Genomic DNA, 57,671 nt, shown 5'->3' on the forward strand with positions numbered 1-57,671 from the left:
ACTACTAACCTTCACTTTGTGAAGGAAGTAGTTCTTTATAATATCTGACGTGGCGTTTGAGTGGGTGGTATTTGCTGAGGTCAGGAAATTCAAAGTTATCTAAGAATGTCATACCAATTTTTTCCATTACCTTTCTAGAGGGTAAATTGGTTTCTGAAGTGAAACTATATAATTCAGTAATTCCTTTTTCCGTCGCATAATCCATTACAGCTTCAGCGCCTTCTGTGGCAATACCATTCCCCCAAACTTCAGGAATAAGTCTCCAACCAATCTCATATAATGGTAGCTCTTTAAAAGGATATTTACTCTCTTTAGGAAGATAATTCACTCCAATGAATCCTATCCATTCACCTGTTTCTTTTAACTCAACAGCAAAAAGTCCAATTCCCTTTTCTTTTATAATCTCATCCATTTTCCTCATATCTAATTCAGAACGACGATAACTTAATAAACTTGGAAAGTATCTTCTCACTTGACGGTTCGCGTTCATTTGTTGAAAAGGTAATAAATCTTTTTCTTCCCAATCACGTAACTTTAAACGTTCAGTTTCAATGTAAGTTCCCATGTTAAACACTCCATTTTACCGAAAAAACTTACTATATCCTTATTTTAATACAAAATTAACGCGTTATGAAGCTGTCCCCACTTTCATATCGCGCTAATTGAATAATATTAATATTAGTGATTTATGCCTTTGAGATATAACTAATTAATTCCACGTGAACTGGAATTTCTTTTAATCGGTCACGTTGTTCTTTAGGTGCAGTAAACGTTGCATCGATAAAATCATTTTGATGATTTAAACGATAAGTAGCAACGAATGTGTCAGTATCCGATTCAAAGTTTGGTAGGTGCGCAATGACACGTTTAATTTCACTAGTTGAATCGACGATTGTACGTCCTGTAATGTTTTCTAATTCTCTCCCTAATTCAGGTAGTGTAAGATTTTTACCTTCTAAAATATTAAAATCTTGTTCATGCATCGTTAATCTCTCCTCTTAAAGATGTATAAAATCAGTCATCTTTTGAAATTTTGAATCCAAAACTATGTTAAATGTTTAATTTGATTATTCATTAGAGTAATTTATCAATTATAATACCCGCTTCAATGCACCATCAAACGTTGATTAAATGGCAAGTTATGAGTTAGACGTGCTCTTTGAATCTTTGTTTTTATTTGTTGACGCTTTGTCCTGTGTTTTTTTATCAGCATTTTGATTCTGTTCACTGGACTGTTTAGCGTCCTTAGATGATGCTTTAGATTGATCTGACTTCGATGTTTCTGTTGATTGTTTTGAATCGTTAGAAGATGCCTCGTCTGAACCATTTTCCTTACTAGAATTTGATTTGCTCTCTTTAGATGATTTTTTTGAAGTATCTTCAGCAGGCAGTTCATCAATATCTTTTTGAAGACGATCTTGCTTATCTTTGAGTTTATCTTTTTGAGTTTGTAAGTCTTTCTTTTGTTTCTTTAAATCTTTATTCTCTTTCTCTAATTGATTAATGCTTTTTTCTAAAGAAGCTTTTTCGTTACTTTTACCGCATGCTGTTAACATTAAAGTTGAGGCTAAGAGTAAAGTTAACCATTTTTTCATGATAGACTCCTTTGTATGTACTTATAAATACAATTTATTTTAACATGATTTTTTAATTTATTCATTTTTTCCCTTTAAATTTTTAGTCATTTTCAAATGCGTTGTATGATACCCTAAATGATTATTCAGTTGTATCATGGAATGATTATCAATATTCACTGTACTTTCAATCATTGTCGCACCTATAGAAGTTGCCCATTCCTCAATCGTGTTTTTAAGATGTGTGGCTTTGCCCTGTTTTCTATATTCGGGTTTAACATATAATATCTCAATTTGAACAACGCTCATTTGGGGTTCATAGTGTGCCCATATAAACCCCTCGAGAGTAGTATTTTGTTCACTGACAAAAATCGCGTCTTGGGAATATTTTAGACGGGCTTTAAGCATTTCATATCTTAGAGAGATAGACGTTGTGGTAACTTGATAATTGGATTCATTTTCAGAAATTAAATATTCATGTATTTTCGCAATTTCGTTCAACCATATTTCATCTTCTATGGTAATGACTTTCATCTTAAAAACACCTCAATCGTTAATGATATGATGAATACATTTATGATATTATTAGTCATAATAACATGTAAAACGTAGATGAGTTATCAATATATGATGTCTAACTCGTTTTATTTTCAGACAATAAAGGAGCACTTCAATTATCATGAAATCAACAGCACAATTAACAAAGGAGAATAATGTTAAATCTTTACGACTTAACAATACCGATCGTGAGATATTTGAAAACTACATGACGTATATTCGTGCCGATTTAAGCGTCAATCCTCATGACTCTGAGCTGATGTTAAATCGCATATTAAAGCATTTAATTCGTGCTGAAGATAAGGGAATGCTTGCGATGGAGTTCTTCGATCATGATCCTAAGGCACATGCTAAAAAAGAACTTAAGTCGCTACCTAACGAAACGATTAGGAATATTTTCAAATATATATACCATAATTTCATTTTCTTAATTGGGATATTTTGCTTTTTAAAGGGATTTATCGGCTTTTTTATTGGTGGCGATAGTAATTATTTATATCTCTATACTTTCCCAATTACTGTTATTGTAGGATTGTTTATTATTTTCCTTTTCATATGGATGAGCTTTCGAACCGTGCAATTGCAATGTTTCAGTAATTCGTATTGGGTATGGTGGCTCACTTATGGCGTGATTGCACTACTTTTAGTCGCGCTATTTTATGTGTTTTTTATTCCACAATCATTTTTAGCTTTTGGACCATACATTAACGTTAGTAATTGGACTTTTATAATTATTGCTATTGTAATTACGCCAATTGCCTTCTATATTAACCATCATTTCTATAATAAAGACGCAAATACACGCGTATAAAAAAGACTTACTTTTGGTATGATCACCTCAATTGAGGCTACCGAAAGTAAGTCTTTTCATGATTAGAAAACGATGATTTAATTAAATAAAAACACATCGATAAAGAACCATATCACCATAATTACCATGATGATAGCTTGAGCAACAGTACTCGCTAAAAAAAGCAACAACTGAACCTAAACTTACCTTTAAAGCGTTCTTTACATCAAAGCCATTCAATAGCTCGACGACAAATACTGCTACTAATGGCACTAAAATAATACCGAAAGGCGGAAATACAAAGCACCCTACTATGACGCCTGCAAGTGCAGTATACTCACCTAACTTGCTCCCACCAAATCGAGCCACGAAATATTTATTCATCATGAAATCCGCAATAAGAATAAACACTGTAAAGATAATCATTGCTACGTAGAACACCCACGATAAATGACCATCATTAAAACCAAATTGATAAATTAAAAATCCTATCCACATCACAAGGATGGAAGGAATGATGGGTTTGACTAATCCTACAAATGCTAAAATAAACATAAGGATAATAAGTATCCATAAAATGACAGACATAATGATCTACTCCATATTTTCTTCAGTTATTTTTTGATCTTTCGTAAAGAATATCAGTACCATTCCTACAAAAATTGAGCCAGCTGAAACAAAGAATACATTTTCCAAACCAACCCAATGACTCATGGCACCACCCAATAAATTACCACATAATTGACCTATGACCATAGCATTTGCAAATAATGTTGAGGCATAACCTGGGAAATCAGGTAATATATCTTGAAAGTAACTGATTCCTAGTCCAAGCAATATAGCCAAGAAAATTGCTAAACACACTTGTCCGGCTAACATCATATAGAAGTTTTTAAACACACCAATGCTAAAATAGAATGCACCACCAAAGATTGAACCAATAATCAATAATGTACGTGTTGGAAGTTTAGCAGAAAGTATACCTAGTACCACCATAAAAGGAACTTCTAAACCGGCACATAAACTTGCTAAATAACCGACATAGCCTTCCTTTTCCTTTAAGTAATCTGTAACAAATAATGGCATGTTCATCGTATACATCCATTGACCAATATGTAATAGAATAAATGCTATAAATGGAACCAATAACGTCTTATCTTTGAACATGTTTGGTGCAGCCTTTTCAACATGTTGTTGAGAGGAGATTTGTTGTTCAGCTGGTAAATTCTGATAGAAAAAGATTTGTAAAATGAGCGTAAATAATATAATGGCAATTGTACCACCAAATAACCCTGAATATCCCTTCAATTCAATTAATTGCGCACCAATAAAGGGACCAAATAAAAAGCCAAGTGAAAACATGGAACGTAAAACGGTGTTCGCAAACTTCGCGCGGTCTCGTGAACTGGAAATATTAATTGATTCTCTTGCTGAGGCATATAGTTGTGGCATAGCGGGAGCAAATAAACCTTGAAAAATTGCATATAAGACAATAAATAACCATATTTGATGTACGTAAAAATAAATTGAAAAGCTAACTGCGCCCATGAATAAAGCAGATATAATGAGTATCTTTCGATTGACGTTATGTGTATCTGAAAATCTTGCAATGATTGAATTAACTGTAAATTGACTTATCGCTGCAAGGGCGAGTAATAATCCATACTGAGTTGTTGTCATTCCTAAATCTTTTGTTGCGAATAAGACGAGGTAAGGTACAGTCACTGCTATACCCATGCCAAGTAATAACATATTCACAACAAATAACTTATAGTTCTTAATTTGCAACAGTGCTGTAAACATCTTTCCAACCTCTATTCTTCTATATAAAATATACTTTCTGTAGTATATTAGAAAACTGCTTAAAAAACTAACGAATAAAGTTCAACATTAAATTCACGAAGGAATCAACTTGTGGAAGTTGTAACATACTTCCATCATAACTCATGTATGTTGAACGTATGAGTGGTTCATCTTCAATACTTACCTTTTCAAATTCAAACATATTCTTATCAATATTCTTCATCATAATTTCAGGAAGAACTGTCACACCAACACCACTTAATAACATTTCTTTACATGTGGCAACTTGGTCTACTGTGATGGTTGCATGATAATCCTGTCCTAAATTATCGTTATACCATTGTTTAATTTGATTGATGTATATTGGATCTGCTTGGAATTCTATAAATGGTAATTTTGTAACATCCTCACGACGGTCTTTCGGATAGATAAAGTAATGTTCATCATTAAATAAATGCGTGTTAGATAAGTTCATCACTTTATTTCCTCGCGTGATCATCACATGATAATCGCGGTGATTGGCTTTGATTTGCTCAGTAGAACCGACTTGAACTTGTATCTCAACGTTTGGAAATTGTGTATTATATAAGCTCAATACTTCAGGTAGTAACGTTTGACCTATTAATGATGAACAACCAATTGAAATGGTGCCATTCACTTCTCCAATATGTGCCTGCATTTTATCGAAAAACAAGCGTTCACGTTTTAACATGTCTCGTGCATGATCAATAATCATAGCTCCTTCGGTTGTTGTGATAAGTTGTTTCTTTGTACGTATAAATATTTCAACTCCGAATGAACTTTCAATAGCTTTTAAACGTTGTGTTACAGCGGGTTGAGAAATATATAATATCTCAGCAGCTTTCCGTAACGTCTTTGTTTCATCTAATGTGATGAGTAAACGATAATCATCAATTTTCATAGCGTCCCCCTAAATATTTCTGTCCTTAAATCTTGCTATGATATTTTAGATTTCAGTTGATAAACTTTCTAAAATATTGTCCTTTTTATATTTTAATTTGTCTTACGTCGGTGCTGTCTATGTTTATTTCTCGGTTTGAAAGGACGTTTCTGTTTGTTCTTTTGAGCCTTATGATTAATCTTATGATAACAACGCATAACCTTTTCTTGCACATCTGAAAAGTTTTCTTCAATTTCAATCATTAATTGATGCGCAATAATATACGCCTCATGATATTGTTTCTTAGAAATTTGTTTATTCTGTAACGCAAACATCAAATCATCTTCATCTACAAGTTCATATTCACCTGAAGGTAGTACAAGGACATCTAGACATAAATCTAATGTGCGTGCATTTCCTTTTTGAGTAATATTCTTTATATTAATATCAAAATAATATTCTAGCGGATGACCTTTATCATCAAACATGACAGTGATGCTGTATCGCTTTTTTTCTGGTAGTATCTGCAACCATTTATAATTGTCATCTGCGACTATTATATTTTGTCCAACTACCGTCACCTCTAAAGGCTCACGAACCTTTTTCATCGTGACCAAGCCGATAATACCTTTAAATCTATTATTATTAACTTTAACCTCTGTATACTCTCTCTCTATCAGGCGACGCCAGTGACGTTTATCTATATATTTTACTTTCACAGTCACCAACTCCTTGTTTTTATTATATTAAACTGGTTAGTTAATGTCATCTTATGTTTTAGATTGATGACTTTTACATTTAAATTCTCAAAAGTATATTAACTCTATTTTACTATAGATTGATGCAATTTACTTAAAATCGACAAAAATACTATGCTTTAATCATACAAAAAATGGCAAACAACAGAGGACACTAACAACTACTATTTTATTTACTAATGTAGTACGAGATCCCACTAAAAGACATATAAAAAAGCACGTCCAAAATAAATGGACATGCCTTCTAATTATGCTTTATAGCATACTTGTTTATTATATTTTCCAAATTTGGATACTGCTCAAGCAGTTGATTTCGTTCAAATCATTCAAAGTGCTCAAACTCAAATGCAGGTTGGCACATACAACCGACTAAGCTATAGCCTTCATTATCATCTAACGAAGAAGCGAAAATCGTACCCTTAGGAACACAATACTGCAGTACATCACCGTCAGAAATATTGCCTCCCAAGCGAGCTGTACGATAGACCCCATCTGGCATAATCATATGAATAGTTAATGTCTTGCCAGCATGATGATACCAAACTTCATCGGCATCAATTCTGTGAAAATGTAAGATCTCCTCATGCGTTAATAGAAAATATATACTACTATATGGCGCTCTATTTACATCACTATCTCGAAGTGTTTCTCTGTAATATCCACCTTCAGGATGGGCTATCAGTTCAAGTTGTTGAATCCACTCTTGTGCTGTTTGCATTATTTTAAATCTACATTGTGAAATACATTTTGAACATCTTCTAAATCTTCAAGTGCATCCACTAACTTTTCAAATGTAGCTTGGTCTTCTGCAGATAACTCAATATCTGTTTGTGGTAACATCTCAAATTCTGCAACTTTGAATTCTTCAATTCCTGATTCACGTAATGCATCTTGAACTTGCGCAAATTGATCAGGTTCTGCATAGATAATTGTAAGACCATCTTCGTCTATAACATCTCTCACATCAACATCTTGTTCCATTAATGTTTCTAGAATTTCATCGGCAGATTTACCTTCAACACCAAAAGTAGCTGTATGGTCAAACATGTAAGCGACTGAACCAGACACGCCCATATTACCGCCATTTTTACCAAAGGCAGCACGAACGTCAGAAGCTGTGCGGTTAACGTTGTTAGTTAAAGCATCAACGATTAACATTGAGCCACTTGGACCAAAACCTTCATATCTTAAATGGTCATAGTTTTCTTCTCCAGCACCTTTCGCTTTATCGATTGCTCTATCGATAATATGGTTGGGTACTGAATATGTTTTAGCACGTTCTAATACTAAACGTAATGCTTGGTTAGATTCTGGATTGGGTTCACCAGATTTTGCTGCTACATATATTTCTTTGCCGAATTTGGCATAAATTCTACTTGTATTTTTATCTTTTTGGGCTTTTTTCTCTTTAATGTTGTTCCATTTACGTCCCATAATGTCATCTCACTTTCGTACTCTATGCTCTTCATTATATATTTTGGAGGAATTTTTGTAAAATCACATAATTCAATGTAAACCATTGCCATATCAATATTTTAAACGTCAAACATCCCCCATTCACTATGACGTTTCAACTATCTATACAAAAAAGCTGTCATCAAAGTGAACACCTTTGACGACAGCCTATCATCGAGAACTAGACTTATATTATAAATATATTTTAAATGTCGATGAAACCTATTGCTAAGCATCGACACCTTTAACTTAAATGTCTAAGAATTTCTCAACATCATTAAATAAAGCATTAAATTTCTTTAAGTTATCCTCATTCATATATAGAAAAATTTTCCGTTCATCTCTAGTTGATCTCACTTTGCTTAATCTTTCTTTATCTATCAATCTACGAATTGAAACCAATAATTTTGTTCTACTCAATTCTAATTCATTTATTGCTGTTTTTAAAAATGCCTGCATGAGCACTTGTTCTTCTAAACAATATTTTCTAGCTAAATCTAATACAGCAAGATCATTTAATGTCAACTTATATTCTTTATCTATATATTCAGATAATGCTTTATATCGTTTGTAAAAATCTAGTAGCTTTTCTAGTTTCTGTTCATTCAAGACGTTGCACCTCCAAATATAAGTAGACAATGTATAGTAACATTATCCTAAATATATGAGTCATTGTCTTTGGCATTTGTTTTTAATCATTTGTCAAAATTACCAATAAATTTAAATTGAATTGCGTCACGCCTTTTTTAATCTGTTATCTTTTTTATAAATCTTTATGAGATAAACAGCGTTATATTTTAAATTCACTTTTAAAGACTTATCCTTAAAATCATGCTCAAAAATCTCAACATACGGTTTAAAATTATCTTCAACTTTAATTAGAAACTTAGTAGACCAGTCGTATTTGCTTCGCAATTCTTGAGAAATAATGTGATTGATATTACCACTTTCATTATCAATTTTAGCCATTACACAAATGTATTCATCTGCTAATTGTGGATCCTCAAAACTAATATCAACTTCTATATCATTGAAATTGTCTCCTTTTGATTCACTTTCAATCACGCGCCAATCAAATAGATAAAGCAAATATCTGTCTTCATTCTCTACAATATTATAGAAACGTTTTTCACACTTATTTTGATTAATCATCCAACTTAAATCATTAAATATAAGTCCTAATGTTGTTTTAAAGCCATTTTCATCAAATAAATGAACTGCGTTAAATAGATTGGGGTGAGAAAATAAGTTTAATCCATAACCAGAAAAGCTTTCTTTCAATTTAGCAACAGATTGATATAAAAGTGGAGCACTATTACTTAAATCAATTTCTTCATTATTTAATAATTGGTGGTTCACTAAATTTAGAAAAATAAGATTCTCTTTGTCAAAATCAAACTGTTCTAAATTAACATTCAAGTGTTGCAATTGGAGTATATTCTTTAGGAACAGACCCCCGTTGCTTCCCATCAAATAAGGAGAAGTTAACTGCGCATTATCTATATAAAGATAATCAAACTTTAATCTCTTAATTTGAGATTCTAATGCTTTAAATTGAGTAGGATCATCAACCATACAACTGATATCTAATCCTACTTTGTATTTCAACGGCATGTTTTGCATTTTTAAGATATCTCTATAAATATCGCGAATTTCTTTTTCTTTTAAATTAAAAATGAATTGAACTTCATAATCTTTATCTATCACAGAGGATTTGTCACTGAATTGATTTAGCCCCCACATGAAACTCTCTTTTAGTTCATTGACACGTTCAATTTCTTCAATATGAAATGCGACATGTAATTCATTCTCGATAATGGTCTGACTGATATAATTTTTTTCGTTTTCTGTTAAATCATTGCTATATTCGTATAAATGAGGCATAAAGTAAAAGATAATATTAGAATCTTTGAAGTCAATTCTTTTATATAAACCCTCTAAGAAGAGAACTTTGATTTCCTCGACAGTATTAATTTGAATCACTGAATAAAAAGTTGATGCCTCTGTATGAGGGGAGGCATCAATTTTAATTTTATCGTAAGCATCAGAAACGTTATTAGGTGTGACAGAACGAATAAGTTTTCTTAGCGGCGCTTTACGATGATCAGGTATTGAATCATCAGAACAGCCATTGTATTTATCATATTTCTTCATCGTTCGATATTCGTTAGGTGTAACACTTAAATAATTTTTAAACTGTTTTGAATAGGTTGAAGCATTACTAAAACCTAATTTGTCGCTGATTTGACTAATCGTTTTATCTGTAGTCAATAACATCTCTATCGATTTACTAATTTTTAAAGTATCAACATATTTTTTGAAACCCATCCCCATTAATATATGAAATTGAGAGGATAAATTAGACTTGGATACATATAATTGATTTGATATATCTTTTAAAGTCAATCTTTCACTCATATGGTTATATATATAATCTAATTCTTCTTTTAAGTCTCCATAAAATGCATATATGTATTGATCTTCGGCTATTTTTTTATCGATACTTGCCTCTTTCGCAAGTGTTTCAACAATTTTATTAATAAGTTCATGCTCTTTATCAGTATTATCATCAAGAAAATTTAATGCGAGTTCAGCCATTAGATATTTAACTTCATTCGTAGATTTAATTAGTTCAGCAGTATAATGATAATCAAAGAAATTGTATCCTAACTCTGTAAACCAATCGCTAGAAATATATATTTCTAGTGTTGTACCATTACTATTAATACCAAATACATCCATATTATTAACGATATATAATTCGTTAGTTAAGGTTCTATGTTTTCTAAATTGTTGAAGGTGCATGCTTCCCTCTATTGGCCAAAATAAAAGAATCCCATCTTGGCAACGAGTTGTCGAATACTCGCTTTTAGAAAGTATATGCAAACAGGAATTTGTCATTACTTTACCTCTTTTCCTATTTAAATAGCCTAATATAAAAATGATTTAAATGTCACTCATATTTAACAAGCGCCAATCTAACACAATACGAATGATATATCAAAAATGAAATTATATATATAATCAATTGTTTTTTATGTGTCTATTCCATCTAATTATATAGTATATAAAAAGATGGGGCGTTAAAATTCCTTTAAATAAACAATGATCAAGTCAATTATATAACTTCATTTCTTCTCATTAGGAACCAATACACCCACATCTTGAATATCACATATTATAGATTTAATAATTTAATTTTTAAAGCGATTAGCTAATCTTAGTATATCTTTTATTATATTTAATAAATTGATAAAAAGATTGAATCCCATTTCTCTTGGTGAAAACTGACCTCTTTTCATTCTATTAAAATCATAAAGCGTATAAAGTAAAAACAACAATAAACTTACGATTGTTATAACTGTATGAAATAGCGAATTATGAATAAATAAGCCTATTAAACTTGCAATAATTAACGCGATTAATGTTACAAATAAATATTTGCCAATACTTGAAGCATCATTAATTAAGAAATACCCAACAATTCCAAATGCTACAAAAGCGCCGATTGCGAGTAGTATATTTTTATAAAATACTTCTGCTCCTAAATTTTGCAAATAAGAAGTGAACATAGCATATGACAATAAACCAACAATGATTGCGTATATATGTGAAATGACTATCCCGTACTTACGTGCTCGTTTAATAAATAAAGTGGCTAGTAAAATAACAAATAATGCTATAGATAATGGTCTTCGCCAAGACAAAGGTAAATATTGGCCAAAGTAACAACCAATCCCAAATATAATCCAATAATACATAAAGAATAACCAAACTTTGCCATAAGCGTGAGACTTATGCTTATCTTTAGTATAACTTTGAGCATTACCTCTACTGTGTGTCGATTGCGACATCAAGAAAACTCCTTTTTCTATCATTAAAATAACCGATTACTAAAAGTTTACAACAATATGTAAGATTTCAAAAGTGTTTGATTTAATAATGTCTAAATATATTGAAGTTTTCGAAAATTTGTTATTAATAATTATTACATTATTACAATTTCGAAAATTTTAATTTCGCTTAATTAAATCAAACCTCCTACAAACCCTGTAAAATCAACTATCACACATCAAAGACTTAAAGTATACAAAATGTTAACAATATTACAAGATAATAACAAAGCACACAGACGCTATTATTTTTGTTAGTATTGGGTACGTAATAAGAAAGTATAGTAAAAAGTAATTAAAGAGTTCGATTCATGAAAAAGACTTTTAGGGACAATAGGTCTACATATTAAACTCAATTAAAAATTTTAATTACATTTAAGGAGGAGTCACTTTGAAAAAGTTAGCCTTTGCAGTAACAGCCGCTTCAGGTGCAGCCGCAGTACTTTCACACCATGATGCTGAAGCTTCGACACAACATAAAGTTCAGTCAGGAGAATCATTATGGAGCATTGCTCAAAAATACAATACTTCAGTAGATAGTATTAAACAAAATAATAATCTAGATAGCAACATGGTGTTCCCTGGACAAGTCATTAATGTAGGTGGAAGTGCTTCACAAAGCTCAAATTCAAACACTTCTTCAAACTCTGGTTCAGTTTCTACACACAATGTGAAATCTGGAGAATCATTAAACATCATTGCAAATAAATATGGTGTATCAGTAAATGCTTTAATGAAAGCTAATAATTTAAATGGTTATTTAATTACACCTGGACAAACTTTAAAAATTCCTAGTGGTGGTTCAGGTTCTGGTGGAGCTGCAACTACTCAAACTGGTAATGGTAGTTATAACTCACCTACTTTTAATCACCAAAACCTATACACTGAAGGTCAATGTACTTGGTACGTATTTGATAAACGTGCGCAAGCTGGTAAATCAATTAGCACATACTGGTCAGACGCTAAATTTTGGGCAGATAATGCAGCTAATGACGGTTATCAAGTAGATAACCAACCTTCAGTTGGTGCGATTATGCAAAGTACACCTGGACCATATGGCCACGTGGCTTATGTTGAACGTGTGAATGGTGACGGAAGTATTTTAATTTCTGAAATGAATTATACTAACGGACCTTACAACACTGATTATCGTACAATTCCAGCTTCTGAAGTATCACTTTATGCATATATTCATTAATTTGTAATCATCACATAAATTCAAAATAAGAGCTCTAAGACACTTTCTTTAGCGAAAGCGTCTTAGAGCTTATTTTTGTTAATTAGGTCTAGATAGAGAGGATATATCCAACTATCACTCATTCAATTTAGTAGTGTTAGTTAAATGATACGAAAGCACCTTATCTTAATAGTATTTAAGGGCTCAATTACATGTTAATACGAAGTATTGAATATAAAAGTAGCAGTAAGAAGATTTCCATTAGGAATCCTCTTACTGCTATTATTTCTGAAATGATATTCCATGCTCTCACTCGATATCAATACAAAGTTCATCGAATAAGAACTTCATCTTTGTATATGAGATAGCATATATTTTAGTATCTTTATTTAAGAATAGATGAATGATAAAGTATATAATTCCAGCTAAGATTGCTGAAATTGGTAATGTAATAACCCAAGTCACTACCATACGTTGTGCTGTACTCCATTTAACGCCTTTCGCACGGTTAGAAGCACCTACACCAAGAATTGATGAAGACACAACGTGTGTTGTTGATAATGGGAAATGTAGTGATGATGCTACGAAAATTGTCAATGCAGACGAAAGATCCGCTGCTGCACCGTTAGCTGGACGAATTTTCATGATATTACCGCCTACAGTTTTGATGATTTTCCAACCACCTACTGCTGTACCAAGACCCATTGCAGTGGCACAAGCAATTTTTACCCATAACTGAGGTTCTACACTAGCACCATTCTGAAGATTTGCAACGATTAATGCTAGAGTGATAATCCCCATTGATTTCTGAGCATCGTTAGTACCATGTGAGAATGATTGTAATGCTGCTGTGAAGATTTGGAAAAATCTAAAGTTACGGTTTGCACGTGTTAAATTCGCATTCTTAAACACGACTTTCACGATGGAATACATGATAAAACCAACGCAAAATGCAATGATTGGTGAAATAATCAATACGATAATAATCTTCGTAAAACCTTGATAATGTAGAACAGCGAATGATCCTTGTGACGCGATAGCTGCACCTGCAATTGATCCGATTAACGCATGTGAAGAAGAACTTGGAATACCATACAACCAAGTTACTAAATTCCAAATAATTGCTGCAATAATCGCTGCTAATACAACAACTAAACCATGCTGTAACTTAAATGGATCAACAATATCCTTAGTAATAGTTCCAGCTACTCCAGTAAATGTTAAAGCACCAATAAAGTTCATAACTGCTGCTAACAAAATAGCAGTTCTAGGTGTTAACGCTCTTGTTGAAACCGCAGTTGCGACAGCGTTAGCTGTATCATGGAACCCATTAATAAAGTCAAATATTAATGAAAATATAACTATAGCTATCGTGACAATTAAAATATATGACATAAATGAAGACTCCCTTAGCTATTTTTCATGATTATAGTTTCAAAATTATTAGCAACTGTTTGGCATTTATCAGCAATTTCTTCCATGCTTTGATAAATATCTTTTATTTTAATTAATGTGATTGGATCCGTTTCACTGTTGAAGATGTGTTTCATTGATTGTCTTAAGATTCCGTCACAGTTTGTTTCAAATTCTTTAATATTAATAGAATGAATACGCATATGAGATAACTTTTTATCAACTAATAATCCTACAGCTAGCTTCATTTCAGCTACTGCTTTTTGGATATTTTCAACAAATTCAGCCATGTACTCATCAGTGTACTCAATTGAATACATTTCAAACATAGCAGATGTCTCTTCCATCGCATCTAAAACATCGTCGATCGCATTACATAAAGATAGGATATCTTCACGCTCGATTGGTGTAATAAACGTTTGGTTTAAGTCAGTGATAACTTGATGCATTAATTCATCACCATGTGACTCATACGTTTTAATATTATCAGAATAAGCTTTCAAATCTAGGTGTGTATTAAAATCCATCTTACCGAATTCAATTGCTGCACGATCTAGGTTGAACACCATTTCTTCTAATTGAACCATGAACTTATCCTTTTTCTTACTAAACATTCAAAATCCTCCATTTTGAGCGATTGTCACCAATCACATTCGTAAATTTTTAATCCATAAGACAAGTGGTTTAGGAACTTATTTACAATTTTCAGAAAAAAGTAGTAAGCAACTTTCTCATTGTAAATACTATGTAAATTTATTATAAAGTAAAACATTGCGGACGTTCTTAAATATACCGTTTTGTCCCTACTTGAAAATATCACAAAATTTACATAACTACAATTCTATTTACAAATTCTTAATAAATAAGAAACTTAAATTTTACATATTTTTCTGATCAATGTGTCGAAAGTCTAAACCATTTAAATAAGAAACCTATACATCAATACTTAATACCTACTTATAACGTTCCCAACCGCTATTAAGTGAAAATAAATTGATATATGTGTTCCATGACAAAGTTAACGATTCATTTAATAAAATTCAACTATTTATTCACGACAAGCGAATTAAACAAAATAAAAAGCTTAGCATCAAAATTAAATTTACATGCTAAGCCTTTATTTTCCAGAAATGTAATAATCCGTTCCTGTCATTTCTATATTAAATTGAATGTCTAATTGTGCGTTTCGAGTGATTGTAGCCAATCACTGCGAATACTGCATAAATACCAGTATACACAGCCATAACTATAAAAATAGGTAGTTGATTGGTTACGCCCATAATATGCATGTATGCGAGAGATGCAAAATAGCCATGTAATAAAGCAACAATTAATGGTAAGCCAAAGTTAAATATGACCTTTAGCTTAAGTCCCTTCGACATATCTTGATGCGTAAATCCAAGTTTTCGCAAAATAGAATAATTTTCAAGTTCATCCTCAGTTTCATCAATTTGTTTAATATATATAATACAGCCAGCTGCAATGAGGAACGTAATACCTAAGAAAGATGTAACAAATAGCAAGACACCTGTTAAGCTTGTGATTTCACTTGCTGCTTCACTACGTGTTTCGATATTTTTACTAATATTTTGCACAATATTCTCTAATTCTGGCAGGTCTTTCTTATGTTTAATATCAAATCCATATTGAGATACAATATTTTTACCTTTAGCGTGCGCTCTAAGACTTTGATAATCTTCATCATTTAACACTAATGTAGCCCCACCTAAATCTACATCAGCCATGAAATAAACTTTATTTATAGCTTTTCTTAATTTTACTTTGACATGATGTGCTTTCGAACCAATATAAGTCGAGCCTTTTTTATCTACTTTTACAACGTCTTTAATAGACCCTCTAGGAATAATAATGTCAGTTTGTCCCTTATCAATATTAACGTTAGGAATATACTTGTCACTAGTCACAGCGATGAAACTTGGTCTAGCAATACCTTCTGTAAACATATGATCCTTGTATAATTTAGCATAAACGACTTCTTTATAATTGTAGTAATGTTCAACGTTACGATTGTTGAGATCATATGCCAATTGATTTGCTTGCTTTTGACTTTTCAATGTAACGTCGTGCGGCGAATTAAGTAATACTTCATTAGTCAATGTACTTCGACTTAATGCAGCGAAACAAAGTACAGATACTGTAATTGCCGAAACGATGGCCATCACCGTTAGTGAAAAAGCATTCTTTTTGATGCGATAGATAATTGAGGATGTGAACATGACATCCGTCACACTGATATTGCCATTTCTGAAGTGCTGAATTGTCTTAAATACTAAGGACACTGTACTTCTAAAAAAGAAATATGACCCTAGCACCGTTAGAAATAATATAATGAATGGCTGTAAGATAGAGTCGATATTTTCTATTAATTTAGTAGATAAAAAATATCCTCCCACTATCATAATAATGCCTAGTAATCCTAATGTGATTTCACTAAACGTAATTTTTGTTTCATTCACTTCTTTTTTAGTTAAATCTGATGCAAGTTCTGAAATAGAACGTTTGCGAATAAAAATATAACTTTGAATGATAACAAGTAAATATGCTACAGAAATGAGTACAAGTGTTTCTATAATAGCGTGATAACTAAATATGATAGATACACTAATGTTAATACCTAGTAAACGTAGCACAATCATTAGGAGTATCTTCGAACCAAAAATGCCTAAAATAATACCAACGATGGCTGTCATTACAAAAGTCATGAGTTGTTCTATCATAATCATTCTCATGATATTCGATCGTGTTAAACCAATGATTTGCAATAGCGATAGTTCTCGCCCACGTCTTTTCATAAATAAAAAATTAGCATAAAGTAAAAAAACGACGATGATGATAAAAAGAAAATAACTTCCAACTTGTGAGCCTTCTTTAAGAATGGGATAGGATTGATTGCCGTGAAGATGGTGAGCATACTTTAATGTGACAAAACTAAAATAGAGTATAACGCTGATAATGAGTGACAATAAATATATGGCATAATGTGCAATATTCTGCTTGAAATTCTTAAATATAATCTCATTAAAACTCATAGTTGACTCCACCAAGTACACTTTGAGTTCTGATGATTTCTTTATAAAATGTTTGTTTATCATCGTCACCTTGATAAATTTCGGTAAAAATCTGACCGTCTTTTAGCATCACAACTCTATTAGAAAAGCTTGCAGCAACTGGATCATGGGTAACCATGATGATTGTAGTATTAAATTTTTCATTCATTAGTTTTAATCTTTTAAGTAAATCTTGGGTGCTTTTAGAATCTAAAGCGCCCGTCGGCTCATCAGCGAAGATAATGGATGGAACATTAATAAACGCTCTTGCAGCAGATGTGCGTTGACGTTGTCCACCTGACAATTCTGATGGATATTTGTCGCTGATATCACTAATATTTAATGCTTCTGCGATACGATGATAACGTCGATTCATCTCTTCTTTATCGACTTTTTGAACAGATAATGGAAGCATAATATTTTCTTTTACTGTCAATGTATGCAAAATATTATAATCTTGGAAAATAAAACCAATATCTTTTTTTCTGATCTCAGACAATTGTTTATTCGATAACTTTTCAAGTTGCTTACCATTTAAAGTAATAGAGCCCTTCGTCATATAATCTATTGAACTGAGTACATTCAATAACGTCGTTTTACCTGAACCTGATGGTCCCATAATAGAGATGAATTCACCTTCATCTACACTCAAATTAATATCTTTCAAAACTTCTTGAGCTAAATTTTTACTGCCATAAATTTTTGATAATTGTTTCACTTCTAGAATCGCCAAATTATCACTCCTGTCTTACTTCACATGACTTATCTCTTTTAAAAGTCAAAGCTAAACATGACTATTATTTTTTATTTATACTCTTTTATTATAACGACAAAAAATTACAAATGTGATAATTGTAAGTAACAAAACGCATGTTTAAAATGACAATCTTGTCACTTTAGACATGCGTGCTACAATTTCATTTTGCTGTGGAAAAATGAAATAAAATGTTGTTCCTTGACCTACTTCTGACTCTACTTTCACATCAATTCCCAATTGATCTTTGACGCTATGAACTAAGTAAAGTCCCATACCAGAAGACGCCGTTTCATTTCGGTTCATCGTAGACGTAAATCCTCTGTCGAAGATTCTAGGTAAATCTTTCTTACTTATTCCTCTACCGTGGTCTTTAATTTTTAATACGACATGACCATCTGCCATATAACTAGATAAATCGATAGTCGTATTTTCACTATATTTTAATGAATTGGAGAGAATTTGTCTTATCATCATTCTGCACCATTTCACATCTGTATAAACCTTATCAACATCTTCAAAGTTTAATTCAAACCCAATATCCTTCGCTTGACTAATATGGCGAGTTAATTGAATTTCATCAATAACCATACGTTTCAATTCAACGTGGTCGAAGTACATATCACGATTCTGTGATTCCAATCGCGTTAAGTATAGCTGTTTATCTAGCATTTCATTAATTCTAGCCCATTCAAATAATAAAGCTTTTTTACGTTGATCATCCGCTTCTTGATCAATCAGTAATTTCATTGCGGTCACGGGCGTTTTAATATCATGCACGAATTCAGTTATCGTTTGTTCATGATTTTTTATTTGTAATTGTTGTTCAACGACTTTATCTTTTTGCGTTGCAATATGTCGATACAAATAATCGACCATATGTTGTTGAAATGGTGTTTCAGCTAAATCTTTATGCTTGATTTCCTCAATTTCCTTATTTTTATAAAAGTGTTTCGACAAACGCACTTCCTTAACAAAGGTAAATAACAAGAAGAGCACGCTCAACCCAAGATTTAAGAATACGATGTAAGCAACACTTTCGACAGAGATATCATAATCAATATACGAGATACCTAACATGACGAGGTTAAGGAATATAATCCACATAATCCAGTTAATGCGTGATCTTACAAATGACCAAAACCATTGTAAATTATTCATGTGCCATATATCCTTTACCAACTTTAGTCTCTATCGCTTCATCCATATTGATATCTGCCAATTTTTTTCTAAGACGGTTCACATTTACAGTTAAAGTATTATCACTTACGAAGGCTTCATCATCCCATAAAGCTGTAATTAAAGTATCACGTGTCACGATTTGATTTTGTTTGTTAATCAACATTTCTAAAATAATCATTTCCGTTTTCGATAGAAAGATGGTTTTATCACCTTTTTGAATGCTATCTTTGGACAAATCAACCACAGTATCTTGCCAATTTAGTGTCCTTTTTTCTTCTACACCAAATTCATATACACGTCTATAAATTGCTTGTAGCTTTGCGATAAGTACATTCGTGTAAAAAGGCTTTTGCATATAGTCGTCGGCACCGAGCTCCATACTCATCACTTGATCCATCGGGTTATCTCTTGAAGATAGGAATAAAATAGGGACATTAGATTCCTGTCTCATTTTTCTACACCAATAGAATCCATCATATTTAGGGAGTTGAACATCTAAAATAACAATTTCTGGATTAAATTTTTCAAATGTATCCATCACATTGCCAAAATCCTCTACCCCTGCAACATTGAAATCCCATTGTTCTAATTCTTTTTTTAATTCTTGAAATAACGTATTATCATCTTCGACCAGAAGTATTTGCATAAAACATCACCCGATATCTATTTTGTATATTTGAATTTCTCGCCTGACTGGACACGCCCTTGGAAATGTTTGATTCTACAATCAATTTCAAATCCTCTCATAAACAGCCCTTGAATAGGTGCTTGAATGAAGTAATAAATCGGCCAGAATAATTTAGGTATATAATCATATAAATGCACCATGACTAATGAGCTACCTTTCAGCAGTCTAAACTCTAGTTTCCCTTGCTTTTTCAGGTTAGGTTTGACCAATTTACCGCCAACTAAATGTAATGTAATAATATCTTCAGCTGTTTTTGTTTTCTTGAAAATTGCTAATGGCTTTTTACTATTTTTGCGATAAATAATGTAATCTTCATTCTCTTTTTTAGCATGGACGAAGGTACCTTTCGTTTCATCCAACCATTGACAATAGTAGTCCACAAGTTGATTTAAAGTCCATTTTTTCGGTAATACCATTTTCATAGCAGTGCGGACATCATCATATTTAGATGGTTGTAGTTCAACGTTAATATACGGCCGTTTAACTTCAACATTCGTTCGTTCAACAGGTGCACCATAAGCGCCTAAGCGCTCCATTGTTTCATTATCATGGCGACTTCCAGGTATATAAATTAATTTCTTAATTTGGTTCAATGCTGCAGCCCTACCGAAATTATCTGCTGCAATTAAATTTAAATCTCTTGCAGTCGCTTGTGTTAATTTCGCAGAGTTTTTAGTTGGATCTAAGTAAAATACTGCTATATCCATACCTGCCATTGACTCAACAACATTTTCATAATTAAATATATCGCTCTTTAACCATGTAATTTCTTCTGCCGAACCTTTATCTGGCTTAGGGTATTTAGATAATGCGTAGAGCTCTGCATCATTTTCTATCACGCTACTTAAATATTTACCGATGTAGCCAGTACCACCTGCAAGTAAAACCTTAGGCTTCATGGTTATCGACTCCTTAATTTCCTTATATTTAATAATTATTACTGATTCAAGCACAAAGTCCCAAACTATACTATAATAGAGACTACAATTTACTTAACTGAAAATGGAGTGTTTTCATGGCCCACGTAATTCGTGAAATTAGTATAAAAGACGTTGAAAACTTTATAGATTTGTTAAGCAAGATTTATGATGAATCAGAATTTACATTTTATAATCCTGGTGAATACTCACCTAGTATAGCGTCGGCTAGTCAAAATTTAGAAAACTACATTACCTCGCCGTCTAAAGCTATATATGTAGCAGAAAGTGACGAACAGCTTGTTGGATACGCTTTTGTCAATACCGAAACATACGAACGAACGCAACATGAAGCTGTCATCTATCTCGGTGTTAAAAAGTACTATCAAAAGCATGGTGTCGGCCAAGCGTTAATTAACGCCATTGAAGCCTGGTCACTCAACCATAAAATCCGACGCATTGAAGCCACAGTTGTCACTGAAAATGGACGTGCCGTTGAACTCTTTAAAGGGACAGGTTTCCAAATTGAAGGCGAGCTTAAAGACAAGCTCTATATCAACGGACGTTATTACAATGAATACGTAATGGCAAAAATATTGAATTAATGTTTTGTCTCATTTCAAATTTTACCACATATTAGAAATTTTAAATAACGCTATCAATGTTTAAAAATTGTTGCTATCAAACGACGCTCCATCAATATTGAAATTTGATAAGATTTTCGGCGTGACATCTACTTTGTATGAAGATATATAATAAGAGGCAAATCGCTATCATTTAAATTCATGATAACGATTTGCCTCTTTTTCTAGTTTATTCGTATGGATATAGTGACACACTGTTATTGGTTTGATTACCAGAATTCACATCTGTAGATTCTCCACTTTCTACACCTGAAGATGAAGTATTTCTACTTAAGAATAATAGTACTTTCTTAATATTTTCTTTCGATTCAGGCTTCTCTAAATGGAATTGATACTGATGATGTAAATGATGTGTACCATTATAAAATAATGTATCGACAGGTACATTTTCTGATTTAAGTGCTTTATAAAATGACTTATTCTGACTGTAAAATGGATCAGCATCTCCAACTGATAAATACGTTGGCGGATATTGTTTAGTTACTTGATTAATCGTTGACATTTGAGATAAATTCTTGAAATTTGTTTCCCAATTATTCATTCCAGTATAACTTTTCATAAATAGTTGAATTCTAGGAAATTCTGTCGCTTTTACTGTTTTCATATCATAGAAACCGCCAAAGAAGATGGCTGCTTTAATCTGAGAAGGCTCAAATTGTTGTTCGAAATGCATTTCTTTACGTAAGTCTTTATTCGTTTGCATTGCAACGTATTGACTTGTTAATTGAGCCCCCGCTGAATCACCGCCAATCACAACTTGGTTGAAATCAATTGGAAGTTCATGTTTATTTTTCTTTATAAATTTGACCGCTTGATTAAGTTGTTCAAGAGGTGTTGGATATTTATATTGTGGCGCTAATGCATAATTAACATTCACGACGATGTAACCTTGTTCAGCTATTTTAGATAGTAGAGGATTTTTATATTGCTTGTCTCCTGCTATAAATCCACCTCCATGCATCCAGAAGATGACGGGTAATTTCGTATCCTTACTCATATCTGAAGGTGTTATAATATCTAATTTACTATTAGGTAATCCCTCGCCATAAGAGATATTTTGAAATAATTTTACATTCTTATTATTGATTCGTACGTGTTCTCTACCTTGTTGCTTTTCTTGTCCTTTGTCATAATGACTTTTCAAATGCAAACCTAATACCACTGCAACTAAGATAATGATGAGTGACGTCACCAACAACCATTTATACTTTTCTTTCATTATTGATAATCCTCTCACGTCATGACTTTCTAAATATTATTTATGTTTAAACTTGTTCAGGCTTATTACTTTTCCAAAAAATAAAGAAAAAGCAATTCACCTTTTAAATGAAAGACGAATTGCTTTTAAGATTAAATCAATCGTTTTAAATTGTAAAGTGTATGCAAAGTAACAACTTATGCAATATGGTCTTCATCATCATTTTTACGTTTAAAGTACTTAATGAGTACTGCTACAACAATGAAGAGACCTACGACACCCATAAATTTATATAGTACATTAATTAAATCAGCAAAACCTACGAAACTTAATACATAGGCTGCAATCATCATAATGACTATAAAGACATGGTATTTCTTACTATATGGTATCGTGAAACGTGCTGCGAATGAATAGCACAATCCTAAAATTGTATTATACATTACAGCTAACATGATAAATGTTAGTACAAGCCCAATCCATGGATGAATGTCATTAGCTAAATTTAATGTAGGAATATCTGCGTTTTTAATTTTCGGATATTCTGTTTGTAGTGAAAAGTTAATTAATGCGAGTAAGATGGTATAAACGACACCGCCGAACAATGCACCAGCACCGGAAACTCTACGTTTAGATGCATCTCCACCAATAGCAACAATCGTACTAAATCCAACTGCAAACGCAAGTCCACCATAAACAAGCCCCCAGAAAATACCTTTCCAAATACTTGTGTCAGGTACCGTACTATTAACTTCCGCTATAGAAATATTTCCTGTAAATAAATAATATACAGCAATCAATATAACCATAACGATCAAGAATGGTGTCACAATACCTAGAGCTCTTACAATTTTATTAAAATCAAGTAATAAAGTTAAATAAATAATGATTGTCATAATAAGGGCGCCTAACCAAGTGGGAATATTAAAACTTTGGTTAAACGTTGAACCTGAACCGGCAATCATTGTTACGGCAATTCCAAATAAGAAAAAGACAAGAATGTAATCGAAAACTTTACTAAATTTTTCGCCAAAAATGTATTGTAATGTAGATTCATGGTTCGTAGCTGAAAATGCTGTACCAATTTTAGCTACTTGTCTACCAATAAATCCTAAAATGAAACCTGAAATTAAAACACCGATATACGACCATAATCCGAACGGTGTAAAGAATTGCATGACTTCTTGTCCTGTTGAGAATCCCGCACCTACAACGATGCCGACGTATGCAAAGCCTATTTTTATTGCTTCTTTATTCAGCCCCATTTAAAAGATAACCTCCTTAGATTTTCACAGTGAGCATTATAACGTACTGTTTTTTATTTTCAACCCCGCATGATCGACTTATAACGAAATGTATAAATCTTAGAAAAAGTGTATAAAAATAGCCATTAAAGTTGGGTAACTCTAATGACTATATCGAGAATGTTATATAATTACTTAACGTGCATCTCTATGTTTGTTTAATTCATTAATATCAACAACAATGTTGTCCATACGTTTTGCAGTGTCTTTAAGCACATTACGTGCTACATTATTATTTGGATCAAGTTTAAGAATTCGTTTAGCTACATCGAATGCTTTCTTGTCAGAAATGACTGGTTCAGGAATAGCATGAAGCAATAACATTTGTAGTAAACTTTTAACTTCATTTCCGTTAGTGAGTTTTATGGAAGAATCAGCATGATAATAAGCTGAATCTAAAGCACCTTCATATTCGCTCAACGGATATACAAGTAATAAAAATGCCAAATCATGCAATTCTGATGATTCTTCAACTTTAATCATATCTAGAATACATGTGTAAAACATCATACTTTCTACTTCATGAGCGCTAGAAATATATGCCTCTTCAAATTCCATAAAATCTGTTTCGGACATTAATTGTCTTACCTGCTCAAATTCGCCATTCAATACATGTTTCTTTATAAGATGTTGCATGGCTATGTCCTCCTATTACCCAGATTTTATTTAACAGTTATATTAATAATATCATACTTAAAGCTAAGTTTCACTTGAAAAATGAGTATTGTTTACCTCTTCGATAGCTTCTTACATATTGCCTCCAGTTGATAACTTCACTGCCGCGGTAAAACTACCTTCAACAAGAGGTGCATTGATTTTAGCAATCTGATATTGACCTTCATACATTTCAATTGCCATATCTAAATTCATTTCCGAAGATCCTAAATCATAAAAACATAGTGCATCGTCTTCTATATGATTAATCATCTTTTGTATTTCATCAAATGACGTACCAATCGAACCATCTTCTGTACCACCATGACCCTTGATGTCGACATTATTTACCATCTGTTCAAGTAAATCCTTTGTACCTTTTGCAATATCAGCGCTGTGACTAACTAATACAATCGTTGTCATTACGACTCATCTCCCATTAAAGCGTTCAGAATGTAAACCATGCTTTGCGCTCCTGGATCAATATATCCTTTTGAATCTTCTTTAAAATATGACGCACGGCCTTTGGTTGCTACCATATCTTTAGTATCATCCGCATAACTTTGTAATTTTTCTAAATTTAATTTTTCATCTTTTTGAAGTGCTTCATTCGCTCTTTCGACCACGTCATACATTGTTTTTTCATTTAATTCAACTTTACCTCTTTGCGCAATCGCATCCGCAAACGTTTTTAATAACTCTTTTAAATTTTCGTTATCAATTTCGTCTTTAACGACACTCGCCATTTTGACGAAACTAAAGCCATATAACGGACCTGATGCACCACCAATTTTAGACATAAGCGTCATCCCGGTTGATTTAAATAGTGAAGCCATGTCATTATCGTCAATATTGCCCTCTAAATGAGAGAAACCTCGTTCCATATTCACACCGTGGTCACCATCACCAATGGCTCTATCTAAGTCTGTTAATTCCTCTTCTTTTTCTTTAAAAGTATCTGCTAAACTTAGCAATTGTGCTTTCATTTCTTTTACGTTCATCTCTGACACCTCTACATTGTATAATTATTCATCATTTACTTTTACGCATTAAAATAAAGGCTTGTTGTAGGTGCTAAAAAGGCTTTAAGCCATTCTTCTTTAGCAGGTACAAGTGTGATTGAGAAGCCTTGCATATCAAGTGATGTCATAAAATTACCTACGTACCAATGTTTTACCCCGTAATGCTTGTCATTAAATAATTCACTCAGATATTTCGTTACAATATTCAGTTCAGATTGAGGTGTGCCACCCATACCATTGACCATGACAATATAATCATCGGCAGAGATTTCTTGTTCTAATTTTTCAACTAATGTTGAAATAATTTGATTAATTGGTTGGATGGATTCACGATGTAAACCCTTTTCTCCATGTATACCAACACCAATTTCCATCTCATTGTCTTCAATATCGAAACCATATCTACCTGTCGTAGGAACCATTGGAGGTGTTAAAGCCATTCCAATACTTTTAATTTCTGGTAGCAATATTTCTACTTTTTCTTTTATTTCATTTAATGCTAGTCCTTTTTCCGCTAAAAATCCTGCGTACTTATGAACCAAAACAGTACCTGCAACACCTCTACGTTGATCAGGCTCGCTAATAGCAATATCATCTCTAACTATAACCGTTTCAACTTGTATGCCTTCCATTTCAGCCATTTCTTCTGCCATTTCAAAATTCATGACATCGCCAGCATAATTTTTAACTATAAGTAATACCCCGTCGCCATTATCTACTGCTTTGATTGCTTCTAATATTTTATCTGGAGTAGGCGAAGTAAATACTTCCCCACAAACAGCTGCATCTAACATACCTTGAGCTACGTAACCCGCATGTGCAGGTTCATGACCACTTCCTCCTCCAGATACAAGTGCAACGCCCGATTGTTTTTTATCTTTACGTACCACTACCGTATCTTCAATTACATCTAATTCAGGATTTGCAATTTTTAGGCCATCTAACATGTCACTTAAAAATTGTTGTCTATCTTTTATTAATTTCTTCATGAAAACCCCTCCTTATTAATTTATTATCAGTATAAAACACGTCTATATATCATCGCTAATGTTATGTGTGTCTTCTATAAAATGTTCACAAATAGACTTACCTTTTCTAAAAAATGATTTCATCTTGTTTGAAATATATACAAAAGCCGCCATTAAAATCGATTTGATTTTAATGACGGCTATAACAAATTTATACGCTTTTTGTTCTATACATGAGATATAAGAAGTATGGTGCTCCAATAATGGCAACAACAATTCCTGCGGGCACGCCAGATGGTTGTAAGATGACTTTTCCTAATGTATCAGAGAATACAAGTAAAAATGCACCAACTAAAATCGCTATAGGTAAGAAAAGTTGATGACGAGGACCCACGATGCGTTTAGCAATATGAGGTCCCATTAAACCAATAAATGAAATCGCACCAGCAACGGCTACAGCTACTGAAGATAAGATAACAGCGATAAAGAACAAGATTATTCTTTCACGTTCAACTTTAATACCCAATCCTTTCGCTATATGTTCATGCGTATTAATAATATTTAATTCATTAGATTTAAATAGAAGATACGGAACAATGACGATCATCCATGGAATAAATGCGATAACAAATGTCCAATCGTCTCCCCATATACTACCTGCAAACCATGAGGCCATAAACTCAGATTGATCTTCATCAAATTTTGACATCAGTGTTATAGAGCCCCCATATAGTGCGGTTTGCATACCAACACCGATCAATACCATACTTGCAGGAGTTAGCCCATGATATTTATTGATACTGAATACGAATATCACTAAAGCTGTAGCAATGCCACCAATTAAACTGATCACTGGTAATGCGTATACAAAGTTATCTGGCTTCACTTGACCGATTGTCACAAATAAAGCAATCGCGAAACCACCGCCTGCATTAATACCTAGAATACCAGGTTCTGCAATAGGATTCTTTGTTACACTTTGAACAACAGCACCACTCAAACTTAATGCAGCACCTGCTAAAATCGTAATAAGCATTCGAGGTAAACGGAAATCGATAAGGATGAGCAAATCTGTATAATCGCCTTGGCCTAATAGTGTTTTGAAGAAGTTAGACACTGGAATCTTATATTCACCAGAAGCGATACTCCATGTACATGCTACAAAAAGTAGAATAGCAAATATGATGAAAGTAATGATTTGCTTGCGTCTTAATCTAGGATCTATCATATTGAGCGCCCTCCTTTTTTAACAAGGTATAAAAAGTACGGCACACCAATAAATGAAATAATCGCTCCTACTGGGGCTTCACCTAATAATCTTGCAAGCATATCGGCAATCAGAACTAAAATGCCTCCAAATAATGCTGTAAGTGGAATGACTTTAGAATAATCTGTACCTATAATAAAACGAACAATATGTGGCACCATCAAACCTACAAAGGCAATTTGGCCAACCATCGCAACCGCTACGCCAGCAAGTATCATAGATAAAATCATACTTATCCCACGAATGACTGAAACATTTTGACCTAAACCTTTAGCGAGTGATTCACCTAAATTTAAAATTGTAAGTTGTTTACTAATTAATAAAATAATAATTAATGTAATGATAACAATGGGGCCACTCCATATTAATTGTCCCCATGTCGTACCAGAGACGCCCCCTGCACTCCAAAATGTTAGTGACTGATTTAACCTAAATACAAGTGCAACACCTTGGCTTAAAGCTGTAAGCAACGCACTGATAGCTGCACCTGCTAAAATGATTCTCATCGGGTTAAATCCATCTCGTCTAGAACGTCCTATCATTAAAACGATAAAACCACCGAGGAATGCACCTAGAAACCCTGAAACCATTAATAATAAAAACGGCGCTTCTGGGTAGAAGGCATAAGTCATCGCCAGCCCAAACGTAGCGCCTGAATTCAAACCTATTAAACTCGGATCAGCAAGTCCATTTTTTGTAACACCTTGGATAACTGCACCAGAAACCGCTAAAGCCATACCAACTAATACTGCACCTAAATCTCTAGGTATTCTAATTTCGCTAATAATATTATGATCTTGATTTTTTGGATTATAATTGAAAATTGCATCAAAAATAGTTGGAATACTAACATGTGCTTTTCCAAATATAATAGAAAGAAATAGTGCTAGAATTAGCACTATTATACTTCCTATTATGAGAGAAACGAACTTGATGTTTTCATTTTTATTTTTTTCAAACATGGTTATTTATCCCTTTTGCCTTCCCTATTACGAATACGTCTTGCAAAATAAATCATAAGTAACAAGGAGGGGTTTACCAGTTCGTGGATCTTGATCAAGAACAACATCAATATTAAATACTTTTTCTAAAATGTCTTTCGTAAGTACTTCTTGTGTTGAGCCATTTGCAACGATATTTCCATCTTTCATTGCAATAAGATGATCTGAGAAACGAATTGCTTGATTAATATCATGTAATACCATCACGATCGTACAGCCTTGTTCTTCATTTAATTTTTGGACGAGTTCTAAAATTTCTAATTGGTGGCAAATATCTAGATAAGTGGTAGGTTCATCTAAAAAGATAATATCAGTACGTTGTGCTAGAGCCATTGCTATCCACACACGTTGTCTTTGACCACCACTTAAGTCATTAATTGAACGATGACGGAAATCACTTGTTCCTGTAACTGTTAACGCCCAATCAATTTCTTTTTTATCTTCAGCTGATAAACGACCAAAGCCTTTTTGATGTGGGAAACGTCCATAAGAAACTAACTCACCAACTGTTAAACCATCAGCAACTTCAGGTGATTGAGGTAAAATTGCGATTTTCTTAGCAATTTCTTTTGTGGATTGCGCGTGAATACTTTCGCCATCTAAATTAATTGCGCCATCTTTAATGGATAATAAACGAGATAGCGCTTTGAGCAATGTTGACTTCCCACAACCGTTTGGCCCAATAATAGAAGTCACCTTACCATCTGGTATTTCTACATCTAAATTATTAATAATCGTAGTGTCTCCATAACCAATTTTCACTTGTTCTCCGTTTAAACGACTCATAGTTCCCCTACTTTCATTTATAAATAATGCATTTATATCGTAAAAACATAGTATTTTCGTTAAAAGTTTATCGTTTATTTGATTACCAACTGTAATTGATAATCATTATCATAGACTATATTATAACATCTCTATTCAAGATTGACTAACAAATATTGATATGAATTGTTTAATACATTTTAATTTTTTCGAAAACTAGCCTAACGAAAATGAAGTTTCAACGAGAAATTTAATACTAAATAGATGATTAAATTATGGTTAAAAAATTAAGCTCTAAGACAATTTCTTAAAATCATCTTAGAGCTAATATTTCAGGATTAATATCCAATCCAAGTGTCATTTTTATTTGAATTTATTTATTCATCTACTAAAAATCCATTACCATACACATCACGTACATCGTGAATAACGAGAAAAGCATTTTCGTCAATATTTCTAATGATACGTTTTGCACGTGAAACTTGTGTTTTAGAAATCACTACATAGAGCACATCTTTTTCTTCGCGCGTATAATAACCATGGCCGTTTAAAATTGTTAAACCTCTACCCACTTGTTCATCGATTGCTTTTGCAACTTCATCAGGTGTACTTGAAATAATTGTCATTGCCTTTTTCGTATTGAGTCCTTCAATCACATATTCCATTACTTTCGTTCCAATATATAGCGAAATCACTGTGACAAGTGCTTTATCTAATGATATTTGAGTTAGTGAAATCAATACCACAAGTAAATCAAAGAATAGTAATGCATAAGGTGTACTAATATCTAGATATTTATTAACAATTCTTGCTAAGATTACTGTACCAGCAGTAGTTCCGCCTGCTAATACAATAACTCCTATACCGACGCCGATACATATTCCACCAAATACTGCGTTAACAATCAAGTTACCAGTATGAACATGCCAAGATTCTGTTAAATCTAAAAATATGGAAATAAGAATCGTCGCAACGATCGTTAAATACATGCTGCGCTTACTCAAGTACTTATATCCAACTATGATTAAAATAGCGTTGACTACAAAGTTAGTAATCGCAGGTGATAAATGGAATGCATAATATAACACAATCGCTATTCCGGTAACGCCTCCCTCACCTAAATTACCAGAAATAATAAACGCATTAACGCCTGCTGAGAATATGAATGAACCAGCAATAACTAATAATATATCTCGAATTGTTTTATTCATTCAATCACCCCTTTAATTTTCTCTCATGTATCAAAATGGTAGCATACGCTTATAATTTCTCACAATAATATACTCACAAATAATTTTATTTTTAAGAAAAGCATTAATTATAGAACACAAATAAATTATTTTTTTATCCATACTGTGCTAGCTCGTAAAAAAACAGGTTAATAAAACGCCAATAGACAAATAAATTTAAATTTTCTGAATTTTTAATTTACTTTTAAAGAAAGGTCTGCTATAATGATTTTAACTTCTTGAAAGAGAAGTTATCTCCTTTGTGTTGTTTATAGTAACAAAACAAATTTTGCTCGAAGTACTGTGACAGTACCTAGTCCTTACCGTTACAAGTACATTAATATTCATTTCCCATAAAAGCCAAGTATAAGAAGTGTCTCCTCACTTTCTATACTTGGTTTTTATCATTTTCCCAAATATACCTCATAAATTACAAAAGAGTGAACGTTCGCTACCTACGACGTTCACTCTTTTTCATACTCTATTTATTAGAAATCATATTACCAAGCAAATAAACCTACAAATGCTGCAGTAAGTAATGACACTAAAATACCTGCAAGAAGCATCATCGGTACATACTTAGATACAAAATCTGATGTCTTCTTATCAACAATTCCTTTTAACGTACCTACAATCATGCCAATCGTCGAGAAGTTCGCAAATGATACTAAGAACGTTGATATCACAGCACGATGATGTGGTGAGAATGAATTCACTTGTTTAGAAATCTCACCCATAACAACGAACTCATTAGTTACAATCTTCTTAGCCATTTGTTGTGCGACCTCCCATGCTTCATTGAAAGGTAGACCTAATAATAAAGCAAATGGATACATGAAGGCGCCTAAAATTTGGTTTAGACCAAAACTTCCTTTCCAGCCAAAACCATGAGCAATTAGACCGGTAATCAGATTAATGAAACGATCGATTAAGTCTGCCAATGCGACGAAACTAATAACAAATGCGATTATAATAAGTACTAATTTACCTGCTGCTAAAACTGAATCTCCTAAGAAAGAGAAGAAAGGTTGACGTTCGACTTGATGATCTTTAATGCTATAGATGATATCTTCTTTTTCTTCCACTGAAACAGGATTCAGAATAGACGATACAATTATTGCGTTGATAATATTAAGTGGTATCGCTGTCAGTACAAGCTCACCAGGAATCATTTGTACATAAGCTCCGACAATCGCACCTGAGACTGAACTCATAGACATCATAGCTACTGTCAGTACACGCATTTCGTTCATACGTTTCAGTTGTTCATTAGATACAGCCAACGCTTCAGTATTTCCTAAGAACATCATTTCAACACCAAAGAATGACTCGAATTTAGGCTGACGTGTAATCTTCGCGAGCACCCAGCCAATTCCACCTATAATCTTTGGAAGTATATTGAAATACATTAATATATCAAATAAAGGTACGATAAGTAAGATAGGAAACAGGGCACTTACAGCCATATCCATTTGCTTTCCAGATGTGAAGCTTTTGAAAGCGAATCCTGTACCCTGATGCGCGGATTCTATGACCCAAGCAATACCATTTGCCGCGCCTTTAACTCCATTTCTTCCCCAATCAAAATAAATAAAGAACCATGCTAAGAATAAATTCAAAATAACTAAGATTAATATCGATTTCCATTGGATATTTTTGCGATTTCTTGAACATAACACAGCCACACCAAGAAAGACGATTAACCCAATGATATTAATTAATAAAAACATTTGGCACCTACCTATTTAATATTTGTCATTTATATATTTATTTAAAACTCACTCAAAACTGTAAGACCATCAAATATTTAATCATAATTATCCCTATAAATATTGAACAATATAAGACTTTAATATTTTGAAAACGTTTGTTTTCCGTACTATTTGACATTATGTATATAAAAAGTTCTCTTAATCTTACAAAATTCATTATACCACTTGTAAATTTGGGTTAAAATAACGATTTTACAAAATATTTACGTAAATAATACTAAAAAAACACGCTCCACATTTTCGTGGAACGTGACTTGATGCTAATCTGATAATTTTTGAGATGTAACAAAGTTTTTATATTTTTCATGGGATTGCATTAATTCTCCATGTGTACCTTTACCAGTAACTTGACCTTTATCAATGAAAATAATTTGACCTGCTTTTTTAATAGTAGAAAGACGATGCGCAATCACAACAGTTGTTCTACCTTCCATTAATGTTTCAAGTGCTTCTTGAATCTTAACTTCACTTTCACTATCTAAGTTAGCGGTAGCTTCATCTAATAAAAGAATATCTGGATTCTTAACGAAACTTCTAGCTATATCAATACGTTGACGTTGGCCACCAGATAATTTAAGTCCTCGTTCACCAACCATAGTGTCATAACCTTCATCGAACTGCATAATGAATTCATGACAATTTGCTAATTTGGCATATTCAATTAATTCTTCGTCTCTTACTTCTCTATTAATACCATATAAAATATTGTCTCTAATCGTACCGCTCATCATTGAGTTAGACTGCATCACGTAACCGATTTTAGTACGCCATTTTGATAGTGGAATATCATAAATACTACGGTCGTTATATTTAATGTCACCACTTTCAATCTCATACATACGCTCAATTAAATTGAAAATAGTACTTTTACCTGAACCAGAAGGTCCTACAAAGGCACTTACTTTACCTTGAGGTATATCAAATGATACATCATCAAGAATCTTCTTGATGTCATATTTGAAATCTACATGTTCAAAGCTTAATTCACCATCTTCTACAAGGTCATTTTCAGACTCAGATAGTGCTTCAGTTCGTTCAATTGGCTCTTGCATGATTTCATAGATACGGTGACTTGCTCCGACTGCTTTTTTATAATCTGTAACCAAAGTAGACAGATTGATCAATGGCATAGATAATTGAATCACATAGAAAATCATTGCAATTAATGTACCTGGTGTAATAGCACCTGTTCCGATTTCTAATGCACCAAATCCAAGAATAATCGCAATCGTAAGTAACATCACGACGCCTGAGATTGGTTGAACAATTGCTGAAATTTTAGCTTGTTTTAAACCTAGATGATAGATTTTCTTTAAATTTACATGTGCATTATCTAACTCTAATCTTTCAGTATTAGAAACTTTAACCAGTCTCATTTCAGTTAACACTCTACCAAGTAAACCACTAAAATTAGCGATTTCAGTTTGTGTATTTGTAGAAATTCTTTGCATCACACGTCCTAATGGGATCATGATAAAGACAAATACTGGTATGGTGATAAAGGTTAGCAATGTTAATTTCCAATCCATGATAAATAACATGATTAATGAACCTATTAAAGTTAATACAGATGGTAATAAATTAGGTAACTTTTGAGAAATAAATTCATTAATAACCTTTGTGTCATCAGTGAGACGGCTCATTAATTGACCACTTTCGTTTTTATCAAAGAACGGCATTTTTAATTGGATGATATGTTCCCACAATATTGATCGAATGGCATATATAATTTTCTCACCAATTTTACTGAGTAAGTATAGACCAACACCACTCAGCAATGCATTGACTAAGAAAATTGCACCAAAGATAGCTATCATGCCCCAATTCATACTACTTACAGAAAATTTATCAACTAAACGTCCTGTAAATAGAGGCACTAATAAACCACTTAAACTTCCTAACGAAGTAATAATGACCGCTGCAATGATTAACCCGTATGGCCACGAAAGCCTTTTAAATAAGAAAAATAAAGGGTTTTGTTGTTTCATTTGTTATACCTCGTCTTTAATTGTCATATTTTCATTTTGCTCAATCATACTATATATCCATCTCAATCCCAAATAATAAAGTGATTCGCAATTTATTTTATTAAAGAAAACATTTAGCTTCATTGGATAGATTTATTCTTAAAAATAACTAGCACTTACTCATATATATACGAGGCTGGGACCTTTAACATTTATGCTCTGGAAAACTGATTAACAGCGTCCCAAAAGCAGGGTTTTCGGCAGTAACACTCACAATTCGACAAAATTTGAGAAACAATTTTGCTCACTGTTCGGTCCTGATCAAATCCTAAACTCTTTTGTCCCGACCTCTTGTTCTACGTTCATTATAACTATGTTCTTCGTAATTGTTATTATAACACCTTTTGATTGAACTGACGAAAGTGTTTCCCTATTCTTTTATACTTTTAAATAATAAAAAACAGACATACCATCTTTGGATAGTACATCTGTTTGATATTCTAAATTATTTCGCGTCTTTACCATATAATTCTTGTTTAATCTTAGTAGTTGAGATTCCTTCTGTACGATTAAGATAAATCACTTCACATTTATCCTTTAAGAAATCAAATTCGCCTTCCCAATCGTGGCCCATAACAAAGACATCAACATCAAAGCGATCAACATCTTTTTCTTTTTGACCCCAACCTTCTTCAGGAATCACTAAATCAACATAACGAATTGACTCTAGCATCATTTTACGTTGTTCATAATCATAATAAGACTTTTTATTTTTGATTTGGTTGAATTCATCTGTAGAGAGTGCAACGATAAGGTAATCGCCCATTTCACGTGCTCTTCTCAATAATTCGATATGACCATAATGTAACAAATCATATGTACCATAAGTAATTACTCGTTTCATGATACGTATTCTCCTTAACTTAAAATTTAATAAAAATTTACAATCTTAATGTAGCATAAATATTTAACCCTTACCATTAATTCAATAATAGTTGATAACTTGGTTTTTCACACCATAAATGTGCTCTAAACCGTAATTTAATGTTTATTGACTACTTTCTCAACACACGCTTGAGTGATTGCTTCCCTGAAAATGATACACGTTTCGGTAGCACTGACACTTTAAAGCGTAAGTAACCCGGACGTCCGATGCCTACTTCACTTAAAGCCTTCCTCCACTGTTGATACAAATCCTTTGTCCAATTTGTCGCGCTTTGTTCAACAGCTCTAACAATTCTAAACATGGCATTTCCGGAATAATGTGTATGTTGCATGGAATGAATATATGATATCACGCTATCCATCAATGATTGCGTCATTTGGCTATTCTTCATTAAGTGCGCTTGAATGAGATAGCTGACAATTAAATTATCCATTCGATAACTATAATATGTCTTTTCACCAGTCAATAATAATAAATCCATCACACGTTGGCGCACCTTCAAAGCATCTTTCATATAAGGTAAAAACGTATCAGCGCGTTGAGCAGTGACTGACCCTTCTCTCTCATTATATCCATAAACGATGTTAGGTATGAGTTGAATATCTCGTGCTTTAGAAAATGCCCTCACAATAAATGTATGTTCCTCACAAAATACGACATCTTCATCAAAACGTAATCCTGCGTACTTAGCACTGAACAACTTCGCTCCAGGGCCAATGGATTGCATAATTTCAGGCTTACGATCAAGTGTAACTAACGCATCTTCCACTATATCTTCATGAGTAGGAATCACTTTCCATTCCCCATTTACACCTCTAGCAATTTGTCCTATCACTACGTCCGTTTCTTCATTTTTCTGAAAGGCTTCTACCAATAAATCAATTCTACTTGGTAGAAATTCATCATCTGCATCTAAGAACAGGAATCCTTCAACGTCATCAGACATTGCATCTAAACCAACATTTCTACTACGTGCTGCACCTTGGTTATCTTGATTAATGACCTTAATATTTGGATGTACTTTTTGAAGTTCTGTAAGAACGCGTTTCGTATTGTCAGTCGAACCATCGTTAACACATATAATCTCATAATCTGATTGAGTATCAACTGAGAGTATCGCACGTTTTATCGTATCTTCAGCATTATACGCCGGAATAATTATTGCTAATTTCATTGTTTCACCAACTTATTTATAAAATTAACTAACTGGCTTAAACTTGCTTTCGTATTATATTGATGCCAAGAGTGAAATAGAGGTTGAAATTCTTTCTCCGCTTTCCCTAATGCCTGAATTAAACTTGTTTCATCAGCAAATTTATATTTTTTCGGAATTTCATAATAGAAAGGATTTAAACCTCTTACTTTTTCATAGTCTTCCTCATCATAGTTATAAAATAACGTAGGTTTATTTAATAGACTAGCTTCAATAGGCAATGAACTGTAATCACTTATAATGACATCTGCCATCACCATTAATGAAGCAACATCTATATCTTGAGAAGTATCTCTTTCGCTAATGGAAGGATGCAAGTGACTCATTAGTGTATATTCTGGTAATTGTTGCTCAAATATTTCTTTATTTATTGTTCGATTTGCAACCTTCGATTCTCTATATGTCGGTACGTAAACAGCTAATTTGTTCTTAATATGATACTTCTCTTTTAATCTTTGTTGTTCTTTTTCAATATTCATATTCAAATATTTCACTAATCTAGGAAGTCCAAACTTTAACATTTGTTCAGGTTGAGCTTCAAACGATACTTCAAAACAACGGGCCATTTCATCTCCGCCTACCAAGTAATAATCTGTTGCATTATAAACACGTTTATATTGGTTGACCATCGCTTTATTATTCAAATCAACTTGGTGATCAGTAAGCCCAAAATCTTTGAGCGCTCCCGCAGCATGCCATGTTTGAATAACTGTTTGTCCTTTTTTCTTATTATATCCACCCATCATTAAGTAATAAGTGTCGATAACAATCACTTTTGCTGTACTTAACGCTTTCATGTGACTCACAATATTTTTATTCCCCGCTGGAATGAACGTTGTATTTTCCAAGCCTTCAATAAGTGAGTGATCTTGTATTTTACCAATAATTGTTAAGTGATAACCCTGTTGATGAAGCGCTTTGATAATCGGAAGTACATCCTGCTTGAAGGTCATCATCATAACAATATGGTCACGCTTTAACTTTAGTGGCTTATATATCATATTTAATAGCGTAATCATTATCATATATACTTTTTTAATTAGAATTCTCATGTTTTCACCGTCTTTAATAACTCAATCGTATTTCTAAATTATAAACGATTCTCTCTCACTTAGAAAATGATAGCCGCCACTTTCACGCTCGTAAATAAGTCTTAGATGGTTTCATTTTCAAAAAATGCCTCGATCCTAAATGGACCAAGGCAATTGATATATAGTATTACAAGAAATCAGCAAAATGATCTCTATAACGTTTATGAAGTATTGAACCAATAATAAAGAATACGATGATGATGCAAATGTTATATAACATCAACTTCCAATGGTCGATAAAATACCACTGATGGAATAAAATTGCTGCACGATATGACTCAGCGATAAAGTACACTGGATTAAACATCATAATTTTGTGAATAATGCCACTTACACCATGGTTCTTTGGTACCCAAAGAATTGGAGACATATAGAACAATATTCTCATTAATGCTTGCATGATCATTTGCGTATCTCTAACAAGTATCCCTAATGTAGACGTTAAAAGTGCTACAGATGATGTTAATAAATATGCAAAAGGCACATAAATCAATAATTGTATAATATGAATGGTAGGAAAAATCCCTTTAAACATACATGCTATGATTATAATGACTAACAGTCCTAAATGACCATAGAATCTACTTGTAACAATATATGTTGGAATAATTGATAAAGGGAAATTCATTTTAGCAACTTGATTAAATTTTTGTGAAATAGATTTGGTACCTTCAAGTACCCCTTGGTTAATAAAGAACCACATACTAATTCCTACGAGCAACCAAAATACAAATGGAATACCATGAATAGGTGCGTTACTTCTAATTCCTAGACCGAAAACAATCCAGTAAACCATAATTTGTAAGGCAGGATTTAAAATTTCCCATGCCATACCTAAATAGTTACTATGATTTGAGATTTTAATTTGAAATTGTGCCAGTCTTTGAATTAAATAGAAGTTTTTAATATGTTCTTTTAAAACAGTTCCAACTGCTGACATTAAACCCAACCACACTTTCTCAATGCAATAGAACACGATCTATTGTAAAACTTTAATAATGAGTCTTTTAAACTTACTTTTTCAATTTAACTTTATTTGAAATGATAGCTTATTGTTTATTACAAGCTTATTATATTATACAATCATTTACGTTAAAAACTGTAACGATCATCATCTTTAAATTTTATGTGTATAATAAGATGCTTAAAGGAATGACAAAATTTTTAATACATTCGTTCGATTCACATATTTCTTAAAATAAGTATATGATGATTTAAATTTTACTTAGTTTTAACAAAATCACCTATACACTTTACACCAGGTTAATAAATTTAACAACTGATGTGTTGTATATTATAATCTATACAAATGTATATAAGGAAGGTACCAAAATGAGTGTTTCGGTAAATATTGAAAATGTAACAAAAGAATACCGTATATATAGAAATAATAAAGATCGTATCAAAGATGCCTTAATACCTAAAAATAAAAATAAAACTTTCTTCGCTTTAGATAACGTTTCACTCACTGCCCATGAAGGTGATGTCATCGGATTAGTGGGCATCAATGGGTCAGGCAAATCTACATTAAGTAATATGATTGGTGGATCATTGTCCCCTACTTCAGGAGAGATCGAAAGACATGGCGACGTTAGTGTGATTGCCATTAATGCAGGTCTTAATGGACAATTGACAGGCGTTGAAAATATTGAATTTAAAATGTTATGCATGGGGTTCAAACGTAAAGAAATCAAAGAATTAATGCCAAAGATTATTGATTTTAGTGAATTAGGTGAATTTATTTATCAACCTGTTAAAAAATATTCAAGTGGTATGCGTGCGAAGTTAGGTTTTTCAATTAACGTCACTGTTAATCCTGATATTTTAGTTATTGACGAAGCATTATCTGTTGGGGATCAAACTTTCACTCAAAAATGCTTAGATAAAATCTATGAATTTAAAGAGGCTAAAAAAACTATATTCTTTGTTAGCCATAATATTCGCCAAGTTAGAGAATTCTGTACTAAGATTGCTTGGATTGAAGGCGGCAAACTTAAAGATTTTGGCGAACTTGAGGACGTCTTACCTAAATATGAAGAATTTTTAAAATCATTTAAGAAGAAATCAAAAGCTGAACAAAAAGCCTTTAGAAATGAATTAGACGAAACACGTTTCGTGGTCAAATAATTATTTTCAATTAATTTGAGCTTATCCCTTTTCAAAATACGAAACTCGTATTATGATGAAAATAAGAGTTACACAAAGTTGTCACAAATAAAGCGTAAATTAAAGAGGGTGACAGAGATAGTATCTAATAAGAAAACCCAACAATTTGCGAATTTAGTACGCTCTTACCGTAAATCTTATATTGGTAAAGGCCCAGAACAAGTTAAAGTCTTTTTCAAAGATAATTGGGCAGTTTGTCATATGTCTGGAAGTTTAAGTAAAGTTGAAAATTTTTATTTGCGAAATAAAGATTTTGAGAGTATGCTTAAATACGGACGTACTGAAGAAATTAAAGAATTATATAAACAAAATCCTCCTGTAGAGATGGAGGAACTTGTCGGAGCAAAATTCGTAAAACTTTTTACAGATGTTAATTTAGAAGACGACGAAGTAGTGTCGATTTTCGTTTTTGATAGATCAATTGAAGAATAAATTAAATATTACGGGATTGGTGTAAGGTACTCAGTGCTGTTTGCTAACCCACTTTGTTCGAATAATTATGTGAGTCATACATATATTTGAGGAGGTGGTTAAAACAAATAGGCTGAGTATTTTTTTATAAACGTTATAAGTGCTCTCATCATAGAATTACTAAAGTTTTAGTAAAAATTCTAAATTTAGGAGTGTATAGATTATGAAAATTGTAGCATTATTCCCAGAAACAGATGAAGGTTTAGATAACCAATTATTAAACACTGACAAAGCAATCGGTCTTAGAGAATTCTTAAAAGATTCAGACCATGAATTAGTTATCTTAAAAAATGGTGAAGAAGATTTAGATAAACACTTAAGTGACATGGACATTGTTATCAGTGCTCCATTCTATCCTGCATATATGACTAAAGAAAGAATCGAAAAAGCACCAAACTTAAAATTAGCTATCACATCTGGTGTAGGTTCTGACCATGTTGATTTAGATGCAGCAAGTAAACACGATGTAGGTGTTGTTGAAGTAACTGGTAGTAATACAGTAAGTGTTGCTGAACATGCCGTAATGGACTTACTTATTGTATTACGTAACTTTATGGAAGGACACCGTCAATCAGTTGAAGGCGAATGGGATTTATCTAAAGTTGGTAACCAAGCTCGCGAACTACAAAATAAAACAATCGGTATCTTTGGTTTCGGTCGTATTGGTCAATTAGTTGCTGAACGCTTAAAACCATTCAACGTAACGATTCAACACTATGACCCAATCAATCAAAAAGATAACGAAAACTCTAAATTTGTTGAATTCGAAGAACTTGTAAAAACAAGTGATGCAATCACTATTCACGCACCATTAACACCTTCTACAGATAACTTATTCGATGAAGATGTGTTAAGCAAAATGAAAAAAGGTAGCTATTTAGTTAATACTGCACGTGGTAAAATCGTGAACACTCAAGCATTAGTTGATGCTGTTAATAGTGGTCAAATTCAAGGTTATGCCGGTGACGTATGGTACCCACAACCAGCTCCAGCAGATCACCCTTGGAGAACTATGCCTAGAAACGGTATGACTATTCACTATTCAGGTATGACTTTAGAATCTCAAAAACGTATTGAAGATGGTGTTAAAGATATCTTAAATCGTTTCTTTAATAATGAAGCATTCCAAGACAAAGATGTTATTGTTTCTAGCGGAAAAATTTCAAGCTCAAGCTATACTGCTAAATAATTGCACTATAACGGAAAAATAAATGTTATTCTGATTCATTTTTGTTCAAAATAAAAACTCAACTATTTCAATAATTACAACCCTAACTACAAATGAAATATTAAAAAGAGGCATGGCTATTAAAAGCGCCATATCAGACTTAATAGTTACGATGTACTCTTTGTGCTTAAGTCAATGTCTAGAAGGCTAATGCGTTAACGTTATACCTTTCCCAAAAATCAAAATTGTTATTAGCCGTGTAAGTTCCCCTGTTCGCTTACACTAAGACATTGAACAAGCTTTCAACAACCTTGATATTATTTATAAATCTAATTACACACTCAATTACTTTCTACCCCTTCCCTGTGAAGTAATTGAGTAGTCAAAACCTTAAAATAATGTTATCCCTTTTCAAATAGAAAGAGAGAGGTGGCCTCCCTGAACCACCTCTCTCTATTTTTAATTATTTCGATTTCATTTTTCTTTTTTGTTTTGCTACTTTTAGCATAAATTTTGGAATACTTACCATTCTTCCAATTCTCTTCCAATCAATGAGTAATCTAAATACCCATTCAATATTTAGCTTTTGGAATAACTTAGGCGCACGCTTTTGGCACCACTTAGCACTTCAAAAGAACCTCCAACACCCATCATTACTGTTTGTTTAAATTTATCGTGATGCTTATGGATCCATTGTTCTTGTTTAGGGAAGCCCATCCCTACAAAAATATAATCTGGATTGAAACTTGTTATACGTTTGACGACCGTTTCATCTTCTAAATTGATGTAACCGTGATGATGTGCAAAAGTGACATCAGGATATTTTAAATTTAACTTACGTTCAGCCACTTCAATAATTTCATTTTTGGAACCAAGCAAATAAACACGTTGGTGCTTAGCATTAGCAATTTTTAAGCATTCTTCAAGTAATTCAATTCCTGGAACACGTCGTCTTAATGGTTCATTCAAACGTTTAGAGGCTTTAACAACCCCCGTGCCATCAGCTACAACATAATCTGCTTCATTGATTAAATCCATATATGAAGGGTGCTCTGTTGCATAAACTACAATTTCAGGGTTAGCTGTCACTATAAATAAGTTTTGATTTTCTTTTTTTTCAAAAAATGATTTAATATTTTTAGTCATTTCCAACATCGTCGTGTTGTTAAATTGAACACCTAGTATATTTACTTTACTGTTATTGAATTGCTCGTTATTCATCCCTAAAGCCCCACTTCACTTCGTGTATTATTCTATTTGTATTATTTATCATTAGAATTTTAATTACTTTCTCTTTAAAAATGTACGGTCTATTTTACCACATCGAAAATTAAACTAGAAATGTTTACGTCCTAATTTACATCTAAAGTCCAAAAGCCATAAACTACATTTTCATTTATAATAAATTTTAAGTGATTATAATAAAATCTATTACACGAGGTTCACATTCATGACATACCTAGAAAACTTTTTCACAACAGTCATTCATTTAAATATTTATTTAATCATATTGATAAGCATTGTATACATCGTCATTCATCAACATCGACATAAAAGTATCAATCAATTTTTAGATGTTTACCTTAATTATATTCCAGTTTTAACACATGAGTTCGGACATGTTTTATTTAATAGACTTGCAGGTGGACGCGCTAAAGATCTTGTTATTGTTACAAGTCCTAAAGAACGACAATCAACCTTGCAACAAGGCTACGCCATTACACAATCGAAAAGTTATCTTGGTCAATTCATTACAACCATTGGCGGCTATTTAATGCCACCCATTATGTTTTTAATCGGCTTAGTTGCAGCACATTATCAACAAACAAGTATTTTCCTAGTATCATATCTATTTATTTTTATTTACTTTTTAATTCTAACATCTCGTAAATTATCACCTATCATAGTCATATTGCTTATTGGAATACTGCTTTACTTATTATTCCAACATGATAATCAAATGATAATGTATGATATTGTGTCACTAAGTTATCATTTCATTTTAGGTGTCCTTTTAGGGGAAATTCTTCAATCCTCATGGACGATATTTAACCTAACCTTCCAACGCCCTAAGCCGAGTTGGGATGGCAGTGCTTTAACTGAGATTACTAGAGTCCCTACAGTCATTTATAGTGTGTTATGGATTGCCTTCAATCTCTATACAGTTTATCTACTTATCAAATATACGATTTTATAAAAAAGCTTAAGCTCTTAATGATTTACACATTTTTTCATTAAGAACTTAAGCTTTTATTGTTTGTCAGCAAAGATATTCATCGCATTCTCATAACTTAATATCGTCACTATATCGTTTCGTTTAATGATGATCACTTTGTTTGTGTCATCCTTTGAAACGATTTCGACTTCATTGCCTATATAAATGTCTTTACTGGAAAGATATACAAGTAACTCTGTTTTATCACGTACACGTCTCACTACAACATGATCCCCAGGTTCAAATTCTAATATAGATGTCGTATATAACTCTTTATATTGATGATCTCTTGGAATCACACCACCATGAGGACACGTTTCAGGATAATTCAATGTTTTATCTAAACGTTCTACAAACAAGTCGGAAATGCGGTGTTCGAGGATTTCCGCCTCTTGATGAACCTCTTCCCAGTTGTATTGTAAGATTTCTATTAAAAATAACTCCAATAATCGATGACGTTTAATGATATCGAGCGTTTGGTTGAGACCCGCTTCTGTTAAACGTGCACCTTTATAGTGTTTTGTTTCTACATAGCCTTCCTTTTCTAAGCGTCCTATCATTTCACTGACAGATGGTGGTTTAATATTTAGAAATTGAGATAATTGTTTATTTGACACAAAGGATACATCGCCGTCATTCGTTAAAATTGCTTTCAAGTAATCCTCTTTTTCTTCAGTTAACATCATTTCACCTCACACGCATTCACCTTATTGTATCATGAATTCACTTGACATGTTAAAACTTCAACGTTTATTATAAAATAAATTAGGTTAACCTAAACTTTTAATTAGGAGGTTATAATTTTTGTTAAAAATAGACCAATTAAATCTATTTCTAGGGAAAAAGCATGTACTTAAAAATGTCTCTTTCTCTTTACCTATAAGTGGTGAAATTGTTGGCATCGTTGGTCCTAATGGCGCTGGAAAATCGTCATTACTGAAAGCTTTTATTGGGGAATTTAAAGCCACAGGGACAAAGTTGCTATATGACCGCCCTATACATACTCAACTAAGATATATCACATACATTCCTCAAAAAGCACAATTAGATTTAGATTTTCCTATCAAAGTAGAACAAGTTGTGCTTTCAGGTTGCTATCAAGTCATCGGATGGTTTAAAAGACCAGAAATCACCGAAAAGACTAAACTCAATCAATTACTCAAAGATTTAGAATTAGACGAGTTACGTCATAGGCAAATTTCTCATTTAAGTGGTGGACAATTACAACGTGTACTTGTCGCAAGAGCATTAATGAGTGATAGTGATATCTACTGTTTTGATGAACCCTTTGTTGGCATCGATATTTACAGTGAACACCTCATCATGAATAAGATTAGACATCTTAAACATTTAGGGAAATTAATTTTGATTGTGCATCATGATTTATCAAAAGCTGAACAATATTTCGATCGTATTTTATTGCTCAATCAGACTATAAGATACTTATGCGAACCTAAAGAAGCGTTATCTTCTGAACGTTTAAATGCAACATTCATGAATTTTGATAATCATTTATCACCACTTGAATCTACACAAGGGAGTGCGTGTGTTAAATGTTAGACTTCTTTAATCATTTGTTAAGTTATCAATTTTTAAATCGTGCATTAATCACTTCTATTCTAGTAGGGATTGTGTGCGGTACAGTGGGAAGCATTATCGTTCTTAGAGGACTATCATTAATGGGAGACGCTATGAGTCATGCCGTACTACCTGGCGTGGCATTATCATTCCTCTTCAATATTCCAATGTTTATCGGAGCATTAGTGACAGGAATGATCGCAAGTTTATTTATCGGTTTTATCACTTCTAAGAGTAAGACAAAACCAGATGCTGCTATAGGGATTAGTTTTACAGCTTTCCTAGCTACAGGAGTCATTATTATTAGCTTAATTAACAGTACAACTGACCTATATCACATTTTATTCGGTAATTTACTTGCCATTACGAATCAATCATTTTGGACAACAATCATCATCGGTATAAGTGTGATTACACTCATTATTATATTCTACAGACCTTTAATGATTTCTACCTTTGATGAAACATTTAGCCGAATGAGTGGACTAAACACTACATTAATTCATTACTTCGTCATGCTCTTACTTGCACTTGTAACAGTCGCAAGTATTCAGACCGTAGGAATTATCCTTGTTGTAGCTTTACTCATCACACCTGCTTCAACAGCATTTCTAATCAGTAAGCAGTTGTACAGCATGATGATTATTGCAAGCATCATTAGTGTAGTAAGTTCAATTATCGGATTGTACTTTAGTTATATTTATAACGTACCAAGTGGCGCAACAATCGTCCTTTGTACATTCACAATTTACGTAATTACATTAGCTAGCACTAGAATTATAAACAGACAGAAAAGAGGCGCTTTAACTTGAAGAAAATCTTTGCTTTAGCATTAGCATTTATCATGATTCTTGCAGCATGTGGGAATCAGCACAATGAGCATAGCTCTCATGGTGGTAAGTTACAAGTTGTAACAACAAACTCAATTCTTTACGACATGGTTAAGCATGTTGGTGGCGATAAAGTGGACGTTCATAGCATTGTACCGGTCGGCCAAGACCCACATGAATATGAGGTGAAACCTAAAGATATCAAGGCGCTCACTGATGCTGATGTCATTTTCTATAATGGATTAAATCTTGAAACTGGTAACGGTTGGTTTGAAAAGGCACTTAAACAAGCAGGAAAGTCTACGAAAGATAAGAGTGTGATCGCAACATCTAAAGACGTCGATCCTATTTATTTAAATGGTGAAAATGGCAACAAGAGCAAACAAGATCCACATGCATGGTTGAGTTTAGATAATGGTATTAAATATGTTAAAACAATTCAACAAACTTTAATTCATTATGATAAACAACATCAATCAACATTTAAAAAGCATGGTAAAGCCTATTTGGCTGAACTTGAAAAGCTAAATAAAAATAGTAAAAACAAATTCGATGATATTCCTAAAGATCAACGTGCCATGATGACAAGTGAAGGTGCATTTAAATACTTTGCTAAACAATTTAACGTCAAACCAGGTTACATCTGGGAGATTAATACTGAGAAACAAGGAACTCCGGGACAAATGAAACAAGCGATTCGCTTTGTTAAAGACAATCACTTAAAACATCTATTAGTCGAAACAAGTGTTGATAAAAAAGCGATGCAAAGTCTATCTGAAGAAACAAATAAAGATATTTACGGAGAAGTATTTACAGATTCTATTGGTAAAGAAGGAACAAAAGGAGATTCATACTACAAAATGATGAAGTCCAATATCGATACAATTCATGGCAGCATGAAGTAGTAGAGGTATATAGAAATATTTAGAATTCTCGGATGAACATATTTAGTCTATGTCACTATCACTTCCGTTCATACATTTAATACTGGACGCACAATAAAATGTGATGTGACTACTTACAACTATTCAATGATTATGTTCATCCTGAGTGATTCTAATGTATCAAACATACATATGTTGTAAGAATATAACTAGCAGTCCCATATCGTGTGTTTTTCATTTATATTACCCTCCTATAATATAAACTACATCTTTTTACACACGATATGGTGGTGTTAGTTAGGAGTATATTTCGCACAAACATAATAGAGCCCCACTCTCTCACTAAAAAATACGGAGTTATAATCACTGCGAAAACAACTCAAGCATTACTTTGTTTCTGAGCGATAAACAATAGTAATGTTACTAACAACATGTACTACTGTTACTTAACATCTATAACATCCCTCAAGTAGTACATAACAGTTCTATTCAACTCTGAGTAGTTACTGAAGCCACAAATAATCACTTGATGTGATAGCTTCATCTATCACTAAGCTATCTCCATGGTATTTTTAATCCTCCCCCATGGAGTACCCAGTTGCACTAATTATGTTGAGATTAGTGCAACTTTTTTTATTTTGCATTTATACGTGAATCATAAAATTTAAATGCCAATTAAATTAAAAAATACGAAGTAGAATTTCCGTAATAATCAAAACATACAATAAGCAACGTAGAATTGAATGTATAAAAAAGCAATAAAATGGATTCTAGTTGAAACCATCTTATTGCTCATATCATAGTTATTCATTTCTCTATCCCATCAATATTTACAGATTAAGCTATCGTTTTTTAAATAAGATTATGTCTTACTATCAACAATAACCATTTCGTCATAGTTGATGGATTCTCTTAATTTCAACGCTGTACCTTCTGTAATTTCTTCATCTTCAATTAACTCTCGTAAAACGCGACGTTGCTCTCTTAAAGCATTTAACTTAATTCGTGTAATGGTATCTTCACTTGGAGAATTAAAGAAATTATTCGGCGTTAAGTTGTCAATACGCATGAGATAACCATCACAAATCATACCTACTTCTAACTTGTTATCTGTTGTCGCTTCTTTTGAAAGTCGACTTACTACATTATAGTGAACTAATTTATTAATCTTACCTAATTCGAGCAAGTTATCCGTTACGCTTAATGATGATGCTGAATTAATTTTCGTTTTAACACGACGTTTTAATAACATTCCTCTTAATGCCACCATAATTCTTCGGAAGAGTGAGGCTTGCTTATACACTTGCGTACGTTCAGCATAGCGCATATAGTTTTCAAGCACACTATCAGTAATGTCTCCATCATCAACAAGTTTTTCCAATGTCTTAGTCTCAACATTAAAGGCAATTTTTTGAAGTCGTTCTAACTCTTTAGAGTTTTCGTCTTCTTTTTCAACCGTTTTAAGAAACGTGAGTTTATCGTGATATTCTTTAATCACATTGCCATAACGATAACTTGTTTCAAACGTTGATTTTTGATTTAAGTAATCTATGACATGCTCTAAAATATATACTCTGGCTTCTTTGAACGTCATATTTCCTACTTTCACTTTAGGTTTATCTGGCGTTACAAGAGGGAGTAAAACTTGAGCAATCACTAAACTAATAATAACCATGCCAGATGCAATAAATAATAAATCATTTCTAAATTGGAATGAGTGATGATCGGCTAAGTAATAAGGTAATGTTAACGCGATAGCTAATGAAATTGTCCCGTGTACCCCACAGAGCGTCATAATCAGTGCATATAAGCTTCTCTTAGGTTTTTTCTCTGTCTTTTTATCATCATCGTCTTTAGAAATCATTTTCTGGAATGGACTGACTGATAAATAAAAATAAGGATAAAGGACATAGACCCATACAAATCTAAACAAGTATACTGCTAAGGCCACAAGTACTGTAATCACGATTAAGAATAATAAATTGTGTGGTTCAGTTTTAATAATCTTCACAATGACTTCAGGAACTAAGAATCCTAGTATTGAAAAGACAAAACCATTTAAAACGTAACCTAAAATATTCCAAGTATGGTTATAACTCATCTGTAACTGCGTACGCGTTTGAGCGATACGATCACGTTCAAAGCCATGTACAAGACCTGCAACGACCGGCGCAATAATACCAGATGCATGGAAAAGTTCAGCAATGATATAGGTTACAAATGGTGTTAATAATTGAATAAAGGTAAACATATTAATGTTTTCAATACCGCGTCGCATTAATGTGAGACGGAATCGAACAAGTGCCATACCTATAAGTAGACCTACAATTGCACCACCAATAGATGCGATAAGAAATTGTTGAACTGCATCGAAGATTGAAAACGTACCTGTAATTAAAACGCCAACAGCAATTTTAAAAGAAATGATACCGGCTGCATCATTAAGTAGTGATTCACCTTCGAGAATCGTTAACGACCCTTTTGGTAATACCTTCCCATTTGTAATAGCTTGGACTGCAACCGCATCAGTAGGACATAATATTGCTGCAATCGCAAATGCAGCGCCAATTGGTAAATCCGGCCAGATCCAATGTACAAATAGACCTACCCCAATGACTGTTGTAATAACGAGACCTAAAGCCATCATCATTACAGGTTTAATATACTTTCTTAAATGTACTCTTGAAACATTAACCCCTTCAACGAATAATAACGGCGCGATAAGCGTTACCATAAACAACTCAGAGTCAAAGTTAAATTGTACTGGAATTGGAGTGAGGTATAACAACATCCCAAGAACGATTTGGATAAATGCAAGAGGTACTTTAGGTATGAAAGTATGGACAAAGGAGCTTACAATAACTACTGTAGTAAAAATGAGTAAAGTTTCAAATATCTCCAAACTTTCACCTCTCTATTAATTTTTAATTGAAAATTAAGTAATAAATATCAAATATAAATGTCTCTCTCGATGTTGAAAATTAGAGTGGTGCATCAACTAAATGATTTACAAACGAGGAAGTAAATAAGAAGAATGAAGAGAAATTGCTTACTCTTATTGGTTAGATCAACAAATATAAATTAATTATTTAGAATATTTTATCAATTTTAATGATGCATATTCCACTATCAGTGAAATCAAACATGAACATTTTAAACGACTATGCACTTGAACTCGCTTCTTCAAACGAGAAAATGTTTATGTGTAATCTCATTGAATCAACATTTTACTACTTAAATTTACAATTATTCTTGTCTACAATTTTATCACTAATCGTATCAATGCTTAAATAAATCGCACTCTTTTCTTTTATAATTCGTACTTTAGTCTCATAAAAAGAAAACCGTCAACATCTAGATACCAATTCTAGTATGTTAACGGTAATAATTAATCATGATTTTCAAATTTTTTCTCTTTTTCTCGTTCTTTGTAATAAAGTTTTTCTCTCCGTTGTTCACGTAACTTGGCACGAGATTTCAATTCTTCGGGTGAATTAAACTCATTTTGACTTAACAAAATAGACGATTGTCTTGGTCCTTCATCCTTTCGGTACATATAGGCACCGTTACGATATGCAGCGCGTGCAACTAAATGCATACCTACTGGGGAAGTAAGATTGATAAATACTAAAGATAAGAGTAACCGAACACTAAAGAACCCGGTATTGACAATAAAGTATATCAATACGCCAATAATAGTTAAGAGTACGGATAACGTCGAACTCTTTGTTGAAGCATGGCTACGTAAGAAGACATCTTGGAATTTAACAATACCAATTGCACTAATCAACGCAATGACGCTTCCTAGAAAAATGAGAATGGCCGAAATTAAACTAACGATTTCTTTTGTTATTTGCATTAAAGACACGACCTCCCCCAATAAATCTAGAAATAGATACGGAACTGACGAAAGAAATAATCGCAATTAACATGATGGAATCTAAGAATGAAACCGAATTGAGCACTACGCTCATCACTCCTACAATGGACATGACAACCGCACTTGTCGCATCAAATGAAACAACTCTATCTGCCGTTGTAGGCCCTTTGATTAATCTGAAGAGACAGACGATCAAAGCAATGCCAAATATAATTAATGCACTTATTATAAAGAACTGTGTAATCGCCTCTATCATCGTGTCACCTCCAAGATTAAATCTTCATACTGTTTGATACTTTTTAAAAGTTTTTGCTTATCCTTTTCAGAAACATCAATACTATGAATAAAGAATTTATTAGTATTTTTAGAAATACGAATAACTGTTGAACCTGGTGTAATAATGATTAAAATAGTTAAAAACGTAATTGCCCAATCGTTTTTTAATGAGGTTTCATAAGTAAGTAAACCAGGATTCATCTCTTTCGTTTTAAATAGGATGTAATTAATCGTACTTATACTAGATGTTAATAATTGATATATATAAACTGCTAAAAACTTGATTGCTACCCATATCTTTTTCAAATAAAATTCTTCACCAAAGAATCGATGTAGTATATAAATCACAATTAAACCAATTAGAAATCCGGAGAAGAAGGTTGTAAATTTAAATTCATCTTCGTCTTGGAATAACACCCATAGAAATGCGATGACAATATTCAACACGACTTGTTTCATCTATTTTTCAACCTCCTTCAAATGCGGATTTACATTTTCTTGAAAAACATGTTCCTTCATATTGAGGTTTGTAGCATTTTCTGTCACTTTTAAAATAACTGGCGCTGCGATTCCCATAGCTAGTACGACTGCGACAAGAAGACCAAGAATGCCTTTACGATGTGCTGGAATCTTCTTAAATTTGACTTCTTCACCATCAGAATCACCAAAATACATGACAAACATTACTCTAAATAGACTGTACATTGCAATGAGGCTTGTCACAATCATTAACGCAAGACCAACGTAATTACCGTTTTGAATGGCACCTTGAAAGATAAGCACCTTACCAGGGAATCCACTAAACGGGGGCACACCACCAATGGCGAATATCATAACTACAAACGCCACACCAAAGAAAGGTTCTCTCTTCGCTAAACCACTTAAATATTGATAATTTCGATAACCCGAGATATAAACTAAACTACCAATAATAAAGAATAATAACGTTTTAACAATAATGTCATTAGATAAATAGAAAATCGCACCATTGACACCTGCGAATGTATTAGAGCCTAATCCTAAAATGATAAATCCAATCGACAATATGACTTGATAGGCTGCTATCTTCTTAATGTCTTTATACGCAATTACACCTAATGCGCCGATAATCATCGTGAGACACGCCATGAATACTAGTAACGGATGTGTAATACCAGAATGATGATTGAATATTAATGTGAAAAATCGTATTAACGCGTACGCCCCCACCTTCGTCATCAATGCAGCAAACAATGCAGCGAGTTCTGTATTTAGTACAGCATAAGCTTTAGGTAGCCACATAAATATTACAAGCGCAGCTTTAGAACTGAACGCTACTAAGAAGATGAGAGATATGATAGTCACAGTCTGATTACTTTCCATATGATCTAAACGCATTGCGATATGAGAGAAATTCAACGTACCAACTACTTTATATAACATGCCGATACCAAGTAAGAATAACCAGGAACCAATGATATTAAGCACAACATAAATAATTGCTGCACGTAATTGTTCAACCGATTGTCCTAACGTCACAAGTACAAATGACGCGAGTAACATAATTTCAAACATGACATATAAGTTGAATAAATCTGATGTTAAAAATGACCCAATCACACCAACAGTGAGCAATAAGATAAATGTTGGTAAATGGAAACGATTTACCCGCTTCTCTCCACGTCCAAATCCATAAGCCATGATAAGTGTCACAACAAAAGATGATACGGTCACCATTAATAAGCTCAGTGAATCACCTAAAAATTGAATACCAAAAGGTGCTTTCCACCCCCCGAAGTCTAAAGTAATTGGCTTATGATTCACTACATATATTAATAATGCTAAAGAAATTAACGTTGTAACAACCATTGTCATAATAGAAAGTATTTTCGACGTTTGGTTTTTATTTTTCGTAAATACAAGAATCAATGCGCATAGGAAAGGAAGAAGCATAGGTAAAATTATTAAGTTACTCATCATCTTCTTCACCTCTCAATGCACTAATTTCGTCCTCTTTCGTTACACGATATGTTCGATAAATTAATACGAGTAAGAATGCTGTCATACCAAACCCTATGACAATTGCAGTGAGCACAATCGCTTGCAATAACGGATCAACGAAATGGGTATGATGATTTTGAATTAATGGCTCCGACACATGTGAGCCATATTTCCCCATACTCATAATGATTAAGTTACCAGCATGTGTATAGATTGAAATACCAATAACGATACGAATTAAATTAATAGATAGGATCATGTATGTTCCTATAAATACTAAGAAACCTATCACAAGTAATAGTATTAAATTCATGACTTACCACCACTTATGGATAGCATCACTGTAACAATGACACCTACTACTGTAAGTAAGACGCCTAATTCAAATAACGTAACAGTCGTAATATGAACGTGACCTAATAATGGAAATGCCACGTTCGCTTCTGTTTGATATAGGAAAGGTTTACCAAAGAACATAGGAACAATTGCCGTAGCAAGCGAAACTAATGACCCGAGAATCATTAATTTTTTGAAATCAATTGGTAAACTTGTTAATACCTCCTTAACATCAAAGGCGAGGAACATAAGAATAAAAGCTGAACTAAATATAAGTCCGCCAATAAACCCGCCACCTGGATTGTTATGTCCAGCGAAGAAGACATAAAATCCAAATGTTAACAGTATGAAGACAACAATCTTAGTGACTGTCTTTAGTACAACATCATTCTCTTTCATCTTGTCCCCTCCTATCTTTATAGTTAAGTAGCGTATAAATACCTAATCCTGCGATGATTAAAACCAAGCCTTCGAATAATGTATCTAGCGCTCTGAAATCGCCTAAAATGGCATTCACAATATTTTTTCCACCTGTTAATTGATAGGCATTTTTGTAGTATTTCGAAATGGACGCCATTCCATCTGCTTGTTGTGCTATAAAAATGAGTGAAACTACAGATAATGCCATGATAAGTGAAACGATTATTTTAAGTGTTTCCTTTTTCATATTTGCTTTAGCTCTTGGAATATTTGGTAATCTTGAAAAGCTCACAATAAATAAAATTGTTGTAATTGTTTCTACCACAAGTTGCGTGAGCGCTAAATCTGGCGCTTTCATCGCGATAAAATACAATGTGACAGCAAAGCCGATAATCCCGTTAAGAATAACCATAGTTAAACGCTGACGGATAAATATAAGCGAAATCCCTATGATGACAGTCACAACTGAAAGAATTACCTCTAAAGGTCCGAAAGACGAAACGTGTAGTTCATGGACTTTTGGAAAGCCCACTGAAATATATCCATAACCCACAATCACAATGAATATAAGGAGTGTAATGATAATATAATAATTAAGCTTATTACTCATTAAACTACGTATACCAATACCTGAATAAGATTCAAATTCTCTATAAACTTTACGATAAGCATTGGTAATTGAAGCCTGTTTAATCACTTTGTGCGTAATAGACTTCCAATTGACTGTAAGTGCTAAAAGTGTTCCCACGATAATTACAATCACACTTAGAATTAATGGAAGATTTACCCCATGCCATTGTGAAATATGTGGCGCTACAGAATCTACTTTGCTTCCTACACCTGATACCGATCTCAATGCCGGCAAAATAACATTGTGTCCAAAAACGTTTGGAATAACGAACACTATAGGTATAAGCACCATTAGAATAACGGCTGGCAGACTAAATAACCATGGTTCGTGAATTTGTTTTTTTGAAAACTTTTCGAAATTGAATTTTCCCCAAAAAGTCTCTTTAATCATGTAAAGTGCATAAGTAAATGTAAAAATACTCGCAATGACACCGAGAGACACAATCATTACTGTGAGTGTCATGTCAAATTGTTCAAGTTCAATCGCTTTGACGAGAGAATCAAAGAACATTTCTTTACTGAGGAAACCATTTAAAAGTGGTACACCAGCCATAGATAAAGAGGCAAGCAACATGACTATGTGCATCTTAGGAAAGACTTTGCGCATCCCATTCAGTGAGCGGATATCCCTTGTTCCTGATTCATGGTCAATGATTCCAACGCCCATAAATAATGCACATTTAAAGATGGCATGATTCATTAAATGGAACAAGCCGGCAAAGAGTACTAACGCATAAAATTCAGATAAACCATCAGACGTATGTTGCGCATAGCCCCCACCTATACCAACCATTGACATGATCATGCCAAGTTGACTAATTGTGGAATAGGCTAAAATACCTTTCAAATCATATTGTCGCAATGCTGTTAAAGAACCGAAAAGCATTGTAATCAGTCCTACAAAAGTGACTGTATAAATGTAAGCATTGCTAAGTCCTAATAAAGGTGTAAATCTAAATAATAGAAAGATTCCTGCTTTTACCATTGTGGCTGAGTGAAGATAAGCACTGACAGGTGTTGGGGCTGCCATCGCTTTCGGCAACCATATATGAAACGGAAATTGCGCCGATTTTGTAAAAGCACCTAACAACAACATGAGCATCATTGGAATAAATAATGAATGATGTTCAATTGTATGACGTTGTTCGAGGATTTCTGAGATTGTATTTGTACCAGTTATGATATAAAGCATGATAAAACCGGTTAATAAAGCTAAACCACCAAATACTGTGATGATAAAAGACTGTATTGCACCTAATTGACTATCACCATTGTTATACCAGTACGAAATAAGTAAAAATGAAGAAACGCTAGTTAATTCCCAAAATACGTACATCAATATCGTGTTATTGGCAATCACGATGCCAATCATACTAAACATGAATAATAGTAGGTAGACGAAGAATCTAGGAAGATTATCTGTTTGGGTTGATAAATATTGAGTTGCGTAGAAAAATACGCCTATACCTATAAGTGAAATAATGAGTCCAAACATTAAACTTAGTCCGTCTAATTTCATATCTAGATTGATATCTAGTGAAGACATCCAAGGTATATGTACAGATGGGTAATGATGATGAACAACATTTGGTATTTGAGTAATAAAATAAATAGATGAAAGTATAGGCGCTAGTAATGATAGATAGCCAGCTATTTTTCTAAGCTTGCGATGACTAAGTGTAAGCAACACTAAAACCATCATAACTATGAGCGCGCCCATAAGGTATACCAAACTCATTTAATGCCTCCTTACTTTAATACTATATTTTATAAATTGAGTGCGATAACTGTACGCTTAATTGATTTATCTTTGATTCCAATAAATTTCATTGTTTCTTGTGTCGTTTGGTGTCCTAAATATTTCTGTATAATTGAGATGGATATGCCTGATTGATAAGCATGATAAGCAAATGTCTTCCTTAACGTCGTCAATCCAATATGTCGCATTCCAAGTCGTGCTGCAGCTTGATGAATAATTCTATAAGCTTGCTGTCTTGATAAACATTGTTGTGTTCTCATTGACCGAAAGACCAAATCTTCGTCTTTTAAATGATGTTCTTCTATGTAACTTTTTATTTCGAGTTGCAATTCAGTTGGCAACATAATTTTAATACTGGGCTCATAATCTACAATCCAAGCAGTTTTTATATTCCCTGTTTCAGCCATTTTAAGATGTTTAACTTTCATATTTAATAATTCTGTCAGTTTAACACCCGTATGTATTGCAAATTTGAAAAACAAATAATCCCTTTGCGTCCGTTCTTGTAATACTTTATACATTTGATAAATCTCTTCTTTATGTTTAATTGGCTCTACCTGATTCATAAGTCCTCCAACATTAAGTTTCTCATTCAATGATAAATGATATTTATGTAACATCAAAGATTTTTGCTTTAATTTTTTTGTAGAAAAGGTGTCCCTTTTTTCATTCTCAAACGATATATAAAGTGAAAGGAGGTCATAAAGATGAACGAAGTCAACCAAATGACAGCACTCTTCACAGAAATCAAACATAATTCTGAAGGAAAAGCAGTCGAACATAAACGTCGTTTCGCAAACTTGAACCCATCAGCTTCTAATAACCAAGTAAGAACTTTCAGTACAATTATTGAACGTTTAACTGGTGAAAAGTACGACAAAGTAGAAGTTGTAAAGACAGAAGCATTAATTTAAAGAGGAGGATTATTATGTCAAAAACGTTAGAACTTATCTTCAAATCTAACCTTAACAAGCCGGTGAAATTACAATTACCACAATTCGATGCTGTCCTAACAGAACAAGTCGTTAAAGACAGTATGAACCAAATTCTAGAATTAGATATACTAAAATCGAATGTGGGTAAGCCAGTAAAAGCTTATTCAGCTC

General features: G+C 33.0%; 55 protein-coding genes and 5 pseudogenes (1 of these 60 running past the window's edge). 12 read left to right on the plus strand and 48 right to left on the minus strand.

Translation table 11 applies throughout. The annotated features are described in order from the left end of the window. Positions 1–4: 4 nt before the first annotated feature. The 4 genes from HMPREF3264_RS09935 to HMPREF3264_RS09950 all read right to left on the minus strand — a co-directional run bounded on the left by HMPREF3264_RS09935 (position 5) and on the right by HMPREF3264_RS09950 (position 2,108). Positions 5–565 carry a GNAT family N-acetyltransferase gene (locus tag HMPREF3264_RS09935; protein WP_070873224.1) on the minus strand — a complete coding sequence of 187 codons (561 nt, stop codon included), beginning with the start codon at positions 563–565 and terminating at the stop codon, positions 5–7. A 121-nt stretch (positions 566–686) separates the two neighbouring features. Next, positions 687–983: a hypothetical protein gene (locus HMPREF3264_RS09940; protein WP_002441387.1), complete on the minus strand. Its 297-nt coding sequence runs from the start codon at positions 981–983 to the stop codon at positions 687–689. A gap of 156 nt (positions 984–1,139) precedes the next feature. Then, the gene (locus HMPREF3264_RS09945) at positions 1,140–1,595 is read right to left on the minus strand and encodes an SA0632 family lipoprotein (RefSeq protein ID WP_070873225.1); all 456 of its coding nucleotides are present in this window, start codon (positions 1,593–1,595) and stop codon (positions 1,140–1,142) included. Positions 1,596–1,652: 57 nt separating this feature from the next. Continuing rightward, positions 1,653–2,108, minus strand: coding sequence for a GNAT family N-acetyltransferase (locus HMPREF3264_RS09950; RefSeq protein WP_070873226.1), 456 nt, complete (start codon positions 2,106–2,108; stop codon positions 1,653–1,655). A gap of 145 nt (positions 2,109–2,253) precedes the next feature. Between HMPREF3264_RS09950 and HMPREF3264_RS09955 the strand changes: the two genes are divergently transcribed. Further along, the gene (locus tag HMPREF3264_RS09955; protein WP_002441382.1) at positions 2,254–2,943 is read left to right on the plus strand and encodes a DUF1129 family protein; all 690 of its coding nucleotides are present in this window, start codon (positions 2,254–2,256) and stop codon (positions 2,941–2,943) included. Positions 2,944–3,020: 77 nt separating this feature from the next. Here the strand turns inward: HMPREF3264_RS09955 and HMPREF3264_RS09960 are convergent. The 9 genes and pseudogenes from HMPREF3264_RS09960 to HMPREF3264_RS10000 form a co-directional block, all read right to left on the minus strand. Next, positions 3,021–3,510 (minus strand): annotated as a pseudogene (locus HMPREF3264_RS09960) (DUF456 domain-containing protein). A gap of 6 nt (positions 3,511–3,516) precedes the next feature. Beyond that, positions 3,517–4,725, minus strand: coding sequence for a sugar efflux transporter (locus HMPREF3264_RS09965; protein ID WP_070873227.1), 1,209 nt, complete (start codon positions 4,723–4,725; stop codon positions 3,517–3,519). A 67-nt stretch (positions 4,726–4,792) separates the two neighbouring features. Then, entirely contained in the window at positions 4,793–5,647 is an 855-nt protein-coding gene (locus HMPREF3264_RS09970) for a LysR family transcriptional regulator (protein WP_002441376.1), read from the minus strand. 92 nt (positions 5,648–5,739) lie between these two features. Then, the gene (locus HMPREF3264_RS09975) at positions 5,740–6,345 is read right to left on the minus strand and encodes a ribonuclease FAU-1 family protein (protein WP_037541165.1); all 606 of its coding nucleotides are present in this window, start codon (positions 6,343–6,345) and stop codon (positions 5,740–5,742) included. A gap of 283 nt (positions 6,346–6,628) precedes the next feature. Beyond that, positions 6,629–7,102 (minus strand): annotated as a pseudogene (locus HMPREF3264_RS09980) (cupin domain-containing protein). Then, positions 7,102–7,818: a YebC/PmpR family DNA-binding transcriptional regulator gene (locus HMPREF3264_RS09985; protein WP_070832503.1), complete on the minus strand. Its 717-nt coding sequence runs from the start codon at positions 7,816–7,818 to the stop codon at positions 7,102–7,104. The pseudogene HMPREF3264_RS09980 and the gene HMPREF3264_RS09985 overlap by 1 nt, the downstream one beginning before the upstream one ends. A gap of 270 nt (positions 7,819–8,088) precedes the next feature. Then, on the minus strand, positions 8,089–8,448 hold the full coding sequence (locus tag HMPREF3264_RS09990) for a transcriptional regulator, SarA/Rot family (protein ID WP_037541163.1): 360 nt from the start codon (positions 8,446–8,448) through the stop codon (positions 8,089–8,091). A 126-nt stretch (positions 8,449–8,574) separates the two neighbouring features. Further along, entirely contained in the window at positions 8,575–10,740 is a 2,166-nt protein-coding gene (locus tag HMPREF3264_RS09995) for an AraC family transcriptional regulator (RefSeq protein ID WP_070873228.1), read from the minus strand. A gap of 293 nt (positions 10,741–11,033) precedes the next feature. Next, a complete protein-coding gene (locus HMPREF3264_RS10000) occupies positions 11,034–11,693 on the minus strand; it encodes a Bax inhibitor-1/YccA family protein (protein ID WP_070873229.1) in 660 nt (219 codons plus the stop codon). A gap of 430 nt (positions 11,694–12,123) precedes the next feature. Here HMPREF3264_RS10000 and HMPREF3264_RS10005 point away from each other — a divergent pair, with 430 nt between their 5' ends. Further along, on the plus strand, positions 12,124–12,930 hold the full coding sequence (locus HMPREF3264_RS10005; RefSeq protein ID WP_002441362.1) for a LysM peptidoglycan-binding domain-containing protein: 807 nt from the start codon (positions 12,124–12,126) through the stop codon (positions 12,928–12,930). 369 nt (positions 12,931–13,299) lie between these two features. Here the strand turns inward: HMPREF3264_RS10005 and HMPREF3264_RS10010 are convergent. From HMPREF3264_RS10010 to HMPREF3264_RS10040, 7 genes and pseudogenes are all read right to left on the minus strand, one after another. Further along, positions 13,300–14,304: pseudogene (locus HMPREF3264_RS10010) on the minus strand (anion permease); the annotation flags it as partial. Positions 14,305–14,318: 14 nt separating this feature from the next. Then, positions 14,319–14,936 carry a DUF47 domain-containing protein gene (locus HMPREF3264_RS10015; protein ID WP_002433514.1) on the minus strand — a complete coding sequence of 206 codons (618 nt, stop codon included), beginning with the start codon at positions 14,934–14,936 and terminating at the stop codon, positions 14,319–14,321. A gap of 546 nt (positions 14,937–15,482) precedes the next feature. Further along, positions 15,483–17,372: an FtsX-like permease family protein gene (locus HMPREF3264_RS10020; protein WP_002441358.1), complete on the minus strand. Its 1,890-nt coding sequence runs from the start codon at positions 17,370–17,372 to the stop codon at positions 15,483–15,485. Continuing rightward, positions 17,362–18,123 (minus strand): ABC transporter ATP-binding protein VraF, encoded by a 762-nt coding sequence (gene vraF / locus HMPREF3264_RS10025; RefSeq protein WP_070832512.1) that lies wholly within the window; start codon positions 18,121–18,123, stop codon positions 17,362–17,364. Before vraF ends, HMPREF3264_RS10020 begins: the two co-directional genes overlap by 11 nt. A 141-nt stretch (positions 18,124–18,264) precedes the next feature. Then, the gene (gene graS, locus HMPREF3264_RS10030; RefSeq protein ID WP_070873230.1) at positions 18,265–19,305 is read right to left on the minus strand and encodes a histidine kinase GraS/ApsS; all 1,041 of its coding nucleotides are present in this window, start codon (positions 19,303–19,305) and stop codon (positions 18,265–18,267) included. Then, positions 19,298–19,972 (minus strand): response regulator transcription factor GraR/ApsR, encoded by a 675-nt coding sequence (gene graR, locus HMPREF3264_RS10035; RefSeq protein WP_002441351.1) that lies wholly within the window; start codon positions 19,970–19,972, stop codon positions 19,298–19,300. The genes graS and graR overlap by 8 nt, the downstream gene beginning before the upstream one ends. Positions 19,973–19,989: 17 nt before the next feature. Beyond that, positions 19,990–20,913 (minus strand): Rossmann-fold NAD(P)-binding domain-containing protein, encoded by a 924-nt coding sequence (locus HMPREF3264_RS10040; RefSeq protein WP_037541160.1) that lies wholly within the window; start codon positions 20,911–20,913, stop codon positions 19,990–19,992. Between the two features lie 116 nt (positions 20,914–21,029). Between HMPREF3264_RS10040 and HMPREF3264_RS10045 the strand changes: the two genes are divergently transcribed. Then, complete coding sequence (locus HMPREF3264_RS10045) at positions 21,030–21,536, plus strand: GNAT family N-acetyltransferase (RefSeq protein WP_070832519.1); 507 nt, start codon at positions 21,030–21,032, stop codon at positions 21,534–21,536. A gap of 208 nt (positions 21,537–21,744) precedes the next feature. Here the strand turns inward: HMPREF3264_RS10045 and HMPREF3264_RS10050 are convergent, their stop codons facing one another. The 17 genes and pseudogenes from HMPREF3264_RS10050 to tagG all read right to left on the minus strand — a co-directional run bounded on the left by HMPREF3264_RS10050 (position 21,745) and on the right by tagG (position 38,912). Further along, the gene (locus HMPREF3264_RS10050; RefSeq protein ID WP_002441344.1) at positions 21,745–22,794 is read right to left on the minus strand and encodes an alpha/beta hydrolase; all 1,050 of its coding nucleotides are present in this window, start codon (positions 22,792–22,794) and stop codon (positions 21,745–21,747) included. Positions 22,795–22,970: 176 nt separating this feature from the next. Then, positions 22,971–24,038: a YkvI family membrane protein gene (locus HMPREF3264_RS10055; protein ID WP_002441342.1), complete on the minus strand. Its 1,068-nt coding sequence runs from the start codon at positions 24,036–24,038 to the stop codon at positions 22,971–22,973. 174 nt (positions 24,039–24,212) lie between these two features. Further along, entirely contained in the window at positions 24,213–24,713 is a 501-nt protein-coding gene (locus tag HMPREF3264_RS10060) for a hypothetical protein (RefSeq protein WP_002441340.1), read from the minus strand. Positions 24,714–24,824: 111 nt separating this feature from the next. Further along, the gene (gene dhaM, locus HMPREF3264_RS10065; RefSeq protein ID WP_070873231.1) at positions 24,825–25,154 is read right to left on the minus strand and encodes a dihydroxyacetone kinase phosphoryl donor subunit DhaM; all 330 of its coding nucleotides are present in this window, start codon (positions 25,152–25,154) and stop codon (positions 24,825–24,827) included. After that, on the minus strand, positions 25,154–25,732 hold the full coding sequence (gene dhaL / locus HMPREF3264_RS10070) for a dihydroxyacetone kinase subunit DhaL (protein WP_070873232.1): 579 nt from the start codon (positions 25,730–25,732) through the stop codon (positions 25,154–25,156). The genes dhaM and dhaL overlap by 1 nt, the downstream gene beginning before the upstream one ends. A gap of 41 nt (positions 25,733–25,773) precedes the next feature. Then, the gene (dhaK, locus tag HMPREF3264_RS10075) at positions 25,774–26,742 is read right to left on the minus strand and encodes a dihydroxyacetone kinase subunit DhaK (RefSeq protein WP_070873233.1); all 969 of its coding nucleotides are present in this window, start codon (positions 26,740–26,742) and stop codon (positions 25,774–25,776) included. A gap of 190 nt (positions 26,743–26,932) precedes the next feature. Then, on the minus strand, positions 26,933–27,949 hold the full coding sequence (locus HMPREF3264_RS10080) for a FecCD family ABC transporter permease (protein ID WP_070873234.1): 1,017 nt from the start codon (positions 27,947–27,949) through the stop codon (positions 26,933–26,935). Next, entirely contained in the window at positions 27,946–28,950 is a 1,005-nt protein-coding gene (locus HMPREF3264_RS10085) for a FecCD family ABC transporter permease (protein ID WP_070873235.1), read from the minus strand. Before HMPREF3264_RS10085 ends, HMPREF3264_RS10080 begins: the two co-directional genes overlap by 4 nt. Before the next feature lie 27 nt (positions 28,951–28,977). Then, on the minus strand, positions 28,978–29,775 hold the full coding sequence (locus HMPREF3264_RS10090) for an ABC transporter ATP-binding protein (protein WP_002441326.1): 798 nt from the start codon (positions 29,773–29,775) through the stop codon (positions 28,978–28,980). Positions 29,776–30,131: 356 nt separating this feature from the next. Then, on the minus strand, positions 30,132–30,965 hold the full coding sequence (locus HMPREF3264_RS10095) for a YitT family protein (protein WP_002441324.1): 834 nt from the start codon (positions 30,963–30,965) through the stop codon (positions 30,132–30,134). A 212-nt stretch (positions 30,966–31,177) separates the two neighbouring features. Further along, positions 31,178–31,269 (minus strand): annotated as a pseudogene (locus HMPREF3264_RS12660) (hypothetical protein). A 214-nt stretch (positions 31,270–31,483) separates the two neighbouring features. Beyond that, positions 31,484–32,713 (minus strand): NupC/NupG family nucleoside CNT transporter, encoded by a 1,230-nt coding sequence (locus HMPREF3264_RS10100; protein ID WP_070873236.1) that lies wholly within the window; start codon positions 32,711–32,713, stop codon positions 31,484–31,486. 302 nt (positions 32,714–33,015) lie between these two features. Then, positions 33,016–34,743, minus strand: a complete 1,728-nt coding sequence (locus HMPREF3264_RS10105) for an ABC transporter ATP-binding protein (protein ID WP_070873237.1) — start codon at positions 34,741–34,743, stop codon at positions 33,016–33,018. 484 nt (positions 34,744–35,227) lie between these two features. Continuing rightward, positions 35,228–35,626, minus strand: coding sequence for a glycerol-3-phosphate cytidylyltransferase (gene tagD / locus HMPREF3264_RS10110; protein WP_002441318.1), 399 nt, complete (start codon positions 35,624–35,626; stop codon positions 35,228–35,230). Positions 35,627–35,777: 151 nt separating this feature from the next. Continuing rightward, a complete protein-coding gene (locus HMPREF3264_RS10115) occupies positions 35,778–36,842 on the minus strand; it encodes a glycosyltransferase family 2 protein (RefSeq protein ID WP_070873238.1) in 1,065 nt (354 codons plus the stop codon). Next, positions 36,839–37,933: a teichoic acid glycerol-phosphate primase TarB gene (gene tarB, locus HMPREF3264_RS10120; protein WP_070873239.1), complete on the minus strand. Its 1,095-nt coding sequence runs from the start codon at positions 37,931–37,933 to the stop codon at positions 36,839–36,841. Before tarB ends, HMPREF3264_RS10115 begins: the two co-directional genes overlap by 4 nt. Before the next feature lie 166 nt (positions 37,934–38,099). Next, the gene (gene tagG, locus HMPREF3264_RS10125) at positions 38,100–38,912 is read right to left on the minus strand and encodes a teichoic acids export ABC transporter permease subunit TagG (protein WP_002441312.1); all 813 of its coding nucleotides are present in this window, start codon (positions 38,910–38,912) and stop codon (positions 38,100–38,102) included. Between the two features lie 392 nt (positions 38,913–39,304). Here tagG and tagH point away from each other — a divergent pair, with 392 nt between their 5' ends. The 3 genes from tagH to HMPREF3264_RS10140 all read left to right on the plus strand — a co-directional run bounded on the left by tagH (position 39,305) and on the right by HMPREF3264_RS10140 (position 41,798). Next, complete coding sequence (tagH, locus tag HMPREF3264_RS10130) at positions 39,305–40,099, plus strand: teichoic acids export ABC transporter ATP-binding subunit TagH (protein WP_037541157.1); 795 nt, start codon at positions 39,305–39,307, stop codon at positions 40,097–40,099. Between the two features lie 108 nt (positions 40,100–40,207). After that, positions 40,208–40,570, plus strand: coding sequence for a Na-translocating system protein MpsC family protein (locus HMPREF3264_RS10135; RefSeq protein ID WP_037541156.1), 363 nt, complete (start codon positions 40,208–40,210; stop codon positions 40,568–40,570). Between the two features lie 202 nt (positions 40,571–40,772). Further along, positions 40,773–41,798 carry an NAD-dependent formate dehydrogenase gene (locus tag HMPREF3264_RS10140; RefSeq protein ID WP_070873240.1) on the plus strand — a complete coding sequence of 342 codons (1,026 nt, stop codon included), beginning with the start codon at positions 40,773–40,775 and terminating at the stop codon, positions 41,796–41,798. Between the two features lie 442 nt (positions 41,799–42,240). Here HMPREF3264_RS10140 and tarA read toward each other — a convergent pair. Beyond that, positions 42,241–43,050, minus strand: a pseudogene (gene tarA / locus HMPREF3264_RS10145) (N-acetylglucosaminyldiphosphoundecaprenol N-acetyl-beta-D-mannosaminyltransferase TarA). A gap of 177 nt (positions 43,051–43,227) precedes the next feature. On the opposite strand from tarA, the gene HMPREF3264_RS10150 reads away from it, so the two are divergent. Next, the gene (locus tag HMPREF3264_RS10150; RefSeq protein WP_070873241.1) at positions 43,228–43,974 is read left to right on the plus strand and encodes a M50 family metallopeptidase; all 747 of its coding nucleotides are present in this window, start codon (positions 43,228–43,230) and stop codon (positions 43,972–43,974) included. Positions 43,975–44,027: 53 nt separating this feature from the next. Here the strand turns inward: HMPREF3264_RS10150 and HMPREF3264_RS10155 are convergent, their stop codons facing one another. Beyond that, the gene (locus HMPREF3264_RS10155; protein ID WP_070832559.1) at positions 44,028–44,675 is read right to left on the minus strand and encodes a metal-dependent transcriptional regulator; all 648 of its coding nucleotides are present in this window, start codon (positions 44,673–44,675) and stop codon (positions 44,028–44,030) included. 121 nt (positions 44,676–44,796) lie between these two features. Here HMPREF3264_RS10155 and HMPREF3264_RS10160 point away from each other — a divergent pair, with 121 nt between their 5' ends. Genes HMPREF3264_RS10160 through mntC form a run of 3 tightly spaced genes read left to right on the plus strand, consistent with a single transcriptional unit; the run spans position 44,797 to position 47,305 of the window. Next, positions 44,797–45,552 carry a metal ABC transporter ATP-binding protein gene (locus tag HMPREF3264_RS10160; protein WP_070873242.1) on the plus strand — a complete coding sequence of 252 codons (756 nt, stop codon included), beginning with the start codon at positions 44,797–44,799 and terminating at the stop codon, positions 45,550–45,552. After that, the gene (locus tag HMPREF3264_RS10165; RefSeq protein WP_002441296.1) at positions 45,546–46,382 is read left to right on the plus strand and encodes a metal ABC transporter permease; all 837 of its coding nucleotides are present in this window, start codon (positions 45,546–45,548) and stop codon (positions 46,380–46,382) included. Before HMPREF3264_RS10160 ends, HMPREF3264_RS10165 begins: the two co-directional genes overlap by 7 nt. Beyond that, positions 46,379–47,305, plus strand: a complete 927-nt coding sequence (gene mntC / locus HMPREF3264_RS10170; RefSeq protein WP_002441293.1) for a manganese ABC transporter substrate-binding lipoprotein MntC — start codon at positions 46,379–46,381, stop codon at positions 47,303–47,305. Before HMPREF3264_RS10165 ends, mntC begins: the two co-directional genes overlap by 4 nt. Positions 47,306–48,146: 841 nt before the next feature. On the opposite strand, the gene HMPREF3264_RS10175 is transcribed toward mntC, so the two are convergent. The 9 genes from HMPREF3264_RS10175 to HMPREF3264_RS10215 all read right to left on the minus strand — a co-directional run bounded on the left by HMPREF3264_RS10175 (position 48,147) and on the right by HMPREF3264_RS10215 (position 57,131). Beyond that, positions 48,147–50,186 (minus strand): cation:proton antiporter, encoded by a 2,040-nt coding sequence (locus HMPREF3264_RS10175; protein ID WP_070873243.1) that lies wholly within the window; start codon positions 50,184–50,186, stop codon positions 48,147–48,149. A 486-nt stretch (positions 50,187–50,672) separates the two neighbouring features. Beyond that, on the minus strand, positions 50,673–51,143 hold the full coding sequence (gene mnhG2 / locus HMPREF3264_RS10180; protein WP_070832567.1) for a Na+/H+ antiporter Mnh2 subunit G: 471 nt from the start codon (positions 51,141–51,143) through the stop codon (positions 50,673–50,675). After that, positions 51,118–51,420 (minus strand): Na+/H+ antiporter Mnh2 subunit F, encoded by a 303-nt coding sequence (gene mnhF2, locus HMPREF3264_RS10185; protein WP_002441286.1) that lies wholly within the window; start codon positions 51,418–51,420, stop codon positions 51,118–51,120. The genes mnhG2 and mnhF2 overlap by 26 nt, the downstream gene beginning before the upstream one ends. After that, positions 51,417–51,899, minus strand: coding sequence for a Na+/H+ antiporter Mnh2 subunit E (mnhE2, locus tag HMPREF3264_RS10190; RefSeq protein WP_044466942.1), 483 nt, complete (start codon positions 51,897–51,899; stop codon positions 51,417–51,419). Before mnhE2 ends, mnhF2 begins: the two co-directional genes overlap by 4 nt. Beyond that, positions 51,900–53,399, minus strand: a complete 1,500-nt coding sequence (gene mnhD2 / locus HMPREF3264_RS10195) for a Na+/H+ antiporter Mnh2 subunit D (protein ID WP_141764473.1) — start codon at positions 53,397–53,399, stop codon at positions 51,900–51,902. Further along, entirely contained in the window at positions 53,389–53,733 is a 345-nt protein-coding gene (gene mnhC2, locus HMPREF3264_RS10200; protein ID WP_002441278.1) for a Na+/H+ antiporter Mnh2 subunit C, read from the minus strand. Before mnhC2 ends, mnhD2 begins: the two co-directional genes overlap by 11 nt. Continuing rightward, positions 53,730–54,155: a Na+/H+ antiporter Mnh2 subunit B gene (gene mnhB2 / locus HMPREF3264_RS10205; RefSeq protein WP_002441276.1), complete on the minus strand. Its 426-nt coding sequence runs from the start codon at positions 54,153–54,155 to the stop codon at positions 53,730–53,732. The genes mnhC2 and mnhB2 overlap by 4 nt, the downstream gene beginning before the upstream one ends. Further along, positions 54,142–56,544 (minus strand): Na+/H+ antiporter Mnh2 subunit A, encoded by a 2,403-nt coding sequence (gene mnhA2 / locus HMPREF3264_RS10210; RefSeq protein WP_070873245.1) that lies wholly within the window; start codon positions 56,542–56,544, stop codon positions 54,142–54,144. Before mnhA2 ends, mnhB2 begins: the two co-directional genes overlap by 14 nt. A gap of 29 nt (positions 56,545–56,573) precedes the next feature. Continuing rightward, the gene (locus tag HMPREF3264_RS10215; RefSeq protein WP_070873246.1) at positions 56,574–57,131 is read right to left on the minus strand and encodes a tyrosine-type recombinase/integrase; all 558 of its coding nucleotides are present in this window, start codon (positions 57,129–57,131) and stop codon (positions 56,574–56,576) included. A 141-nt stretch (positions 57,132–57,272) separates the two neighbouring features. Between HMPREF3264_RS10215 and HMPREF3264_RS10220 the strand changes: the two genes are divergently transcribed. Both HMPREF3264_RS10220 and HMPREF3264_RS10225 read left to right on the plus strand, forming a co-directional pair. Then, positions 57,273–57,479, plus strand: coding sequence for a sigS mRNA-stabilizing protein SroA (locus HMPREF3264_RS10220; protein WP_002441271.1), 207 nt, complete (start codon positions 57,273–57,275; stop codon positions 57,477–57,479). A 14-nt stretch (positions 57,480–57,493) separates the two neighbouring features. After that, positions 57,494–57,671 carry the 5' portion of a DUF2922 domain-containing protein gene (locus HMPREF3264_RS10225; protein WP_002441269.1) on the plus strand. It continues 47 nt past the right edge of the window, so 178 of the gene's 225 nt are visible here — the first part of the coding sequence; it begins with the start codon at positions 57,494–57,496; its stop codon lies off the right edge, out of view.

It is taken from the genome of Staphylococcus sp. HMSC62A08, assembly GCF_001839105.1.
Classification (GTDB): Bacteria; Bacillota; Bacilli; order Staphylococcales; family Staphylococcaceae; genus Staphylococcus; species Staphylococcus caprae.

Excerpts from the sequence above, each read along its gene's own strand:
- HMPREF3264_RS09935 (WP_070873224.1), bottom strand. The coding sequence starts at position 565 with ATGGGAACTTACATTGAAACTGAACGTTTAAAGTTACGTGATTGGGAA.
- HMPREF3264_RS09940 (WP_002441387.1), bottom strand. The coding sequence starts at position 983 with ATGCATGAACAAGATTTTAATATTTTAGAAGGTAAAAATCTTACACTA.
- HMPREF3264_RS09945 (WP_070873225.1), bottom strand. The coding sequence starts at position 1,595 with ATGAAAAAATGGTTAACTTTACTCTTAGCCTCAACTTTAATGTTAACA.
- HMPREF3264_RS09950 (WP_070873226.1), bottom strand. The coding sequence starts at position 2,108 with ATGAAAGTCATTACCATAGAAGATGAAATATGGTTGAACGAAATTGCG.
- HMPREF3264_RS09955 (WP_002441382.1), top strand. The coding sequence starts at position 2,254 with ATGAAATCAACAGCACAATTAACAAAGGAGAATAATGTTAAATCTTTA.
- HMPREF3264_RS09965 (WP_070873227.1), bottom strand. The coding sequence starts at position 4,725 with ATGTTTACAGCACTGTTGCAAATTAAGAACTATAAGTTATTTGTTGTG.
- HMPREF3264_RS09970 (WP_002441376.1), bottom strand. The coding sequence starts at position 5,647 with ATGAAAATTGATGATTATCGTTTACTCATCACATTAGATGAAACAAAG.
- HMPREF3264_RS09985 (WP_070832503.1), bottom strand. The coding sequence starts at position 7,818 with ATGGGACGTAAATGGAACAACATTAAAGAGAAAAAAGCCCAAAAAGAT.
- HMPREF3264_RS09995 (WP_070873228.1), bottom strand. The coding sequence starts at position 10,740 with ATGACAAATTCCTGTTTGCATATACTTTCTAAAAGCGAGTATTCGACA.
- HMPREF3264_RS10000 (WP_070873229.1), bottom strand. The coding sequence starts at position 11,693 with ATGTCGCAATCGACACACAGTAGAGGTAATGCTCAAAGTTATACTAAA.
- HMPREF3264_RS10015 (WP_002433514.1), bottom strand. The coding sequence starts at position 14,936 with ATGTTTAGTAAGAAAAAGGATAAGTTCATGGTTCAATTAGAAGAAATG.
- HMPREF3264_RS10020 (WP_002441358.1), bottom strand. The coding sequence starts at position 17,372 with ATGAGTTTTAATGAGATTATATTTAAGAATTTCAAGCAGAATATTGCA.
- graS (WP_070873230.1), bottom strand. The coding sequence starts at position 19,305 with ATGAATAATTTACAATGGTTTTGGTCATTTGTAAGATCACGCATTAAC.
- graR (WP_002441351.1), bottom strand. The coding sequence starts at position 19,972 with ATGCAAATACTTCTGGTCGAAGATGATAATACGTTATTTCAAGAATTA.
- HMPREF3264_RS10040 (WP_037541160.1), bottom strand. The coding sequence starts at position 20,913 with ATGAAGCCTAAGGTTTTACTTGCAGGTGGTACTGGCTACATCGGTAAA.
- HMPREF3264_RS10045 (WP_070832519.1), top strand. The coding sequence starts at position 21,030 with ATGGCCCACGTAATTCGTGAAATTAGTATAAAAGACGTTGAAAACTTT.
- HMPREF3264_RS10050 (WP_002441344.1), bottom strand. The coding sequence starts at position 22,794 with ATGAAAGAAAAGTATAAATGGTTGTTGGTGACGTCACTCATCATTATC.
- HMPREF3264_RS10055 (WP_002441342.1), bottom strand. The coding sequence starts at position 24,038 with ATGGGGCTGAATAAAGAAGCAATAAAAATAGGCTTTGCATACGTCGGC.
- HMPREF3264_RS10060 (WP_002441340.1), bottom strand. The coding sequence starts at position 24,713 with ATGCAACATCTTATAAAGAAACATGTATTGAATGGCGAATTTGAGCAG.
- dhaM (WP_070873231.1), bottom strand. The coding sequence starts at position 25,154 with ATGACAACGATTGTATTAGTTAGTCACAGCGCTGATATTGCAAAAGGT.
- dhaL (WP_070873232.1), bottom strand. The coding sequence starts at position 25,732 with ATGAACGTAAAAGAAATGAAAGCACAATTGCTAAGTTTAGCAGATACT.
- dhaK (WP_070873233.1), bottom strand. The coding sequence starts at position 26,742 with ATGAAGAAATTAATAAAAGATAGACAACAATTTTTAAGTGACATGTTA.
- HMPREF3264_RS10080 (WP_070873234.1), bottom strand. The coding sequence starts at position 27,949 with ATGATAGATCCTAGATTAAGACGCAAGCAAATCATTACTTTCATCATA.
- HMPREF3264_RS10085 (WP_070873235.1), bottom strand. The coding sequence starts at position 28,950 with ATGTTTGAAAAAAATAAAAATGAAAACATCAAGTTCGTTTCTCTCATA.
- HMPREF3264_RS10090 (WP_002441326.1), bottom strand. The coding sequence starts at position 29,775 with ATGAGTCGTTTAAACGGAGAACAAGTGAAAATTGGTTATGGAGACACT.
- HMPREF3264_RS10095 (WP_002441324.1), bottom strand. The coding sequence starts at position 30,965 with ATGAATAAAACAATTCGAGATATATTATTAGTTATTGCTGGTTCATTC.
- HMPREF3264_RS10100 (WP_070873236.1), bottom strand. The coding sequence starts at position 32,713 with ATGTTTTTATTAATTAATATCATTGGGTTAATCGTCTTTCTTGGTGTG.
- HMPREF3264_RS10105 (WP_070873237.1), bottom strand. The coding sequence starts at position 34,743 with ATGAAACAACAAAACCCTTTATTTTTCTTATTTAAAAGGCTTTCGTGG.
- tagD (WP_002441318.1), bottom strand. The coding sequence starts at position 35,626 with ATGAAACGAGTAATTACTTATGGTACATATGATTTGTTACATTATGGT.
- HMPREF3264_RS10115 (WP_070873238.1), bottom strand. The coding sequence starts at position 36,842 with ATGAAATTAGCAATAATTATTCCGGCGTATAATGCTGAAGATACGATA.
- tarB (WP_070873239.1), bottom strand. The coding sequence starts at position 37,933 with ATGAGAATTCTAATTAAAAAAGTATATATGATAATGATTACGCTATTA.
- tagG (WP_002441312.1), bottom strand. The coding sequence starts at position 38,912 with ATGTCAGCAGTTGGAACTGTTTTAAAAGAACATATTAAAAACTTCTAT.
- tagH (WP_037541157.1), top strand. The coding sequence starts at position 39,305 with ATGAGTGTTTCGGTAAATATTGAAAATGTAACAAAAGAATACCGTATA.
- HMPREF3264_RS10140 (WP_070873240.1), top strand. The coding sequence starts at position 40,773 with ATGAAAATTGTAGCATTATTCCCAGAAACAGATGAAGGTTTAGATAAC.
- HMPREF3264_RS10150 (WP_070873241.1), top strand. The coding sequence starts at position 43,228 with ATGACATACCTAGAAAACTTTTTCACAACAGTCATTCATTTAAATATT.
- HMPREF3264_RS10155 (WP_070832559.1), bottom strand. The coding sequence starts at position 44,675 with ATGTTAACTGAAGAAAAAGAGGATTACTTGAAAGCAATTTTAACGAAT.
- HMPREF3264_RS10165 (WP_002441296.1), top strand. The coding sequence starts at position 45,546 with ATGTTAGACTTCTTTAATCATTTGTTAAGTTATCAATTTTTAAATCGT.
- mnhG2 (WP_070832567.1), bottom strand. The coding sequence starts at position 51,143 with ATGCAAATAACAAAAGAAATCGTTAGTTTAATTTCGGCCATTCTCATT.
- mnhF2 (WP_002441286.1), bottom strand. The coding sequence starts at position 51,420 with ATGATAGAGGCGATTACACAGTTCTTTATAATAAGTGCATTAATTATA.
- mnhE2 (WP_044466942.1), bottom strand. The coding sequence starts at position 51,899 with ATGAAACAAGTCGTGTTGAATATTGTCATCGCATTTCTATGGGTGTTA.
- mnhD2 (WP_141764473.1), bottom strand. The coding sequence starts at position 53,399 with ATGATGAGTAACTTAATAATTTTACCTATGCTTCTTCCTTTCCTATGC.
- mnhC2 (WP_002441278.1), bottom strand. The coding sequence starts at position 53,733 with ATGAATTTAATACTATTACTTGTGATAGGTTTCTTAGTATTTATAGGA.
- mnhB2 (WP_002441276.1), bottom strand. The coding sequence starts at position 54,155 with ATGAAAGAGAATGATGTTGTACTAAAGACAGTCACTAAGATTGTTGTC.
- mnhA2 (WP_070873245.1), bottom strand. The coding sequence starts at position 56,544 with ATGAGTTTGGTATACCTTATGGGCGCGCTCATAGTTATGATGGTTTTA.
- HMPREF3264_RS10215 (WP_070873246.1), bottom strand. The coding sequence starts at position 57,131 with ATGAATCAGGTAGAGCCAATTAAACATAAAGAAGAGATTTATCAAATG.
- HMPREF3264_RS10220 (WP_002441271.1), top strand. The coding sequence starts at position 57,273 with ATGAACGAAGTCAACCAAATGACAGCACTCTTCACAGAAATCAAACAT.